Origin of the sequence: Burkholderia sp. EMB26 (assembly GCF_024730645.1) — a bacterium.
Lineage (GTDB): Bacteria > Pseudomonadota > Gammaproteobacteria > Burkholderiales > Burkholderiaceae > Burkholderia > Burkholderia cenocepacia.
Map to the genome: position 1 here is coordinate 1 of NZ_CP078070.1, position 57,671 is coordinate 57,671.

Sequence of the window (57,671 nt, forward strand, 5' to 3'; positions counted from 1 at the left end):
ATGAACGATTTCTGGCAACACTGTTCCGCACTGCTGGAGCGCGAGCTGACGCCCCAGCAGTACGTGACGTGGATCAAACCCTTGGCCCCGGTGGCCTTCGATGCGTCGGCGAACACGCTGTCCATCGCCGCGCCGAACCGCTTCAAGCTGGACTGGGTCAAGAGCCAGTTTTCGGGCCGGATCGCCGATCTGGCCCGCGAATTCTGGAACACGCCGATCGAAGTCCAGTTCGTCCTCGATCCGAAGGCCGGCATGCGCAGCGCGCCCGCCGGCGCCGCACCGGCCGCCCCGCGCGCGCCGCTGGCCCCGAACGGCCCCGCCGCGACGGTCGCCGCGATCGCCGCCAACCTGACCGCGAATGCTTCCGCTGCGCCCGCCGCGCCGGCCGACGTGCCGATGACGCCGTCGGCCGCCGCCGCGCACCATTTGAACGCCGACGACGCCGACATCGACCTGCCGAGCCTGCCCGCGCACGAAGCGGCGGCCGGCCGCCGCACGTGGCGTCCGGGCCCGGGCGCCACGCCCGCCAACGGCGGCGAAGCCGATTCGATGTACGAACGCTCGAAGCTGAACCCGGTGCTCACGTTCGACAACTTCGTGACCGGTAAAGCGAACCAGCTCGCGCGCGCCGCCGCGATCCAGGTCGCGGACAACCCGGGCATCTCGTACAACCCGCTGTTCCTGTATGGCGGCGTCGGCCTCGGCAAGACCCACCTGATCCACGCGATCGGCAACCAGCTGCTGCTCGACAAGGCCGGCGCGCGAATCCGCTACATCCACGCGGAGCAGTACGTCTCCGACGTCGTGAAGGCGTACCAGCGCAAGGCGTTCGACGACTTCAAGCGCTACTACCATTCGCTCGACCTGCTGCTGATCGACGATATCCAGTTCTTCTCCGGCAAGTCGCGCACGCAAGAGGAATTCTTCTACGCGTTCGAGGCGCTGGTCGCGAACAAGGCGCAGGTGATCATCACCAGCGACACGTATCCGAAGGAAATCTCGGGCATCGACGATCGCCTGATCTCGCGCTTCGATTCGGGCCTGACCGTCGCGATCGAGCCGCCCGAGCTGGAAATGCGCGTCGCGATCCTGATGCGCAAGGCGCAGTCGGAAGGCGTGAACCTGTCGGAAGACGTCGCGTTCTTCGTCGCGAAGCACCTGCGCTCGAACGTGCGCGAGCTCGAAGGCGCGCTGCGCAAGATCCTCGCGTATTCGAAGTTCCACGGCCGCGAGATCTCGATCGAGCTGACCAAGGAAGCGCTGAAGGACCTGCTGACCGTGCAGAACCGGCAGATTTCGGTCGAGAACATCCAGAAGACCGTCGCCGACTTCTACAACATCAAGGTCGCGGACATGTATTCGAAGAAACGCCCCGCGAACATCGCGCGGCCGCGGCAGATTGCGATGTACCTGGCGAAGGAACTCACGCAGAAGAGCCTGCCGGAAATCGGCGAGCTGTTCGGCGGGCGCGATCACACCACCGTGCTGCACGCGGTGCGCAAGATCGCCGACGAGCGCAGCAAGGACGCGCAGCTCAACCACGAGCTGCACGTGCTGGAACAGACGCTGAAGGGCTGAGCGCGCGCGCCGCGCTTGATAATTCGGCCTCCGCCCCAATTTAAGGGGGGCGGTTCGGTTTTGAGGCACAATACTGGTTTGACCGCCCCGGTGGTGGCGGGCCAAGAGCCCGGCCGGCGGGGCGCTGCGTGGCTGCTGCGCTGCAGGCCGTTACTCAACGAAGGAACTCTATGCAACTGGTCAAGACCGAACGAGACACCCTCCTCAGGCCGCTGCAAACGGTCAGCGGCATCGTCGAACGCCGCCATACGTTGCCGATCCTCGCCAACCTGCTGATCACCAAGAACGGCCCGGACGTTTCATTCCTGTCGACCGACCTGGAGCTGCAGATCACCACGCGCGCCGATTTCGGCGTCGGCGGCGACCAGGTCGCGACCACCGTCGCGGCCCGCAAGCTGCTCGACATCCTGCGTGCGATGCCTGACGGCCAGGTCACGCTGTCGCTCGCCGACAAGCGCCTCACCGTCCAATCGGGCAAGAGCCGCTTCGCGCTGCAGACGCTGGCGGCCGACGAGTTCCCGACCGTCGCGCAGGCGAAGGATTTCGGCGCCACGCTCACCGTCCCGCAGAAGTCGTTCCGCCAGTTGCTCGGCATGGTGCACTTCGCGATGGCGCAGCAGGACATCCGCTACTACCTGAACGGCATGCTGCTCGTCGTCGACGGCGACCAGCTGATGGCCGTGGCCACCGACGGCCACCGCCTCGCGTTCTCGTCGATGAAGCTCGAAGGCGGCACGTTCGGCCGCCAGGAAGTCATCGTGCCGCGCAAGACGATTCTCGAGCTGCAGCGCCTGCTCGAGGACATCGACGACACCGTCACCATCGACATCGCGCAAACCCAGGCCAAGTTCACGTTCGGCCAGGTCGAGCTCGTGTCGAAACTCGTCGAGGGCAAGTTCCCCGACTTCCAGCGCGTGATCCCGAAGGCGCACAAGAACACGTTCGAGATCGGCCGTGAAGAACTGCAGCGTTCGCTGCAGCGCGCGGCGATCCTGACCTCGGACAAGTTCAAGGGCGTGCGCTGCATCGTCGCGCCGGGCCAACTGAAGATCATGTCGACCAACGCCGATCAGGAAGAGGCGCAGGAAGAACTCGAAATCGCCTACCAGGGCGATACCGTCGACATCGGCTTCAACGTCACGTATCTGCTCGACGTGCTCGCGAACCTGAAGGTCGACACCGTGCAGGTGAGCCTCGGCGACGCCAGCTCGAGCGCGCTGATCACCGTGCCCGAGAACGACGAGTTCAAGTATGTCGTGATGCCGATGCGCATCTGACGCGCTCAACATCGCGACACACACCAGGGGGCGGCAAGCCCCTTTGGCGTTTTTATGGCGAACCGACAACCCGCCCTTTTAGTGCCTTTTCGGCACCTGGGGCGGGCCAGGAAACTGGAGCGGCCGGCGATTTCCCTCGCTGAAACGCACCGCGCCGCCACGAGAGTGGCCCCGCAGAACCGGAAGATATCCATGAGTGAACAGCACAATTCGCAACCCGATAACAGCAGCTACGGCGCTTCGTCGATCCAGATCCTCGAAGGTCTGGAAGCGGTGCGCAAGCGCCCCGGGATGTACATCGGCGACACGTCGGACGGCACCGGTCTGCACCAGCTCGTGTTCGAGGTGCTCGACAACTCGATCGACGAAGCGTTGGCCGGGTACTGCAACGATATCCACGTGACGATTCACGCCGACAACTCGATTTCCGTGACCGACAACGGCCGCGGGATTCCGACCGACGTGAAGATGAACGACAAGCACGAGCCGAAGCGCAGCGCCGCCGAGATCGTGATGACCGAGCTGCACGCCGGCGGCAAGTTCGACCAGAACAGCTACAAGGTGTCCGGCGGCCTGCACGGCGTGGGCGTGTCGTGCGTGAACGCGTTGTCGAGCTGGCTGCGCCTCACCGTGCGCCGCGACGGCAAGAAGCGTTTCATGGAGTTCCACCGCGGCGTCGCGCAGGATCGCGTGATCGAGGTGGTGGATGGCGTCGAAGTGTCGCCGATGCTCGTGACCGGCGACACCGAGAACCGCGGCACCGAAGTGCACTTCATGGCCGATCCGACCATTTTCGGCACGGTCGAGTATCACTACGACATCCTCGCGAAGCGGATGCGCGAGCTTTCGTTCCTGAACAACGGCGTGCGGATTCGCCTCACCGACCTGCGCTCGGGCAAGGAAGACGATTTCGCGTTCGCCGGCGGGGTGAAGGGCTTCGTCGAGTTCATCAACAAGACGAAGAGCACGCTGCACCCGACGGTGTTCTTCGCCAACGGCGAGAAGGACGGCGTGGGCGTCGAAGTCGCGATGCAGTGGAACGACAGCTACAACGAGAACGTGCTGTGCTTCACGAACAACATTCCGCAGCGCGACGGCGGCACGCACCTGACCGGCCTGCGGGCCGCGATGACGCGCGTCATCAACAAGTACATCACCGACAACGAAATCGCGAAGAAGGCGAAGGTCGAGACGACCGGCGACGACATGCGCGAAGGGCTGTCGTGCGTGCTCTCCGTGAAGGTGCCGGAGCCGAAGTTCAGCTCGCAGACGAAGGACAAGCTGGTGTCGTCCGAAGTGCGTGCGCCGGTTGAGGAAGTTGTGGCGAAGGCTCTGGAAGAATTCCTGCTGGAAACGCCGATCGACGCGAAGATCATCTGCGGGAAGATCGTTGAGGCTGCGCGGGCGCGTGATGCTGCGCGGAAGGCGCGTGAGATGACGCGCCGTAAGGGCGTGCTCGATGGCGTTGGCCTGCCGGGCAAGCTCGCGGACTGCCAGGAGAAAGACCCGGCGAAGTGCGAAATCTACATCGTCGAGGGTGACTCGGCAGGTGGGTCGGCCAAGCAAGGGCGTGATCGGAAGTTCCAGGCGATCCTGCCGCTGCGCGGCAAGGTGCTGAACGTCGAGAAGGCACGCTACGACAAGCTGCTGTCGTCGGAACAGATCGTCACGCTCGTGACCGCGCTTGGGTGCGGGATCGGCAAGGAAGACTACAACCTCGACAAGCTGCGCTATCACCGCATCATCATCATGACCGACGCGGACGTCGACGGTGCGCACATCCGGACGCTGCTGCTCACGTTCCTGTATCGCCAGATGCCGGACATGATCGAGCGCGGGTACGTGTATATCGCGCAGCCGCCGCTTTACAAGATCAAGGCGGGCAAGGACGAACGGTATCTGAAGGATGACGTGGAGCTGAACGCGCATATGCTGCGGTTGGCGCTGCAAGGGTCGGAGCTGGTGCCGGGTGAGAATGCGGCGGCGATTTCGGGTGATGCGCTTGGGGAGCTGGCGCGGTCGTATCTGCTGTCGCAGAGCGTGATCGAGCGGTTGAGCCGGTTGTATGACCCGGCTGCGCTGGAAGCGGTCATGGATGGCGTGGTGATCGATCTTTCCAACGAAGAGTCGACCGAGGCTTCGGCTAAGGCGCTGCACGCTGCGTTGCATGATGAAGCGCTAAAGAACGAAGTCCGGGTTGTGCCTTCGTATGATCCGGTTCGCGAACAGCGGGCGCTGCATGTCGAGCGTACACATCACGGCAACGTACGCGTTTCGGTCATCGACCAGGAATTCCAGCACACGGCGGATTATCAGCAGCTCGTGACGACAGCGAATACGTTCAAGGGGCTGATTGGGGAAGGTGCGGTCATCAAGCGCGGTGAGCGCAGCATGGCCGTGGCGGACTTCAAGAGCGCGATGAAGTGGTTACTGGCGGATGCTGAACGCAACGTCTCCAAGCAACGCTATAAGGGGCTCGGCGAGATGAACCCCGAGCAGCTGTGGGAAACGACGATGGATCCGGCAGTGCGGCGGTTGCTGCGTGTGCAGATCGAAGACGCGATTGCTGCGGACGGGATCTTTACTACCCTCATGGGGGATGATGTGGAGCCGCGGCGGGCGTTTATTGAGAGCAATGCGTTGCGGGCGGGGAATATCGATGTTTAATCAGTTGAGCACCCGTAGGGCGCTAGGGTAAGTGCGACTGGCCTACTGCCGAACATCACGACCAAGGAACTTACCGAAGGTATTCGGTGGGTGTCCCGTCGCTCGCTGGGCCCCTAATCCGAGCCACAACGACGGATCGCTTATCCGTCGTTGTGGAGGCGATTTCCTGCAGGTAGTCAACGGTTAGACTGTGGTTCCCCTGCTGCGTCAAGCTTGATGAGAAGCGGCCATTCAAGCCACTCAACTTTGCTGATGACTGCGGCTGGTAGCCAGTCTAGCGACCGTTTTCTGATGCCGCATTCCCACAGGATGAACACACGCCATCCCTGTTGTTGCAGCGACTCTATAGCAGCCCGATCTCTCAGGACATTCTGCTTGAATTTTTCCTGCCAGAACTCTGCGCGCGTGCCAGGTGTTGTGGTGAATTTGCAGCCCACATGGCGATGCCAGAAGCATCCGTGAACGAAGATGCACAGTTTGTGCCGCCGCAACACAATGTCCGGCTTGCCCGGAAGGTTAGGAATATGCAGCCGGTAGCGAAGCCCGGCTGCATGAAGAGCACGCCGCACCGCGATTTCCGGTCGTGTATTTGTGCCCCGGATGTTACCCATCATGCGAGAGCGGGTTTGCTTGTCGACCACGTCTGTCATTGCACTGTCGATCCTGGTATCCTGGCGATCTTGAAAACTTTACCGTAATCCAATGACCCTTGTTGTCGATCTTTTTGCGGGCCCCGGGGGTTTGGGCGAGGGCTTCGCCAGTCACGATGGTGATTTCGACATCGTTGTATCTGCCGAAAAGGATTCGGTAGCTCGGGAGACGCTTCGTCTACGCGCCTTTTACCGTTACCTAAGGCGCCATCAGCCGGAACAACTACAAGACTACTTTGCCTATTGTCGTGGGCAACGTAACTCGCCCGTAAGCGAGGGCAGCAAACATGCGTGGAATTACGCCAACGCCGAGGCTCAAGTCATCGAGTTGGGTAGCAGCGATGGCAACAGCCAGCTTTACAAAATACTGGATCGGAGTCGATTGGGCCCGGCACAGCCGTGGGTGCTGATCGGCGGGCCGCCCTGCCAAGCCTACTCGCTAGTTGGGCGCGCACGCAACAGAGGTATTCAGGAATACCGTCCGGAGAACGATCATCGCCACTTCTTGTATCGTGAATACCTGAATATTATTGGGCGCTACCAGCCGGCAGTGTTCGTGATGGAGAACGTGAAGGGCATCCTGTCCGCCAAGGTTGGCGACGAGCAGATCTTTCATTCGATCCTGCGCGATCTGTCCGCCCCCGGCGAGGCGCTCGGCTTGCACGAGCATGATTTGCGCTATCGAATCTGCTCGCTGGTCTGCGATACCGAGTTTCACTCCGGTGATGATCCTTCGGCCATCAATCCAGCTGACTACATTATCCGCGCCGAACAGTTTGGTATCCCGCAGGCGCGCCACCGCGTCATCCTGCTGGGTATTCGCGAGGACTTTCATCGCGATGTACCGCATCCAATATTGACGCCAGTTGCCGGAGAGGTGGGCGTTGGCCAAGTGATAGGTCGCCTGCCCCCGCTGCGCAGCCGGCTTAGCAAGGAAGCGGATAGCCCGAAAAACTGGCAAGCGGCTGTTCATTGGTATGCAGCCAATCTGGCTAGGCAGGCACGTAGTCCACTCCAGCCGATCCTGAACGGGATCGCCAATTCCGACCTGCGGTCCGAACACGCCGGGGGGCTACGATATGTTGACGATGCTGTCAGATATGATGGACGTACCGGCGTGCGAGCCTTGGATGAATGGTTGCCAGACGAGCGGTTAGCTGGCTGCTGGCTCAATCATGAAGCACGCGGTCACATGCGTAGCGACCTCGGGCGTTATCTGTATGCCGCAGCGTTTGCCGAGGTGCTGGGGACGTCTCCCAAGGGGCATGCCGATTTCGATCTTGACATGCTGCGGCCCGAGCACAAAAACTGGGAGACTGGTAATTTTTCTGACCGCTTTCGCGTTCAAATGGCTAACCGCCCTTCAACCACAATCACGAGCCACATTTCCAAGGACGGCCACTACTTCATCCACTATGACCCTCTGCAGTGCCGTAGCTTGACGGTGCGCGAGGCTGCGAGGCTGCAAACTTTTCCCGACAATTACTTTTTCGAGGGTAACCGTACTCAGCAGTATCACCAAGTCGGCAACGCTGTTCCTCCGCTGCTGGCGAGCAAGATCGCTTCGCTAGTCGCACAATTCATTCGTATGGCGCAGCCTATCTGAGTGCTGTTGCGCGCAGCAACAACTTGCTTGTATGAAGATGCGTCAAAAGCTCTAAAAAATTTTCGCTCTTTCGTTCCAAAAAATTTCACGGATATATCTGTTCGGTATATATTACCGTTTGCATCTGACTGGTGGGCCACCAAATCTCGCTGCAAGCAGAAGTTTGACCAGATCCTGAATTTGCGTCGTAAAAACAATTTGTCGAGGAAGCGAGAGGCAGCCGATGGCAGCCCCCGAGCAAAAGCCCAGCAAAATGAATATCCGACCAACGTTTGAAACGGACGCGCAATTTGCCAAAGCAGGCAAACTGCGCATGGATGCGTTCGGTCACCTATCGGGACTCGTACCATCGTTCCTTGCACTCCGCGCCTGGTCGAGCGATGCGTGCGCTCATGCTCCACGGCTGAAGTCATCTACTCGTCCGCGTGCAGCTTGCCTGTCGGTTGTGCGACTGCCCATTCCGGATCACCACGGCCGCGATTGCATAAATCGTCCGCTAGAACGCCATTAATTCATGCCGATTGGCACCTGTCATGGCGAGCGCCACCGGAATGCCTCGGGCAACTACGATGAAACATAGCTTGCTTCCGAACTGGCCGCCGGCCGTCAGATTCGGCTCGCTTTCCGTGCTCCTTAGTCGGCACGCTATCTCGATGATCCGCCCCGTCCAGGTGAGTTATCAGTGTCGCTCATGGCTCGGAGCCGTTCGGCATGTCCAAAGTTATTCGCGGCATGAAGTAGCGAGCCCTCACCATTCCGGTTGCTGTTTGTATTTGTTTACTCGAGGTCATCAATCTTGACTGAAACACTAGAGGTACTTCCGGATCCGGCAAGTCTTATCGAATCAATGCGCGCGATCGGGTATACAGCAGAAACCGCGGTTGCGGATCTTGTCGACAACAGCATTTCTGCTAATGCATCGACGGTCCGTATCGAATACGACGCGTCGCAAGAACCGTTCGTCGCCATTCTTGACGATGGCCATGGCATGGATGCGGCAGAGCTGACAAATGCAATGCGACATGGAAGCCGCAATCCTGCGGAGACCAGATCGTCGCAGGATCTTGGTCGATTTGGACTAGGCCTGAAAACTGCATCGCTGGCACAGTGTCGCAAGCTGACTGTCGTCAGCAAGCAGGGCGACAATATACATGCTCGATGCTGGGATCTTGATTTCGTGCAAGCAGAGAATCGCTGGGTAGTCGTCGTTCCTTCGAGCACCGAACAGCAGCGGCTCCCGATGTACGAGCAGCTTATATCCGGGAAAAGTGGAACGCTCGTGGTCTGGCAATCTCTTGACAGGCTCATGTCAGGGTCGGCCAATCCGGCAGAAGAGATGAAAAGCCGCATGTCCGATCTCTATAGTCATCTCTCATTTGTGTTCCATCGGTTCGCGCGGAAAGAAGGGTCGTCACAAGCTGTCGAAATTAGCGTAAACGGCCTTAAACTGAAGCCCTTGGATCCCTTTCTTAAGGACAATAGCTTTACGCAACCGTTGGAAGGGCAAGAAATTTGGATTGAGCGTGAGCTGATCACGGTGCAGCCATATGTTCTTCCGCACATGAGCCATTTGACCGTTGATCAAATCAACATTGCTGGAGGGCGAGAAGGGCTTCGCAGCAACCAAGGCTTCTACGTCTACCGGAATCGACGATTAGTGATCTGGGGCACGTGGTTCCGGTTGGTACCGAAGGAGGAGTTCTTCAAACTGACTCGAGTGCAGGTAGATATCCCGAATTCCCTCGACCATCTCTGGTCGCTTGACATAAAAAAATCAGCCGCCTACCCACCTGACACCATCCGGAACCGGCTACGCGACCTAATCCCTCACTTCGCCAACACGAGCCGAACGACCATCACATACCCAGGGAGAAAGCAAAAGCTGCAGAGCGGCTTTTATCCTCTTTGGGAAAGAGTAGAACCGTCACATGGCACCTTCCGATATCAACTAAATTCCGAACATCCAGTTATCAGGAATTTATCCGATAACCTGGATATGGGCTCGCAGAAAGCACTGCAGCAGATTCTTGAGTTGATTGCCGCTGCGCTGCCGTTCGAATCCATCTACTCGGATATGTGCTCGGACAAGCGGGCCGCCGACACGGCCGACCAGCAGGCCGAGATCCTTACGCTAGCGAGCAGGATAATGGAGGTAACGAAGTTGAATATCGAAACAGTGATGGCGCTCGATCCCATTGGAAGATTCCCGCAATACCACGACATCCTTCGCAAGGAACTTGGCTGATGAATGACTATTCGATTGACCACGTCGGCATGGCGATGAGCATCATCAACGGACGTCCGTTGACCGATGTACTGCTTGAGGAGGTCTTGAGTATTCTATCCACGGTGGACACCAGTCTTGGCCAAGAGGGCCTCAAGCGCGTACGCAACAAGCTTGAGTCGACAATTGGCATTCGAATGGCCGTCGGTGAGGTCATCCGACAAAGCACCTATGCGCCGTGGGTTTCCGACGCAAAAGGTACGATCGAATGGCACTATTGGGACAGCTACAAGCGGTTGCTTGCTTCGCATGGGTGGAGTCCGAACGTAGTCCAGGTTCTTGACGAGGACACAGATAACATTCTGACCGAATGCGGCAATCCCGCATGGCCCGGATCTTGGGACATCCGAGGGCTTGTCATGGGCGATGTCCAGTCAGGAAAGACCGCCAGCTACAGCGGCCTGATAGCGAAGGCCGCCGACGCAGGATATCGGGTAATCGTTTTGTTGACAGGCATGATTGAAGATCTGCGCCGCCAGACACAGGAACGATTGGACTCCGGGTTCGTGGGTCGGGACAGCCGCGATATCTTCGGCAACAGCCGAGACATGCAGGCTATTGGCGCCGGCATCTATCGAAATAAGTCGGCGAACGTTCTTACATCGGTGGATTTCGATTTTCTGACAAATAACGCGAGGATTCTTGGGGGGATACCGCTTTCTAATATCAGCGAGCCGATTCTGTTCGTAATGAAGAAGAACAAGGCTCCTCTTGAAAACCTTTCAGGGTGGCTAGGAGCGCAACTGAAGTTGTCGGGTCATGCAAAGCACCTGCTGCCGTTACTGGTCGTCGACGATGAAGCAGATAACGCGTCTGTGAATGTGCGCAAGGAAGGAGAGGAACCTGCGACAATCAATGCCCTCATCCGGGGTATTATCGAAAAATTTTCCTGTTCTTCGTATGTCGCCTATACGGCAACGCCGTTTGCGAACGTCTTTATCAATCCAGACAACGAAACAGACCTCTTTCCCTCCAATTTCATTTACAGCCTGAATACGCCGTCACACTACATCGGTGCCGGCAGCATCTTTCTTGAGGACGGTAAACACTATCATCAGCTGCGTAACATTGATGATGCCGAACCCAGCTTCCCCTATATCCACAAGAAGGATCATCCGGTCAACGAACTCCCGGACAGCCTCAAGAATGCCGTGCGAACCTTCCTGCTGAGCTGTGCAATTCGCGACATTCGGGAGGAGGAGCTACGTCACCGCTCCATGTTGGTCAACGTCAGTCGTTTTACCGACGTGCAGGCCCGGGTGGCGACGGTGGTGCGCAATTATCTCTGGAACCTCCAAGAGGAAATACGCCAGTTCCTGCTGAGCAGGTCATGGCGCAATCATCCCGATCTAGTGCAGTTGGAATGCATCTGGCAGAGCGAGTTCTCCGATGCCGGTTTAACTTGGGACGAGATTCGGCAAAAGTTATACGAAGCAGTTGCATCAATCAAGGTTGTCACGATCAACCAGAAATCCGCACAGGACGAAAAACTCGACTATTCCAAATACAAGAACACCGAAAAGGGCCGACGTGTAATTGCGATCGGCGGCCTGACGCTATCGCGCGGGCTAACCCTAGAGGGGCTTTGCGTGAGCTATTTCTATCGAAATTCCAAAGCCTACGACACCCTTCTGCAGATGGGCCGATGGTTCGGCTACCGACAGGGATACGAAGATCTCTTCCGCATCTGGATGGACCCCGAGGCGCAAGATTGGTACGCGCACATTGCGGGAGCTGTCGCTGAGCTTCGTACAGACTTCAAGCGCATGAGCGCCAACCGGCTCCCGCCCTCACAGTTCGGCATTCGCGTTAAGTCCCATCCAGACACGCTGATCGTGACGGCCCAGAACAAGATGCGGAGCGCCCGCGATGTGGCCCACTCGATATCCTTCAGCGCGTTCGGTGCGGAAACCCCCTTCATTCCGAAAGCTTCGCTTCTGAATGAGCAGAATGTGAACCGGGTTGCAATCTTTGTGCGCGACGAAGGCGAGGCGGAGCTGGCGGGAAACCGGTACATCTGGAAGAACGTTTCGAAGGAGCGGATCGCCGCCTTTCTTTCAGAACTCAATATCAGCAACATGAACATGCCCTTTCTGCCTGATGCCGACGAAGGAGATCGACCGCTATTTCGCTTCATTGAGAAGAACAGTTATGCGCAGCTGAATCACTGGGACGTCTGCATACCTCAAGGGCAAGGGAAGGCAGTGCCGGGAATCAAGGTGCCAGTATCCGGCGGAGCTCCGGGAGCCGTGCAGTGCCGGAAGCGCCAGTTCGAACGAACGGCGAAGGGGGTTCCCTACTTAAGGCTCAACAAGCAGCGGGTCGGTGATACAAGCGATGAACGTGTAAGGATGGAGAAATCGCAGCGCGAAGACGCAGACCTCGCCTGGCAAGAAGAGCGTACTGAGGATGCGAAAAAAGGTGAGAGTACGCCGGGATACATGTACCGGCGCTTTCGCGCCACGCCATTGCTCACGATTCACTTCATTGAGTGCGCCGAGCCAAGCGGAAAGAACTCTGACAAGATGTTGAGCATCGAGGAAGTCGGTTCTGCCCCAATGGTCGCCATCAGCCTCAGCTTCCCGGACTTCGACCCGCTGTCTAAAGGCGAAAAAGTGGTATATCGGCTGAACAAGGTAGCTCTGCGCGATCTCTTTGGTGACGAAGAGGAGGATGACCTTGACACGGATTGAAACTCTCTGGCGCGCGATCAGACAGGAAGAAGCCGAAAACCGGATCTCCGAAGGAGAATTCAGGCTCGTTCGAATTGATCCAAATCATCCGTTCGAAGTCTATGCAGGAGTTGATGCAACCGGATCCGCGATGCTTGCTGTGGGCGTAAGTTGGCGGCCGCCCGCCATCGATGCCAATACAGGCGCACTCAACTACATCCGCGTACTACGTGCGAGCGGTAGCTGGGTGATGGCATTGCGCCTGTCGGCATCGGGGCTGGAGCAGGTATTCGGTCGACTTTGCCAAGACTTGGTCGACGCGGCGACGCATGTGGCCACCGAAACAGCCCTTGTCTCATTGTTCAGGGAGCGCCTGCTATTGTGGAAGCGGCTTTTTCGGAACGGTACCTCGGGGCTTCTCCAGAACTTCCAGGTTAAGGGCCTCATCGCCGAGCTTTTGGCGCTCGAAACGTTCATGGTCCAGCATCCGGAAGACCTAGCCATGCCCCTAATGTCTTGGATTGGCCCCTCTGGCGCAGACCAGGACTTCCTGTTTGCGAATCGTGCGGTGGAGATCAAGGCCGTTTCGCCTTCGGCCGAAAAGGTAAGCATCGCGTCAGCAGAGCAATTACATGCGGAAGTTCCCCTTGAGCTTCACCTGTACGTGCTTCGCGAGAGCTCTCCCACTGAGTCCGGGGCGATCAGCCTCCCCGTTCTGGCCAACCGCATCGAACAACGACTCGCGGAACACCCGGATGCGCTGAACGCTTATCGATCCAAGCTGATCGAGGCTGGATATGTGGAGCACGATCACTACCTAGGTGTGTCGTTTACCCTCATGGCAATCAGCCGTTATGCCGTTCGCGACGAATTTCCGCGCCTTATCGGTTCAGACGTGCCTAGCGCGATTGTCGACGTGACTTATTCGATATTGCTTTCCTCGATTGTGCAATTCCAGATTCCGGAGACACTCGATGCAGCCTGAATATTTTCTCAACGAGCTGAATCAGTTGGTGGCGCGCCGAAGCAAGGCAAATCACCTTGTCGACACGTTGGCCTTCGTCAACGAGGTGGCTGAACGGCTCGAAGAGGACCCTGCATTCGGCGAATTCGAACAAGTCGAGTATCAGGGCAGCGGCCCCAAAAACAAAACACTGAAGCTTCATGGGTTTACTCAATTTGATGAGTCCGACGGCAGCATCGGTATCGTCATTGGAAAGTGGGAAGACACTTCTACACCGTCCACTCTGTCCAAGAGCACGGTGGAGCAGTTATCCGGATGGATGGAGAATTTCGTGCGCGAGGCAATCGAAAATGATCTCTATGCGCGCATCGCAGAAGCCAATCCAGCCTACGAATTTGCCCTGCAACTGAGCAACGACGCCTGCAGGATTAACCGAATCCGTCTTCACATTTTTACGAATCTGACGCTCAGCAGTCGGTTTAAAGAAGAACTTCAGGGTGAAGTCGCCGGGATCCCGCTTGAACGTCACATCTGGGATCTTCAGCGACTGTCCGCGATCTACCAGTCCAGCCGTGAACGGGAAGCAGTTGAGATCGATCTCGAAGAACTCGGAGGAACCGGTATACCGTGTCTTGAGGCTGCCCACGCCGACGATTTAAGCTCGTATCTTTGTGTGATCAAGGGCGATCAGCTAGCAGATCTCTTCGATCGCTATGGCAGCCGCCTTCTCGAAGGTAACGTTCGTTCTTTCCTTGGCATGAAAGGCGGCGTTAATAAGGGGATTCGTGCGACGATTCAGGACGAGCCAGATCTATTTTTCGCATACAACAACGGGATTTCGGCAACAGCATCCGACGTCCAGGTTGAGTTGATGCATGGACAGTCAATAATCACGAGACTCACTGATCTCCAAATTGTCAATGGTGGACAGACGACTGCGAGCATTTTAAGTGCACGCAAGAAGGACAAATTGAGCTTGAACGGAGTTTCCGTGCAAATGAAGTTAACACGTGTGCGGCCGACGAAAGCTCAAGAGTTGATACCCTCTATTGCGGAATTTGCGAATACGCAGAACAAGGTAGCTGCAGCCGATTTCTTTGCGAATCATCCTTTTCATCGGAAGATGGAGGAAATTTCCCGGAGGTTGCTCACGCGCACAAAGATCGGCCAGCGTATTCAGAGCAAATGGTTTTATGAACGTTCACGTGGTCAATACCAAAATGAGCGACTGTATCTCAGCAAATCAGAAAAATCAGCTTTCGAGAATGAATATCCTCCGAATCAACTGATTGGCAAAACAGATCTTGCGAAATATGCCAACACTTGGGACGAAAAGCCATATTGGGTCAGCCTTGGTGCACAGAAGAACTTTTCGAAGTTTGCCGGAAAATTCTCAGCCAAGAGTGCTGACGTGACCGAGTCTGAAAATTGGGAACGAATCAGTCCAGACTACGGAGATAACTATTTCAAATCGATGGTTGCAGTAGCCCTGATCTGGAAGAAGATGGAGGACATCGTCGATTCCGGTCGTGGAAATTGGTACGAGGGTGGTTATCGTGCAAACATCGTCACTTACACGATTGCGAAATTGTTTCGTGACGTGCGGAAGATCGGTGGCGAGATCGATCTTGAACGCATATGGAACAATCAGGATGCTGGTCCTGAAATCACCAGCCGCCTCAAGCAGCTGGCGCCGAGTATTCAAGCGTCACTTCTTCTTCCGCCACCTGGCGTGAAAAACGTCGGAGAATGGTGCAAAAAGGAAGCCTGCTGGGAAAGCATTATTGCATTACATTTCCCGTGGGATGAAAGTGTCCGAAAAATTGCAATTGCGAAAGGAGCATTTCAGGAGAAAAAAATCGAGGCCAAGAAGCAAGGACAGGTCGACGATGGTATCGAGCTTCAAAAAAAGCTGCTTGGCTTGACCGTTGCAGGTTACTGGAGCGCACTTCACGCGTGGTCGCGAAAAACAAGCCACCTGTCACAAGCAGATATGAGTCTCGTCCTGAAGGCGAGCACGACCCAAGGGTTCTTGGCGATAAAACACGAAAAGGACTGGAGAAAATTGATGGCCCTCAAAAAGTCGGCGGAGGATGAAGGGTTCCGCCATGTGGGGTAATAAAGGCCCGTGAGTGCTGGTGCAAGCACGAACGCGCAGTCCGGTCACATGTCAGGAACGGTGGAAGTCAGCGAAGCTCCGTCCACCAAGCCATTACAGTCCATTAAACCGCATCGAGTAGAGCGTCGCGAGGCGCTCGATGAAGCGGCTGTAATGGTAGTCGTCCGTGTCGGGCAGGATGATGTTGCTCGTCGGCGATACAGAAACCGGAGTTCGACCATCGTTGCGGCACTGGATCAAAATAACGCCGATGCCATCGAAGCCGGTATCGGTGGTAGTGGACCGCCGCTGCAGTTCTCGCAGCCCCTGCAGGACGAGCAGGGCATCCTTAGGTTGAACGTGCCGTGAGATATCAGGAGCCCGTGTCGAAAGATCGAACTTGTTAATATCTGGTGAAATGAACTCGTTCGATGTATTGACCAACACCAGCCCGGCAGCGATAGCATGTGCGCTGTCCCCGTGTATCGTCTGAAAGCTGGAGGTCAATTCATCCTTGAGTCGGGGTCTCGCCTTCGAAAAAGCAGTCATTGCTGCCTTTGCCTCAATTGCGAGAAGAACGGACGAGACGTTGGCGATCGGCAGCACTGGAAGTTCCACCAAGGCATCCGTCTCTGCAGGGGCCAACTTAATGTCGTAGCTATCTACAAGCTCAGCGAAATTTACAGCAGCTTTCTTGCCGCTCTTGGAGCTCCCCGCCGATCCCTGGGTGGTGTGGCGACAGAGTACAAGATCCAAATTCTTCTTCTTATGGTTTCGGTAATCGCTCATCTCATGATTGATACCCAACCCAACTTTACCCTCTCGAACGTGCTTGCGGAGCAACGGACACGACAGCAACAGGTCGAGCATAGCGCCCCAGCAAGCCACTTTGGAATGCCTGTCCGACCGGGAGTGGTATTGCCAACTGTTCCCGTAAGCGAAGCCTTTTCCTGAGCCAAACGTGGGAGTGGAAAGAGTTCTTGTCAGAATGCCGGGACAGTACATTGTTATAAGCAAACCACGTAACGATGAAGGCGTAAGTGTAGCTCACTTAGCAGGCAGCGCCGTTTTTCAGTCGCCCCTGCTACTCCCCATAATTTGACGCCACGTGACCTTACCCCGCCGAGTACACCATTCGTAATTTAGTGGGCTTGCCGGTTGAGGCTGGCCCCTGCACGAAAACTGGCCCCTTTTTGGAGGCTCTGTTGGCCGTTGGGTGGACTCGAGTTTTCTTGATGCCCATGCTACGATTCAACGTTTGCTTGAACCTGCTGGAGTACGCATGCCCACATCGCTAGAAATCACTGCCATTTTTGGGGGCATTGGTGGCCTGGAACTTGGCCTTCACCGGAGCGGCCACCGTACCACCCTTTTCTGTGAGTGCGACCCCGAAGCAACGACGGTGCTCCAGCACCAGTTCGCTGGCGTGCCCATCGTTTCAGATATCAAGCAAACGGACGAAGTCCTGGCCAACATCTCTCCCACGTCGAACCTCTTGACCGCAGGCTTCCCGTGTACGGACCTTTCACAGGCGGGGCGGACTCGGGGATTCGCTGGCGGACGATCGAGCCTTATTCGCGAGACAATTGAACTGCTTCGCCGCCGCCCCTTCCCAAACGTCTTAATCGAAAATGTCCCCAACTGGCGACACCTGCACAAGGGCGAGTACATGGCGGAGGTTCTCTCCGCTTTGGAAGGGCTCGGTTATCGCTGGGCATACCGGACGATCGACGCGCTTGCGTTCGGTCTTCCACAGCGCCGAAACCGTATCTTTGTGTTCGCGACGTTGGACGGCGATCCGCGCCGAGTACTATTCCATGGGAACTACGCCCCGGTCGAGGGGGAAAAGAGTTTGACGGAATCCGCACACGGTTTCTACTGGACGGAAGGTACTAGGGGACTCGGATGGGGTGAGGACTGCATTCCGACCATGAAGGGAGGCTCGGCGATGGGCATACCGTCTCCACCGGCGATTCTGCTCCCTGATCTGTCCGTCATCACTCCGTCTCCTAACGATGCTGAACGACTCCAAGGCTTCCCTGACGGTTGGACCGATTTTGAGGGTACCGTCAATGATGGCGGACACGTGTTCAACAAGCGCCGCCGGTGGATGCTCATAGGCAATGCTGTGAACGTCGCCGTGTCTACCTGGCTTGGCGAACAGCTTGCGACTCAGCGCCCTTACGAAGGCGGACTGGGAACACCGTTGGTAGAGGGAAAATCTTGGCCGACCGCCGCTTGGTTCGATGGAAAGGTGCGATATGAAGTCCCGATCAGTACTTGGCCTGTGAGCGAGGAACGTCAATCATTGGCGCACTTTCTCAACCACTCGGGTTCTCCTCTCTCACTTCGTGCTACTGCCGGTTTCTACAAGCGCATCTGCGAAAGCACGCTTCGCTTCAAGCCCGGATTCAAAGAGGCAATTGCTGCCCACCTCAAGAAGATGGAAGCTTTCACGATCATCGCTACGCCAAAGGCACCAAAGAAGTTGGCGGTAGAAAGCGTAGAAATGGCCTAATTGCAAGCGTATGGTGCGTATGCAAGTACCGACCGATCAGATCACGTCGGAACGAATGAAAAGGGTACGCCGTCGTCATACCAAGCCCGAAGTCAAACTCCGCAAGCTGCTTTGGTCCCTAGGTCTGCGATATCGTTGCAATTTTGCGGGATTGCCGGGCAGCCCGGACTTGGTCAATCGACGTGAGGGATGGGCAATCTTCGTCAATGGTTGCTTCTGGCATGGCCATCAGGGCTGCAAGCGAGCAACCACTCCCAAGCGGAACAACCAATTTTGGGAAGAAAAGATCTCCGCGAACCGACAGAGGGATATGGCTAAGGTCGCTGCGCTTCAGCAGCTAGGGTCTTGAAGTCGTAACCGCGTGGGAATGCGAGATAGAGAAGATCGACGCACCGGGTTTACATCGAGCGTGCCCTCAGCTACTTGCTCTTCTGGATCGTCTTAAAGCTAGACAGGTAGTGAGCGAAGAATGACCGCTTTCAGTCCAAGCATCGTCCTCCCTATTGATCACTTCGATGGCCACCCTTTTGAGCAAAGCACTAATCACATACCCGAAACCAAACCCCTGAACATCAAGTTGAGACTGATCCGCTAGCTAGAGGTCTCGTCGCCACCAGCCTCCTCGGGCTCATTGCCCATCCGCTTTCGATAGCGAGCATCCCTCGTTCGAATCGCTTCAAGCCACTCCGCCCATTCCTTTTCACTCAAGTAGAAGTTGGTAGACGCACGCCAACGTTGGATAAATACGTCCTGTTCCGCCAGCCCCAGACTCTCCCAATACCTATCCCACACATTCTCATACCAGTACTGCGCATCGCCCTGCAGGTTGAATATCAACGGCCCGAGCGCGTACCAAGCAAGCCACGGCGGCGGCGGATTGAATCGAGATGCCGATACCGAGCGAACAAGCTCGGCATCGCTCGTCAACAAGCTGACTTGCTTGCCGGAGTAGCGGTCATCGGGTCGAGCGGCCCTAGCCGCAGCGCCTGCAAGTAAGGATCGTGAATGGTCGTGTAGCAGCGCCGAACGAGAAACCCATCCTTGCCGGGCTCGTCCACCACCACGAGCACGAACACCCGGGCGGGCATCAAATGCCCGAGCACGTCGTATTGTGAACCGGGCATCACGTACGGCACAGGTCATATCAGACAAACCTGTCGTCAAAGCGGCGTCGGGTATTCTTGTGCGGCTTCTGCCACGACACAATGCCTCCGAGCCGAGCGAGACAGCTCTACCATCGAATGTCACGCGCTATCGTTATGATGCTGCTCATCAGCTGATTGGTGTCGACCACGTCAATGGCGACCGTACTAAATATCGTTATGACGCCTTGGGACGCCGGATCGCCAAAATTCACACGCCGGCCGGGCAGGCATCGCGCATGACGTTGTTCGTATGGGACAACGATTGGATGTTGCAGGAAGTACATGCCGGCACGAGCACACGAGGTGACACGCTCGTTACCTATGTTCCACACCCTGATCACCGTGGACCGCTGGCACAACTGGCGAATGGCAAGTGCTACCACTATCTGAGCGATCATCTCGGCGCGCCACAGGAACTCGTCGACGACGAGCGCGAAGTCGTCTGGGCTGCAGACTTCGATGGTTACGGGCGGTGTGGCCAACAAGTTGTCGCGAAAATCGACAATCCGATTCGGTTTCCGGGTCAGTATCACGATGCAGAGTCCGGGTTGTACTACAACCGTCATCGCTATTACGATCCGGAAGCCGGCAGATACATCAATCAGGATCCTCTCGGTTTGCTCGCAGGCCCCAATAAATACGCCTATGCCGACAGCCGCCCCTCCATGGCAATCGATCCGATCGGCCTGCTGTCGATTCCCGCTGGCGCTGAAATGGGTGCCGCTGCAGGGACGGCAGTCTTTCCCGGAATCGGTACGATAATTGGTGCCGCAGTTGGCACATTGGCGGGGATTGGCGTGTTTGTCTGGATGGCGTCTTCCGCATCATCGGACAAAGCCGGGAACAAAATCAGTCCGATCGCAGACACAATACAACCGCCGGGCAATTGCTCCCCGGGCGAACATCGCAGGCTCCAGGATGAGGTCAACCGTGCATGCAAGCGCCCCAGAGCGTGTAAGGCTAACATGGACCAGCCGACCGTTCTGCAGATGCGCGAAAACAACCGGGAATGTGCGATGGCGCGAGACCTGATCAACAAAAAATGCTTCGCGGGTGGAGACGCCAACCACCGTAACGAAGCACTCGAAGCCTGGGCGAATGTTGCGAAGTGCGAGGGATTACTAAAATGAGCTTGAATTTCTCAATGTTTCCAAACGATCCCTTCCCAAATGGAGAGCCGATCACAGACAGATCGGGAATCGAGTCATGTGCTGTCGACGATTTTTTTCGAGGAAAGAAGCGCTTCGAAATAACGCTCAAGGAATTAAGAGAAGACTATGAATGTGATGAATCGGCTTGCCTCACTTTTATGAAGCCGAAGGCGTTTGCATTTTTTCTTCCGTTGTTCATGAAGATAGCAACATATGAGTACGACGAAGCGGACAATATCCCCGACTCTCTTGTCTACAAACTGCACCGAATAGCAACAGGTGGCGCGAGCGACTGGCTCGATGAAATTTCGAAGACATATGCAAAAGATCAGCGAAATTGCATCATTGATTTTCTAAACGAGATGAGCCGAATCGAGTGGCGGCACCAAGATCCCGACTTGGCTGCAGATGCTGCCAGCCTGCTGCGTGAGATATTTTGATCAGCGTTTTTCGATCGGAGCCGAATTTGGGGGGGCGAGTTGAGCGATCTGAATCAACGTGGTGCACTCGGGGATCTCGCTCTGCAGCTCGCCGCCCGAAGTCCGTGAGCTTAGTAAGAATACCGAAATAGTCCAACTTCCCAAGGCTCTTCGATGAAACCTATTATCCGCAAAGGCGACACAACAGATCACGGTGGCACAGTGCTCGACGGCTTCGGCCTTTCGAACTTGAACGGTCGACCGGCATCCGGTGTCGGCCATATGGTCCTGTGCCCGAAATGCCAAGGTACCTACCCGATCGTTCAGGGCTCCAGCCAGTACACGATTGAAGGCCGCGCCGTTGCGCTGGACAGGATGAAGACTGCATGTGGCGCCTCGCTGATCGCCAGCCAACAAGAATTCCTGGCAAGCGAGTGATGCTATCTGGCTCTAATTAAATCGAGCCTTATCTGCTCCGCGCACATTTCGCGCCGCACAAATGCAAAAACCCCCGCCTTTCGGGCGGGGGTTTCTGGCTTGAGGGGAGCCTGACGATTACCTACTTTCACACGGGAATCCGCACTATCATCGGCGTAGAGTCGTTTCACGGTCCTGTTCGGGATGGGAAGGGGTGGGACCGACTCGCTATGGTCATCAGGCAAAGGGGGTTGTTCTGCTGGCGTGGCCAACAGAACCAATCTGGGAAGAAGCAGTAATTTAGGTTGTGTGTATCACACACGAGAATCCAACTTGTCGCTCTGGATCGCGGCCAGTGCTTGCGCACGGCGCCGATCTACAAGGCAGACTTGTTATAGGATCAAGCCTTACGGGCAATTAGTATCAGTTAGCTGAACGCATTACTGCGCTTACACACCTGACCTATCAACGTCCTGGTCTCGAACGACCCTTCAAGGGGATCTAGTCCCCAGGGATATCTCATCTTAAGGCGAGTTTCCCGCTTAGATGCTTTCAGCGGTTATCTCTTCCGAACATAGCTACCCGGCGATGCCACTGGCGTGACAACCGGTACACCAGAGGTTCGTCCACTCCGGTCCTCTCGTACTAGGAGCAGCCCCCTTCAAATATCCAACGCCCACGGCAGATAGGGACCAAACTGTCTCACGACGTTTTAAACCCAGCTCACGTACCTCTTTAAATGGCGAACAGCCATACCCTTGGGACCGGCTACAGCCCCAGGATGAGATGAGCCGACATCGAGGTGCCAAACACCGCCGTCGATATGAACTCTTGGGCGGTATCAGCCTGTTATCCCCAGAGTACCTTTTATCCGTTGAGCGATGGCCCTTCCATACAGAACCACCGGATCACTATGACCTGCTTTCGCACCTGCTCGACTTGTCGGTCTCGCAGTTAAGCACGCTTATGCCATTGCACTATCAGCACGATTTCCGACCGTACCTAGCGTACCTTCGTACTCCTCCGTTACGCTTTGGGAGGAGACCGCCCCAGTCAAACTGCCTACCATGCACTGTCCCCGACCCGGATCACGGGCCAAGGTTAGAACCTCAAACAAACCAGGGTGGTATTTCAAGGACGGCTCCACCGAAACTAGCGTTCCGGTTTCATAGCCTCCCACCTATCCTACACAGATCGGTTCAAAGTCCAATGCAAAGCTACAGTAAAGGTTCATGGGGTCTTTCCGTCTAGCCGCGGGTAGATTGCATCATCACAAACACTTCAACTTCGCTGAGTCTCGGGAGGAGACAGTGTGGCCATCGTTACGCCATTCGTGCAGGTCGGAACTTACCCGACAAGGAATTTCGCTACCTTAGGACCGTTATAGTTACGGCCGCCGTTTACCGGGACTTCAATCAAGAGCTTGCACCCCATCATTTAATCTTCCGGCACCGGGCAGGCGTCACACCCTATACGTCCACTTTCGTGTTTGCAGAGTGCTGTGTTTTTATTAAACAGTCGCAGCCACCAGTTTATTGCAACCCCTTCACCCTCCTGGCGCAGGCCAGTCAAGCTACAAGGGCGTACCTTATCCCGAAGTTACGGTACCAATTTGCCGAGTTCCTTCTCCCGAGTTCTCTCAAGCGCCTTAGAATACTCATCTCGCCCACCTGTGTCGGTTTGCGGTACGGTCATCGTTAGACTGAAGCTTAGAGGCTTTTCTTGGAACCACTTCCAATTGCTTCGCTCCCTAAGGAGCTCGCGCCACACCCTTGAATCCTGCGCCCGGATTTGCCTAAGCGCCTTCTCCAATGCAGCGACCGGGACTTCCAACACCCGGACAACCTTCCGCGATCCGTCCCCCCATCGCATCTAACAATGGTGCAGGAATATTGACCTGCTTCCCATCAGCTACGCATTTCTGCCTCGCCTTAGGGGCCGACTCACCCTACGCCGATGAACGTTGCGTAGGAAACCTTGGGCTTACGGCGAGGGGGCCTTTCACCCCCTTTATCGCTACTCATGTCAGCATTCGCACTTCCGATACCTCCAGCACCCTTTACAAGGCACCTTCGCAGGCTTACGGAACGCTCTCCTACCATGCGTGCTAAGCACGCATCCGCAGCTTCGGTATATAGCTTAGCCCCGTTACATCTTCCGCGCAGGACGACTCGATCAGTGAGCTATTACGCTTTCTTTAAAGGGTGGCTGCTTCTAAGCCAACCTCCTGACTGTTTTAGCCTTCCCACTTCGTTTCCCACTTAGCTATATTTGGGGACCTTAGCTGGCGGTCTGGGTTGTTTCCCTCTTGACACCGGACGTTAGCACCCGATGTCTGTCTCCCGTGATTGCACTCTTCGGTATTCGGAGTTTGCTATGGCGGGGTAATCTGCAATAGACCCCCCAACCATGACAGTGCTCTACCCCCGAAGGTGAGACACGAGGCACTACCTAAATAGTTTTCGGAGAGAACCAGCTATTTCCAGGTTTGTTTAGCCTTTCACCCCTATCCACAGCTCATCCCCTAACTTTTCAACGTTAGTGGGTTCGGACCTCCAGTACGTGTTACCGCACCTTCATCCTGGCCATGGATAGATCACCTGGTTTCGGGTCTACGCCCAGCAACTGAACGCCCTATTCGGACTCGCTTTCGCTACGCCTGCCCTATACGGTTAAGCTTGCTACTGAACGTAAGTCGCTGACCCATTATACAAAAGGTACGCCGTCACCCCTTGCGAGGCTCCGACTGTTTGTATGCATGCGGTTTCAGGATCTATTTCACTCCCCTCCCGGGGTTCTTTTCGCCTTTCCCTCACGGTACTGGTTCACTATCGGTCGATCACGAGTATTTAGCCTTGGAGGATGGTCCCCCCATCTTCAGACAGGATTTCACGTGTCCCGCCCTACTTGTCGCACACCTAGTTCTTTCATACTGTTTTCGCCTACAGGGCTATCACCTGCTATGGCCGCACTTTCCAGAGCGTTCGGCTAACAATACAAATAAAGAGTGCAAGGCTCATCCCATTTCGCTCGCCACTACTTTGGGAATCTCGGTTGATTTCTTTTCCTGCGGTTACTTAGATGTTTCAGTTCACCGCGTTCGCTTCACATGGCCTATGTATTCAGCCATGGATACTCCAAAAGGAGTGGGTTTCCCCATTCGGACATCTACGGATCAAAGCTTGTTTGCCAGCTCCCCGTAGCTTTTCGCAGGCTACCGCGTCCTTCATCGCCTGTGATCGCCAAGGCATCCACCACATGCACTTGTTCGCTTGACCCTATAACGAGTCTGTCTCGTTACAGGTTGAGTTCTCGCGTTGTGCCGTATTCCAATTGAGCCGAACATTAAGTTCGAATCATCTTGAGATACATCGATACAATCACAACCCGGATAGTTTCCACGTCCATCTCAAAGACGCTTCCGCCATCCAAATTACTTACTTCTTCCAGATTGTTAAAGAACGACAGCCGATACTTTCGTACCGCTCTGACTGGCTCAATCGCCAATGAGAAAAACTCGAACCAAACTTCACTCGAATGTTTGTCATTGAGGATTATCCAAAGCGGCCGGCATTATAACCGTTTAAACCGCTAGCAGACAGTCTTTCTGTCTTTATCAACAGCCGATAAGCGTGAGCGCTCAACTTCGCGAGATAGCTCTGGAAAGGAGGTGATCCAGCCGCACCTTCCGATACGGCTACCTTGTTACGACTTCACCCCAGTCATGAATCCTACCGTGGTGACCGTCCTCCTTGCGGTTAGACTAGCCACTTCTGGTAAAACCCACTCCCATGGTGTGACGGGCGGTGTGTACAAGACCCGGGAACGTATTCACCGCGGCATGCTGATCCGCGATTACTAGCGATTCCAGCTTCATGCACTCGAGTTGCAGAGTGCAATCCGGACTACGATCGGTTTTCTGGGATTAGCTCCCCCTCGCGGGTTGGCAACCCTCTGTTCCGACCATTGTATGACGTGTGAAGCCCTACCCATAAGGGCCATGAGGACTTGACGTCATCCCCACCTTCCTCCGGTTTGTCACCGGCAGTCTCCTTAGAGTGCTCTTGCGTAGCAACTAAGGACAAGGGTTGCGCTCGTTGCGGGACTTAACCCAACATCTCACGACACGAGCTGACGACAGCCATGCAGCACCTGTGCGCCGGTTCTCTTTCGAGCACTCCCGCCTCTCGGCAGGATTCCGACCATGTCAAGGGTAGGTAAGGTTTTTCGCGTTGCATCGAATTAATCCACATCATCCACCGCTTGTGCGGGTCCCCGTCAATTCCTTTGAGTTTTAATCTTGCGACCGTACTCCCCAGGCGGTCAACTTCACGCGTTAGCTACGTTACTAAGGAAATGAATCCCCAACAACTAGTTGACATCGTTTAGGGCGTGGACTACCAGGGTATCTAATCCTGTTTGCTCCCCACGCTTTCGTGCATGAGCGTCAGTATTGGCCCAGGGGGCTGCCTTCGCCATCGGTATTCCTCCACATCTCTACGCATTTCACTGCTACACGTGGAATTCTACCCCCCTCTGCCATACTCTAGCCTGCCAGTCACCAATGCAGTTCCCAGGTTGAGCCCGGGGATTTCACATCGGTCTTAGCAAACCGCCTGCGCACGCTTTACGCCCAGTAATTCCGATTAACGCTTGCACCCTACGTATTACCGCGGCTGCTGGCACGTAGTTAGCCGGTGCTTATTCTTCCGGTACCGTCATCCCCCGACTGTATTAGAGCCAAGGATTTCTTTCCGGACAAAAGTGCTTTACAACCCGAAGGCCTTCTTCACACACGCGGCATTGCTGGATCAGGCTTTCGCCCATTGTCCAAAATTCCCCACTGCTGCCTCCCGTAGGAGTCTGGGCCGTGTCTCAGTCCCAGTGTGGCTGGTCGTCCTCTCAGACCAGCTACTGATCGTCGCCTTGGTAGGCCTTTACCCCACCAACTAGCTAATCAGCCATCGGCCAACCCTATAGCGCGAGGCCCGAAGGTCCCCCGCTTTCATCCGTGGATCGTATGCGGTATTAATCCGGCTTTCGCCGGGCTATCCCCCACTACAGGACATGTTCCGATGTATTACTCACCCGTTCGCCACTCGCCACCAGGTGCAAGCACCCGTGCTGCCGTTCGACTTGCATGTGTAAGGCATGCCGCCAGCGTTCAATCTGAGCCAGGATCAAACTCTTCAGTTCAAACCTGTTACTGTTTTCGGTTCAGTTAAGAACCGGTCGCTCACTCAAAGCTGACAGGAATATGAATCACTTCATAAACCTGACTTACTTTAGTGTGAGACTCTTGATACTTTTGCTATCTGATCCGAGGATCAGCTCGCTGCCATCAAGCGCCCACACTTATCGGCTGTTAATTTTTAAAGAGCATGTCTGCGAGGGATCTTGAACCCCTCAGCAGCGCTGCGTTTTCAGCAGCAGAGAAGCGAGATTATCAACCGTTTTTTGAGACTCGTCAACAACTTTTTTAACTACTTCGCTGCGACGACTGCGGTTTAATTTCACGTGCACTGGAATCGATAAAACCGACTTCTACAGCGCCGCTTCCCTCTTCTTCCCCCGCGCTGCGTTTCCGTTAGCGCGAAAGAGGCGTGATTCTATGCATCTGCCCCGGTCTCCGCAACCCCTTTTGTGAAATATTTTTGACGTGCTATGGCGGGGACCGATGAGCCTTCCCAGTGCCCCTATATAGGCGGCACGGCAGGCCCAGCCTCGGTCGCCCTTGAACAGCCCCGCCGTATCGCACCCAACCTTCCGTCGATTACCGCCCCACCATCGCCCTCACCACGCCATCCCGCCGAATCAGCCCGTGATACAGCGCCGCGGCAAAGTGCGCGAGGAACGTCAGGAAGAACAGATAGGCCAGCACGCGATGCGCGACCCGGAGCCACGCGAACGTCACCGGATCGGCCGACACCAGCGCCGGCAGTTGCACGCCGCCGCCCAGCGTCACCGGATACCCGCCCGCCGACAGCATCGCCCAGCCGATCAGCGGCATCGCCACCATCAGCGCGTACAGCACGAGATGCGACCCGTGCGCGGCCATCTTCTGCCACCACGGCAGATCGTCGGGCAACGCCGGCGGCTTCGACAGCATCCGCACCGCGATCCGCACACACACCAGCACCAGTACCGCCGCACCGAGCGGCTTGTGAATCGCCACCAGGATTGCGTGCCGTTCGGAAACGGACGCCACCATCCCCACCCCGATGAACAGCATCGCGAGAACCATCGCGGCCATCACCCAATGCAGCACTCGCGCCGGCACACTAAACGTCGTCGAAGCCTTCATCATCGTCCCTCCCCACTCAGTCGCGCCGCGCCCGCCACGCCGGCCTCTTCACTCGTGCGCCGCAGATACGAATCCGCATACGCGGCCGAGCGCGCCGCCAGCAGCGGATCGCCCGACACCTGGATCCCCTGCGGCAGCACCGTCGGGTCGTAATTCACGTCGCGGCAGGGGCCGCTGTCCTGCGCCTCCACGCGGTCGAGCACGAGCGTGCCCGCGTCGATCGTCGTGCGCTCCACGGGCCAGACCTTCGTCGCGTCGTCCACCGGGTCACCGGGCTCCGCCAGCGTGACCAGCAGCTTCCACTTCTGCGCACCGGCCGCGATGCGCTGCGTCACATCCTGTTGCAGCACGTTCGGATCCGCGGCCGTCGCGACGTCGCCGGCGCCGGCCGTCTGCTCCGGCACGACGCGCCACCGCACCGCCTGGCGCTTGCCGGCCGCGTCGACGAAATAGAACGCGTTCAGCCCGTAATAGCTTTCGGTGACGTAGCTCGCGCTCGGCTTCGCACCCTTCACCCACTTCAGGAACGCGCCCGCTTCCGGGTGCGCGCCGAAGAACGCCTTCACCTTCGCCGGATCGGGCTTGCCCGTCTTCGGATCGGGGCGGGTCGCGAGCGTCTGCTCGTAGAACGCCTGCGGCGTCGCGACCGGAAACACCGGCATCGCGTTCATCCCGGTCCGCCATTGCTCGCCGTCCGGCGCGGTCAGCTTCAATGCGAGGCTGCGGATCGGCACGCTGCTGTCCGGTGCATAAGGATTCCCGCCGGGCAACGCGAAGCGCCCGACCACCGGCGTGCGCACCGCCTTGAAGAACGGCGCGACCGAATACGCGCTCGCGGCGCCGTTGCCTTCGAAGTAGCCGGTCACGCACACGCCCTTCGCGTGATTGCGCCGGTAACCGGGATGGATGCCGCTGTTGGTCTGCAGCGCGTCGACGAGCCGGTGCGGGGTAAGACGCGCCGGCGCGAGCCATCCGCCGGCATACCCGAACGCCGCAGCCACGCCGGCCACCGCGCCGCCGATCACGGCCCAGCGCCACCAGCCGCGCCCGGGCTCGCGCTGCGGCGAAGAAGAAGATTGCTTCATGAATGCACTCCCGATCGTCAGATCATTGTCGAACGCGCGTAGGACGCCGCCCACGCCGCTTTATTCCACGAAGAATTTTTTCGTATGCTGGAGGGAATAACCGATGCCGGCCGGCGTCCTACGCGGCATCCACGACCCTTTCGGCAACCGGCCCGGCCATGCCCTCCACCGCCCTCGACGACGAAGCATTGCGCGAACTCATCCCCAGGCTGCGACGCTTCGCGCTCTGGCTGGCGCGCGACGTCCACGCGGCCGACGATCTCGTCCAGTCGACGCTCGAGCGCGCGCTGTCGCGCTGGACGAGCCGCCGCGACGACGCATCGCTGCGCAGCTGGCTGTTCACGATCCTGTACCGGCAATTTCTCGATGGCAAACGCAGCGCGAAGCGCTACGCGTGGCTGCTCGGCCGCATTCGCGACGACGACGAAGCGCACTGGCCGTCCGCCGAACGCGAATTCGCGGCGCGCGCGACGCTCGAAGCGTTCGGCCGGCTCTCGGACGAACAGCGCAGCCTGCTGCTGCTCGTCGCGGTCGAGGGCTTCACCTATCAGGAAGTCGCCGACCTGCTCAAGGTGCCGATCGGCACGGTGATGTCGCGGCTCTCCCGCGCGCGTCAGGCGCTACGCCACCTCAGCGACGGCGAACTTCCCGCTCCTTCCTTGCGGTTGATGAAAAAATGAACACCCCTCCGAACGAACATGACCTTCAGGCCTATGTCGACGGCCAGCTCGACGACGATGCGCGTGCCGCGGTCGAGCGCTATCTCGCGCTGCATCCGGAGCGTGCGGAACAGGTGAAGCAATGGCAGCAGGACGCGCAGCGGTTGCGGGCCGCGCTGGAGAGCGTGCGGATGCCGGCCGATAATCCCGCGCTCGATCCGGCGGCGATTCGCGGCCGGCGGGCCGAACGCTCGCGGATGCGGTTCGCGATGGCGGCTTCGTTCGTGTTCTGCGTCGGGCTCGGGACGTTCGGCGGATGGCAGGCGCGCGGGTGGAACGCGCCGCCGCCCATCGCGCCCATGAGCGATGCGGTCAAGGCTTATCAGATGATGGTGGTCGATCGGACGGCCAAGGTCGATTACCGGCCGAGCGGTGCGGGCGATTTGCAAGGGTGGCTCACCAAAGGCGTGGGCGCATCGGCGAAGCTGCCGGATTTGAGCGCGGCGGGGTTCAGACCGGTCGGTGGGCGGTTGTTCACGACGGACAGCGGAGCCACTGCCGCGATGGTGCTCTATCAGGATGACGCAGGGCGGACGCTGAGCTTCTATCTCCGGCCGGCGGAATCGAAACATCGGCTGCTGCCGAACGGGCAACGCGTGGATGGCGCGTTGCTTGCTCGGTATGGGTCGGTGAACGGGCTCAACTATGCGGTGGTCGGGCCGGCCGGGAGTCTCGGGGAAAAGGCGGTCGTGCAGGCGCTCGATCAGCAGACTTGAAGCGGCAGGATGCGCGTCCGGCTGGCGGTCGGTAATGGCCGCCAGCGCCTTTTTTGGCGCGGCTTGGCCGGCTTGCACCGGTGCGTGCTCACCACTCGAATGCACAGCGTTTCGACTGACTTGCTCGAACTGTTATCCACACCGAAACCTCGCTGGCATCCTCACCTTTAAAATCACAGGGTTTCGAGTCGCCGCGGAACGGGATATCCACACCTCTCCTGATGGTGCTGCGTGCTGACTTCGATGGATTCGCTCACCGTTGACATGCACAGCGTTTCTCGTTGTTTTGGGCATCGATATCCACAACCCGGGTAATTGACCGATCGTCTTCGCCGGGTTCGACTACGCTCACCCGTTGAATGCAGCCGGTTTCGAGTGGCTTCGAGTCAACGATATCCACACGGCATTCGACATCCGGACGTCGCCGGCGATTCGTTCGCTGCCCTCTTTCATGGTCGGCAAAGCCTTGCCGGGCAATGCATTCAGGCCGACGAGCCCATCGAAACCAGGACGCTCACCGCTCGGATGCACAGGGTTTCAACTGGATCGTGCGCCGGTTATCCACACACCGCCGCTAGCGCGTCGGGTCACTTCGTCCCGACTCTCCCGAGAATCTCGCCGGTTTCCGGCGCGATGACGTAGTGGATCGACTTCCCGAGCCGATTTGCATTGCCCAGTCCGCGCATACCCGGAATCAGCTTTGCCACGAACGTGATGGTGGCGACATCGTCATCTGGCACGGGGTCCACCGTGGATGCCCTTTTATCCGTGATGCAGATCTCGAAGTTATGCAGATCCTGCCCGGTCGCCGCAAAGTCTTCGTAGGTAGCCTTCAGGCCCAGCAGCGTCGCTGTGTTGAGCGTGACCGAACACTGGTCGACCGTGCCGAAATTCAACGTGCTCATCGTGTTCTGCGAATATCACCGGGCGAAAACTGCCCGCGCTGCCGGATGCGCGCGGCAATGCCCGCGGATATCGTGATCCCGTTATCGTGTCCGTGCGGACGGCACATGATCGGTCCCGTTACCTGCTCCCTTTGCAAGCGCCGCTCGCATCACCCTGCTCTTTCCTCGGTTTCGTGACTGGCTCAGGATTCGAAATCAACCGTTGTACGTCGCGACAAAAAAATAGTCGGTGATCGCCGAGATCACGGCCTCGCGCGTGGCGTTATCGATCGTCTCGCCATCGCCTTGGGGCTCGACGTACTTCATCGAATCGACATAGACGACGAATGCGGGACCGTTGTCCACGCCGGACGACAATGCCTCGCCAGGCACCCGCACGGTACGGTTTCCGTCGGACAGCACGATTTCGCCGCGCGACACCATCGGGACCGTGTACGTCATCGCGTTGCCTCGCGTGATTCAGTCATGTCGTTCGACCACGTATTGCGACGGCCCGCGCCATGCAACCGAACGGTAACCACTTCGAACGACACCGATCTCCCGGTAATACTCGACGAGTGCCTGCGGGCTCCAGTCACGGCCCGCGGAGAACAGCGCATCGAGATCGATGAGCGCGGCTACGAGCGCCTGGCGGTCATGGTCATCTGCGATCGCGCGTTCCCAGCGATCGGATTGTCGAGCGAAGCCCAACTGCTTCAGCACATCGGCGGCAGCTGTCAGCTCGGTCACGACGACCGCAACGCGGCCTGCGATATCCGTCACCAGCATCTCATTGACAGGTGCCTTCATCGATCGCTTCGCCCCGTATCGTCTGCCGTGATCACCCTGCCTCCTTCGTGAGCCATCCAACGATCTTCGCGACGTCCTCGGCGGACAGCATGCCAACACGCTCGACAAACATGCCGTAGTCGAGATCGAACTTCACGTTGAATCGCTCGCCCTCGTAGCGGCAACACAGGACCTCGGCTTCCGGTATCGACACGCGTTGCTCGAACACGATGTCGCCTGGATGGTGCTGCATCCTGCGTACGACCGTATCGATATCGAGTGCCTGGAGACGGGGCGATGAAGCATCGGTCATTTGCCGTGAGCCCGTTCGCCGAGCCTTTGCATCCTGGATGCTGGCGATTCTACAGACATGACGGCTCACGTATCGCTCGAGCACTTCACAGCGTTCCGCTTCGTTCATCCAGCCGCTGCACGCAGTGCATGTCCTGAGCGGATCACAGTCGCCGGACTGTGCTTATCCAAAGGTGTTAACAGGGTTCGTATATATACGTAGTGATAGTTAACAAGCGCTGTGCCCCACAGTGGATAACCTCGGTAACGCACTGAATTTTCAACGCGAAGCGAAATGCATAACCCTGGGTGCGCGACGTGAACAGCGCGCGGCAGCACAGAACAACTTTTCGTCGATTCACAGACTCGCCGACATATCCTCAATCGTTCCACTGTGAATCCAGAGACTTCCCGGACGGTTATCCAGAGGGCAATGTGGATAACACCGCATCACATCGACGCGTTTTGCTGTGATGCGAACAGGTGAAGCTCACGCTCGCGGCCTCGCGAGGCAACATCGATCGTCAGCCCACCGCACACGTCGATTCAAAAAATTTTCACGAAGGGGCTTGTGCTCCCCCGAAACCCTCTCTATAATTCGCGGCTTCTTAGGCTCGTAGCTCAGTTGGTTAGAGCACCACCTTGACATGGTGGGGGTCGTTGGTTCGAATCCAATCGAGCCTACCAACGAACAAAATGAAGGGGTCCGGCAGCACAACTTGCCTACAGGCAACGCGGCTCGCCAAACATACAAACGCCACGCGGCAACTTCGCGTGGCGTTTTTCTTTTCCGGTCCGAAACGACGCGCGAAGCCCCGATGCGTTGCCGGAACCGCGGCATCGTATGCTCTCTTCGACATCCCGATCTGCCACACAACGGCCGCTGCACGGCGCGTAGAATCGTCTGCGCATCGACGCGGCGACTTCGCCCGTCACCCGATTTCCACCGCATCAGAACAACGACGCGCGTTCCGCGCGACTGAGAGCACACGATCATGTCCGAGGTCTCGACCGCTGCATCGCCTGCGAGCAACGACGAAATCGTCGCCTACGTCGGCAAGAACGCCGCCTGGTTCGAACGAAAATGGGCGATCGCCGACTCGCGCAAAAGCCGGCAATCGTGGAACTGGGCCGCGTGCTTTCTCGGCCCGGTCTGGTTGGCGTACCGATGCATGTACTGGCAGGCGGCCACCGTGCTCGCCGTCACGCTCAGCATCACGCTGGTCGAATTGCTGTACTTCCCGGGATACTTCGAATCGAGCGTGCTCGACCCGGCCACGATCGCGATCGCGGTGTCGCTCGGCTGGTACGGGAACGGCCTCTACAAGCGGCACGTCGAACGCAGGATCGAAAAACTGCGCCCGAACGCGACGTCCCGCGAATCGTTTCTCGCGCTGCTCGAGGCGCAAGGCGGCACGAACTGGCTGGCGGCGGCCGGTTTCGCCGTCGCGACGCCGCTGCTCGGCGTACTGCTGTTCATGATCGGCAACGCCGGAGGCGCGATGTACTGATCGCGGTAGCCGGCAACCGGCAACGCAGGGCAGAAAGAAGAGGGCGGCGCCGGCGCCATGCGTTCATATGGCACATCGCACACGGCGCATGCGCGCGCCGCCTTCAGTGCAGATGCTTCAATTTGTCAGGATTCCGCACGACATAGATCGCGACGATCTTGCCGTCGTCGATCTCCAGCGCAGTCGTCTGCAGCTCGCCGTCGGCTTCCCGCGTGACGAAGCCCGGCAGCCCGTTGATGAACCCGGCCCGCACGAGCGTCGACGCATGCGTCGCGAACAGCTCGGCCAGATACGCATGCACTCGCATCACGCGCTCGAAGCCGAACACCGGCTTGCCGGCCGCCGCGCGCTTGCCGCCACCGTCGGAATGCAGGCTCACGTCCTCGGCGAGCATCGCGCCGAGCGCACGCATGTCGCCGCTGCGTGACGCCGCGAAGAACGCTTCGGCCAGTTCGATCCCGCGCTGCTTCTCGACATGAAAACGCGGTCGCGCCTCGCGCACGTGCGTGCGGGCCCGCGCGGCGAGCTGCCGGCACGCGGCCGGGTCGCGCTGGATCGTCGTGGCCACTTCGTCGAATTCGAGGCCGAACACGTCGTGCAGCAGGAACGCCGCGCGTTCGAGCGGCGAGAGCCGTTCGAGCGCGAGCAGCAGCGGCAGCGTGACGTCGTCCGGTTCGTCTTCCTCGACGACCGGCTCGGGCAGCCACGGGCCGATATAGGTCTCGCGCTGGTGTCGCGCGGACTTCAGCTGGTCGAGGCACATGCGCATCACCATGCGGCGCAGGAACGCCTCGGGCACGCGCACCTCGGTGCGGTCGACGTCCATCCAGCGGATGAACGCCTCCTGCACCATGTCCTCGGCATCCGCGACGGAGCCGAGCATCCGGTACGCGACGCGGATCAGCGTGGGACGCAGCGGATCGAAGCTCGCCGCCGCGTCGGCCAGTTGTTCGGCGCGGCCGCGAGCCAGGTCGAGGCTCGGCATCAGGCCACCATCTTCGCGGCGGCGGCTTTCGCGTCGGCCGGGTCGACCCACAACCCGAACCCGACGGCGAGCCGGTTCCAGCCGTTGATCACGTTGATCATCACCGTGAGTTTCACCTGTTCTTCCTCGCTGAAATGGTCGTTCAGCGCCGCGTAGGCCGCTTCGTGCGCTGCATGGCCCTCCGACAGCCGCGTGAGCGCGTCGGTCCAGCCGAGCGCCGCGCGCTCGCGGTCGGTGTAGCAGGGCGCGTCGCGCCACGCGGACAGCAGGTAGATGCGCTGCTCGGTCTCGCCTTGCTCACGCGCCTCGACGGTGTGCATGTTAAGGCAGTTCGCGCACGCGTTGATCTGCGACGCGCGGATCTTGACCAGCTCGATCAGCGTCGGCTCGAGGCTCCCGGCCGCGGCGACCGACACGGTCATCCAGCTCTTCATCAGCGCGGGGGCGGCGGCAAACGGATTGAGTTTCGCAGTCATGGTTCCTTCTCCTTTCGTGTGGGTTCCGCTGATATGACGAGCGAGCCCCCCGCGTGTGTGACATCGATGCAAAAAATTTTTTGGACCGCCGAAGCGGGCAGCGGCAAGCGAAGGACCGATGAGCCGTTGAGCAGGGCGCCGAAGGACGCGATATCGACCGCCGAAGCGTCCGCATGACGCGACGCTTCCGACGAACGCGCGCCATCGACCTTTCACGCCCGCCGTGCGGTTGTCACCGGGCGTCAGGAGTGCGCAGCCGCGGGCATGGGTATTGCGTCCGCCGGCCGAGCCCCGTCGCGACCGGCGCCGACCGTCCGTTGCACATGCGATGCCGACATCACGAATGCTTTCATTTTTCTTTCTTGTTCGTTTCAGCCGAAATCCGATTCGCGACGTTCACATTTCTGGACCATACTGTTCTGCACGGGCAGACGAAGTGACGCCGCATCCGCGGCCCGGCGCGCGCGCCGGCTGCCCGACGACGCAGCAGCAGGTCGCACGTCAGCCGCGCGCATTCGAGCGCAAGGCTTTCCCTTTTCCGGCAACGCAACGCAGCGAATCGCGACGTGGACGGTAAACCGATGAGCCTTCTTGCATCCCAGCTTCAGCGCCGTTACCAGGACGTGCGCGCCCATAGCGTCGCGCTGACCGCGACGCTGTCCGCCGAAGACCAGGCCGTGCAGTCGATGCCGGACGCGAGTCCGACGAAATGGCACCTCGCGCATACGACCTGGTTCTTCGAAACCGTCGTGCTGATGCGCCGCGTGCCCGGCTACGCGCCGTTCGACGACGCATTCCAGTTCCTCTTCAATTCCTATTACGAAGCGCTCGGCCCGCGCCATCCGCGGCCGCAGCGCGGGCTGCTCACGCGTCCATCGCTCGACGAGGTGCATGCATATCGGCAATACGTCGACGATGCGATGCTGCGCGCGCTGGCCGGCGCCGATGCGGCGCTGCTCGACGCGATCGCGCCCGAGCTCGTGCTCGGCCTGCATCACGAGCAGCAGCATCAGGAACTGATCGTCACCGACATGCTCCATGCGTTCTCGTGCAACCCGTTGCGGCCGGCATTCCGGCCGCGCACGGGCGACGAAGCCGGATGCGCGCTCGCCGCGGGCGACGCCGGCCCGTTGCGCTGGCTGCACCAGCCCGGCGGGCTCGTCGAGATCGGCCACGATGGCGACGCGTTCTCGTTCGACAACGAACGGCCGCGTCACACCGCGCTCGTGCGGCCGTACGAGATCGCGAATCGCCTCGTGACGAACGCGGAATTCGCGGCGTTCGTCGCCGATGGCGGCTATACGCGCCCCGAATTCTGGCTGTCCGACGGCTGGGCCATGGTGCAGCGGGAAGGGTGGCAAGGGCCCGCGTACTGGATGCCGGACGACGACGATGCGGCCGCCACGCGCGTGCGGCGGACCTTCGGCCTGCACGGCGTCGAGCCGCTCGCACCCGACGCGCCGGTGTGCCACGTGAGCTTCTACGAAGCGGCCGCGTATGCGGAATGGGCCGGCGCGCGGCTGCCGACCGAATTCGAATGGGAAACCGCGTTCGCGGCCGACGGTATCCGGCAGATGCTCGGCCACGTGTGGCAGTGGACGCGGTCGTCCTACGAGCCGTATCCGGGCTTTCGGCCGCTCGCCGGGGTCGCGGCCGAATACAACGGCAAGTTCATGGTCGGCCAGCAGGTCCTGCGCGGCAGCAGCATCGCGACGCCGCCCGGGCACGAACGGCCGACGTACCGCAATTTCTTTCCGCCGGCGGCACGCTGGCAATTCACGGGAGTGCGACTTGCGCGAGACGTCTGACCTGACGGCCACGAGCGGTGGCCTGCAACCCGCCCGCGATTCGCGGCCGAGCGCGTTCGAGCGCGACCTGATCGACGGACTGTCGCGCACGCCGCGCAGCATCCCGCCGAAATACTTCTACGATGCAGCCGGCTCCGCGCTGTTCGACCGCATTTGCGAACTGCCCGAGTACTATCCGACGCGCACCGAGCTCGGCATCCTGCGCGATCGCGCGGCCGAGATCGTGCAGCGCGTCGGCCCGCATGCGGACATCGTCGAGTTCGGCGCGGGTTCGCTCGAGAAGATCCGCGTGCTGCTCGACGCATTCGCGAACAATTACGCGAACGCACCGGCGCGCTACGTGCCGGTCGACATCTCCGCCGATTACCTGCACGGCGCGGCCGCGCGGCTGCGGGCGGCCTATCCGTGGCTCGACGTCGCGCCGCTCGCGGCCGACTACACGAAGGCCGAGCAACTGGCCGCGCTGACCGAGACGCCGCGGCGGCGCATCGGCTTCTTTCCCGGCTCGACGATCGGCAACTTCTCGCCGGAAGAGGCCGACACGTTCCTGCGCGACGCGGCGCGGCTGCTGCGCGGCGGCGGCCTGCTGGTCGGCGCCGATCTCGTGAAGGACGAGCGTACGCTGCATCACGCGTACAACGACGCGCAGGGCGTGACCGCGCAGTTCAACCTGAACCTGCTGGTGCGCGCGAACGCGGAGCTCGGCGCGGACTTCGACGTCGACGCGTTCTCGCACTGCGCGTTCTACGATCGCGGGCGGCAGCGCATCGAGATGCATCTCGTCAGCGATGTCGCGCAGACCGTGCACGTGCGCGGCCATACGTTCCGCTTCGAAGCCGGCGAACGCATCCATACGGAGAATTCGCACAAGTTCACGATCGACGGCTTTCATGCGATGGCGCGCCGCGCCGGGTTCGAACCCGATACCGTGTGGACCGACGCGGACCACCTGTTCAGCGTCCACTGGCTGCGCAGCGTCGACGATATCCGCGCGTAACGCAGCGCTGCTGCGAACCGCTCGCGCCGCGAAGGTGAGGGCGGTTCGCTCGCGATGCCCACCGGCGGGTTCGATCCCGTTGCCCGGTTTCGTGCCGAAAATTCCCCTTTTTACCGACCCGACGCATCGTTGCAACGGGGTGTGGAACGCCGCCTCTTCCTTGTCCCGCAAGGCTTTGCGGGCACCCGTAAACGTCCGTTACCTGTCTCGCATACCCGTTTCACCTGTGTCAGCGTCCGGTGCCTAGACTCCGAACCGTATTCACATGAAGCACGACACGTGCAGGGAGTCGCGAGATGAGCAAGAAACTGATTCTCGGTGCAGTTCTCGGTGTAGCGGCGCTGGCAGCCTCGGGCGTCGCATCGGCCCACGTCGACCTGTCGGTCGGCATCGGCGTGCCGGGCGTCTACACGGCGCCGGCGCCGGTCTACGTCGCGCCGCCGCCGCCGGTGATGTACGCGCCGGTCGGCTATCGCGATGACGACTGGCGTGCGCGTCAGTGGCGTGAACACGAGTGGCGCCGCCGTGAATGGCGCGAGCACGAGTGGCGCGAGCGCGCCTGGCGTGACGGTGGCGGCTGGCGCGGCCGTTGGGACTGAGCGCGACCGGCTCACGAGCGCACTGATCACGACGACCTGAGGAGAGTGATCACATGAATCCCATCCGGTACATCGGACGGTATGCAACCGCCGCAGTCGTTGCGCTCGCAACGATCGGCAGCGCGCACGCGGCGGGTTGCATGAAGGGCGCGGTGGTCGGCGGGGTGGCCGGCCACTACGCGGGACACCACGCGGTGGTTGGCGCGGTCGGCGGCTGTATCGTCGGCCATCACATGGCGAAGAAGCAGGCGCAAGAGCAGGCCGCGCAGCACAAGGCCGCCGTGCAGGGCATGCAGCCGGCGCAGTAAGCGACCTCGTTGCCGGGGCGATGCCGTGGCGTCGCTCCGGTGCTTCGTTCCGGCGCTCATGCGCGCACCGAATTGATCCGACGAATGCGTGCCGCACGCGTCGTTACGATCATTTACAACGTCGTGTGGCGCGAATGTCGCTCGTTCATAAAATGCAGTCACACAAACGCGCTCCAGGGAGCACCAGATGAAACAGCAACGATATCTGTCCGTCCTGACGGCCGCGCTGCTCGCGCTCGGCTCGGTGTCCGCCCATGCGGCGGCCGGCGGCAATGGCGGTGGCGGGGGCAACGGCGGCGGTCATGGCGCAGGCGGCTCGGGCGGCAACGCGGGCGGCATGTCCGGCGGCCACATGAGCGGCCAGGCGCTGAGCAACTCGAACGGCATGCACGCGGGCGACCGCGACAAGGGCCTCGCGCGCGCGGCCGACCGTTCCGACACGATCGCCGATCGCGCCGGCACGCAGCCGGGCCGCGGTCACTCGCACGCGCATGGCCATACCGCCCATGCGTCGACGTCCACGCATCATTCGCATCGCAACGCATTCGGCCGCACGCTGTAAGCACGGCCAGCGAATGCAGGAGAAGGGCGCTTCGGCGCCCTTTTTTCATGGTGAAAACGCAACGTGGCTGGCGACCGGAAACATCGTGCCGACCCGATTTGCAACCAGCCGTAACCGCCGAGCCCGCCCGCGAGAATACGGATTGCTTTCACGCGAATGACAGGATGAAAACCGGCCGGAGCAACAGGCGACACGCGGGCACCCGGCACGATCGATAAAAGCCGAGCCACGCCGAAAAAAAGGGCGGCTCGTCGCCGCCCTTCGTCTTACCGCCCGCCGCCCGCCGGCGGCGCACCGGAGGCCGATTCGAACAACGCATCCGCCCGCCCGACGCGCACGAAGCGCGCCGCGTCGTCGCCATCGACCAGCGCGCGGAAATGCGCGTCGCCGCACGCGAGCTTCGCGCGCTCGTGCTCGCTCGGCACGTGGCCGTCGGCATTCGGCGTATCGACGACGAAGTACAGCCGCTCGCCGCCGTCCTGTTCCGCAAGCACGGCCCAGTCCGGGTGATAGCTGCCGAGCGGCGTCTGCACGCGGAACCACGCCGGCAGCTTCGCGTACAGCTTCACGCCGTCGTGCGCTTCGAGCGCATCGGCGAACGCGCGCTCGGCGTCCGTCTCGCACACCACCGCTTCGTGGATCGACTTGCGCGCGTCCGGCCGCAGGTTGCGCAGGTAGCCGGTCAGCGCCTCGCTCTCGAACGATTCGAGCGCATGCACGTGGCGCTCGCCGAGCTTGCGGTACGCGATGCCCGCGACGAGCGCGAGCCGCTTGCAGCGGTTGATCGCATCGGCCGCGACCGCGATGAACTGCTGCGGATTCACGCGGAAATCGTCGAGCCGGCCGCTGTCCGCGAGGATCGTCGCGAGCGAGCGACGCGTGAGCTGCGTGCGGTCCTGCAGCTCGGTGAGCAGGTCGGGCAGCGGCAATTCGCCTTCGTCGAGCAGCACGGTGCCGGCGCCGGCCACCTCGATCGCCTCGATGCCGGCCTTGCCGATGTCGATCTCGGCCTTGCGCCACTGCAGCCGCGCCCGTGCGATGTCCGGCGCGTCGCGCAACGCGGCCGTGCAGTCGCGCACCAGCTTCGCGTTGTCGAACTCGACGCGGTACACGGTGCGATGGCGAATGCGATCCCACAGCGCGCGGAAATCCTCGCCGAACACGACGGCCTTGCCCGACGCATCGCGCCGCAACGCGATCGCGCGGCGCTCGTCGGCGTTGCGCACCGCGAAGCGGCCGGACAGCTTGCGCAGCGTCGCGACGATCGGCGCGCGCAGCCGCTCGAACGCGTCCGGCAGCACGAGCGCGCTCTGGCGCAGCGCATCCTTCAGCCGGTCGAGCACCTTGCCCTGCGCGTCGACGTAGCCCTGCTCGTGCAGATGGTTCCACAGCACGCGCGACAGCTCGATGCCGAGCGCATGCGCGGGGCCATCGTCTTCCTGCACGGGCAGCGCCGCGAACTGGTGTTGCTCGACGATCCCGAAGCGGATGCCCGTATCGGCCTCGATTTCCTTCTGGAGATTTTCCGCGAACGACTCGTAGCGCTCGGTCGCGATCACGGTGAGCGTGTTGACGCCCGCGTCGCGCACGCGTTCGCCGTCCTGGTCGACGGCGAGGCGCAGCCCGCGGCCGAGCGTCTGACGGCGCTCGCGTTCGGTCTGGATGTCGCGCAGCGTGCATATCTGGAACACGTTCGGGTTGTCCCAGCCTTCCTTCAGCGCCGAGTGCGAGAAGATGAACTTCAGCGGCGTGTCGAACGACAGCAGCGCTTCCTTCTCGCGCATGATCAGGCCGTATGCGCGCTCCGCGTTCTCGCGGGCCGCCGCGCTGCTTTCGCTCGTGTCGGTCCAGCCGCCCTTGCGGTCGATCGAGAAGTAGCCGTTGTGCGCACGCTCGACCTCGAGGGCGATGTCGACGCCGTCGAACAGCGCACGGTAGGCCGGTACGCGGGCCGCGCGCGCATATTCCTCTTCGAAGATCAGCGCGTAGTCGCCCTTCACGGGCATGCCGTTCTCGTCGTAGCGGCGATAGCGCTCGACCGAGTCGACGAAGAACAGCGACAGCACCTTCACGCCGCGCTCGGCCAGACGCAGCTCCTTGTCGAGATGCTCGCGGATCGTGCGGCGGATCATCTCGCGCTGCACGGCGAGCGTGTCGATGTCGCCGAACGCCTCGCCGAGCGACAGGAACGCCTCGCCTTCCGGATGGCGCAGCTCGACGTATTCGGCGCCCTTGACCGCATGCACTTCGCCGATCCGCAGCCCCGCATACAGCGCGCGCTTGGTCAGGCGCTCGAGATCGTCGCCGTCGGTGGCCGACACGATCTGGCGCTTCACACCGGCCGCCGTCGCGACGTCGAGTTCGACGCGCGCGCTGATCGCGCCGCGCCGGTTCGACACGCCGACGAGCCGCACGTACGGCTTGTTGTGCGCATCCTCGACGATCGCCGACGCGATCTCGATCTGCTTGACGAGCTTGCGCTCGTACGCGTCGACCGCATCGAGCCGGTACACCATGTGGTGACGGTCGACGTGGGTGGCCGAATAGCGCAGCGTGCAGAGCGGCGCCATCGCGGCGAGCGCTTCGCGCCCGCGCCCTTCGAGGCCGCCGTCGACGCTTTGCGGCTCGTCGACGATCACGATCGGCCGCGTCGCGCGGATCAGGTCGATCGGCTTCTCGCCGCCGGTCTTCTCGCTGTCCTTGTAGAGGTTGTTGATCTCTTTCTTGTTGATCGCGGCGACCGTCATCACCATGATCTGGATCGCCGCGCTCGCCGCGAAGTGGCGCACCTGGCCGAGCTTCGCGGAGTCGTACAGGAAGTAGTCGTACGGCACGCCCGCGTACAGCGCGCGGAAGTGATCCTCGGTGATCGCGAGCGTCTTGTGCACGCCTTCCTTGATCGCGATCGACGGCACGACGATCACGAATTTCGTGAAGCCGTAGCGGCGGTTCAGCTCGAAGATCGTGCGCAGGTACACGTAGGTCTTGCCGGTGCCGGTCTCCATCTCGACGGTGAAGTCGCGCGAGCCGGGCAGGCCGGACGGCGGCAGCCCGCCGCGCAGCTGGACGTCGGCGAGATTGCGCGCGAGCGCGTCGTCGGTCAGCGACAGCCGGTTGCCGACGCCTTGCTCCGACACCGCGAAGCCGAGCGAGCCTTGCGCGGCGGCCGTCGTGCCGGGCGCGGCGTTCGCGAGCACGCTGAAGTCGCCGCGATACGATTCCTGGCCGCGAAACAGGTCGCACACGGCGTCGATCGCCTCGCGCTGGTAGTCGAGATCCGCTTCGAAATGCAGCCGCATCACAGGCTCCGCACGCGCTTCACGCCGTGCTGTTCGAGCAGCGCGGCGAGATTGAGCTTCGCGACGTCGTCGACGAAGCCGCTGTCGCGGAACAGGCACGTGACGTCGCGCGACGCGCCGGTAGCGTCGAGCAGGTCGACGATGCCGTCGGCGAGCGGGCCCGCGTCGTCGCGCGACAGGCGCGCATCGAAGCACGCGACGATCGCGCGGCCGATCAGGTGCACCGTCTTGCCGGCCACCTGGTGATGCTCGACCGGCGTGCACAGATCGAGGCCGAGCTTCAGCGTCAGCTCGGCGAGCAGGTCGTCCTCGGTGCGCCCGGTCTTCACGTGTTCGACGGACGCGAAGAGCGCATGGTCGAAGTCGTCGCGGCGCGGGTCCCACTCGATCACGTTGGTCGTGTCGAGCCGGTACACGCGAAAGCCGAGGTCGCCATAGCTTTCCGGATAGTCGCGCGCGACCTGCTGCGCGGCGCGGCGCAGGCGTTCCTTCGTGATTTCCGCGAGCGTCAGCGGCTTTTTCAGCTTCGCGCAGAAATCGGCGGCGGCCGTCTGCGTCTTGTCGCGGCGGTCGAGCGCCTCGGGCAGCTGCACGAGGATGTAGCGGCGCGCGCCGCCGTCGGTCGCGTTCACCTGCATGACAGCGTGGCCGGTCGAGCCGGAGCCGGCGAAGCAGTCGAGCACGATGTCGTCGCCGCGCGTGCACCAGCCGATCACGGCCGCCGCGAAGTCGACCGGCTTCGGCAGGTCGAACGGGATGCCGAGCGTCTTCAGCAGCGCGTCGTCGGAGCCGGCGAACGGCAGCACCGACGGCACGTTCTCGTACATGTTCTCGTCGAGGTAGTAGATCCGCTGCGGCTGCGTGGTTTCATCCGGGCCGAATTCGATCTGGCCGCGTTCGAGCAGCGCCTGCATCGTCGCCGGCGGGTTGCGCCAGCCGCGCGCCGGCATCGCGCACGGCTTGCCGGTGACCGGGTGGATCAGCGGCGTGAAATATTCTTCGGGCGCCTTCTTCTTGTTCGGCCAGGCCATCGACACGAGGCGGTACACGCGGCCTTCCGCGGACAGCCGGTCGTACATCACCTCGCCGCCGGACAGGTTGGTCTGCGCCTTCATCCACGCGCGGTACGCCTTCTGCGCGTCCTTCGGGTTGCCACTGCGGTACACCGCGTCGTGCGCGGCGTCGAGCATGCGCTGCGCGTTGCGCTTCGGGCGCTTGAGCGGCGCCCGTTCGAGCAGCGTCTCGGCGTTGCGCGCGAACAGCACCAGCGATTCGTGCTGGTACGCGACGCCGCGCGCGTCGCCCTTCGGGTTGCGCTTGTCCCACACGGCCACGCCGAGCTCGTTTTCCTCGCCGAAGATCTCGCGCAGCATCAGCACCAGCGCATGCACTTCGTGCTCGTCGATGTGCACCGCGATCAGCCCTTCGTCGGACAGCAGCGCGTGCGCGAGCTTCAGGCGCGGATACATCATGTTCAGCCAGTCGGTGTGGAACCGGCCGTTCGCCTCGGTGTTGGTGCTGCGCTTCACGCCGGCTTCGGTCTGGCCCGTCATCGCCAGGTAGTGGCGGATGCTGTCGCTGAAGTCGTCCGGATAGACGAAATCGCTGCCGGTGTTGTACGGCGGATCGATGTAGACGAGCTTCACCTTGCCGGCGTAGCTCTTGTGCAGCAGCTTCATCACGTCGAGGTTGTCGCCCTCGATCACCAGATGGCGCGTGTCGTCCCACGCGACGCTGTCGTCGGGGCAGGGCCGCAGCGTGCCCGTCGACGGCGTGAGCGCGGCCTGGCGCGCGGCGCGCTTGCCGTGCCAGTGGAAGCCGTAGCGCTCGTCGGCGTCGCCGACCGTGCGCTCGCCGACCAGCGCCTTCAGCACGTCGACGTCGACCGACGCGCCGTGCGGGCCTTCGGTCACGAGTTCGGGGAACAGCGCCTTCAGGCGCGCGACGTTGTCGGCGGTGAAATCCGTCGACATCGCCTGCGGGCTGGCCGCATCGAGTTTCTGCATCGTCTTTTCCATCGGAACCCGGCCGCGCGCGCCAGGACGTCGGGCGCGCTCACGGCACCGGCGGCAACGGCCGCCCGGGCAAACCCGAAACGCTAGCGAGTCGGTCGGCGCAGGTCAAGCGCCGATGTGGGCCGGGCGCGTGCGCATCGGCCGCGATCGCCCGCCGGACGGGCCGCGAGCGGGTTCGGGCCGGTTGTCGCGCGGGGCGGCCGGCGGGCGCGCGACGGCGCCGCGAAAAGGCTGAAACAGGACGAAAAAAAGGGCACGGTCGACGCAAAGCGCCGGCGTGCCCGCATGGAGAATCCCGGATGGAGGGTGCGGCAGGGCCCGGCGGGCCCCGCCCGGATGACCGCCTCGGGTCAGAAGCGCGTGCGGATGCCCGACGTCAGTTCGAGCTGGTTCTTCGCGCCGAACGTCGACGACACCGTGTAGCCGCCGTGCAGCTTCATGTAGTCGCCGGCCAGGTACACCTCGGTGCGCTTGCTCAGGTGATAGAACACCGACCCGTAGATCGTCTCCTTGAAACCGTTGGCGACGCCGTTGGTCAGGCTGAACGCGCCGAGGTTGGCGTTCGGCGTGAAGCCGTCCGCGTTGTTCGCGGCGTTCTTGATGCGCATCTGCTGGTAGCCGAGCTCGTAGTCGAGCGCGCCCTTCGGCGCGATCTTCATCGACACCGTCCACGAATCGTCGTGACGCTGGCCGAGCGGGCCCTGGTCGCCGTTGTAGCGGAAGTAGCCGGCATTCAGGCGCACGATGTCGAACGTGTAGTTGCCGCCGACCGAGAACGTCTGGTTCCGGAAGCCGTTGTGGTTCACGTGGTTGTAGAAGCCCGACACGGCGAACGGCCCGCCGTTGTAGCCGAGCGCGGCCTGGTACGCGGAGCCGGTCGCGAACGACGTCGAGTTGCTGAACTGGTAGCCGGCGCTCGCGAAGATGCCGTTGCTGAACAGCTTCTTCCACGCGATGCCGTTGTTGTAGCGCGTGCCGGTCGGGCCGGCCGCGTAGAAGATCATCTGCTTGAAGTTGTTCGAGTTGGTCCAGCCGCCTTCCTCGGTCGACAGCTTCGCGGAGCCGTACGCGTCGCCGTAGATCGTCGCCGCATCGCGTGCGATCGTGTTCTGGAAGCCGGCCGTCAGCTTGCCGAAGCGCTCGTCCTCGACGCCGACCCACGCGTCGCGGTCGAAGATCTGGCCTTCGTCTTCCATCTGGCCGTTCGCGACCACGAATTCGCTTTCCAGGCGGAAGATGATCTTCGTGCCGCCGCCGATGTCTTCAGCGCCTTTCAGGCCCCAGCGGCTGCCGCTGAACCACGGTTCGCCTTCGTTGCCCATCCCGATCACGTGCTTGCCGTTCGCATCGGCATGGGTCCGGTAGGTCGGAAAGCTCAGGTCCATCAGGCCGTAGAGCTGCACGCTCGACTGCGCATGCGCGTGGCCGGCGCACAGGCCCGCCGCCGCGATGGAAAGGGCAAGGGTTTTTCGTTTCAAGATCGTCTCCTCCGAGCTGCCGCATTGAAATCCTGTCGTTGGCAGTACGTAATGTATGCCGACTCTTGCCGGCCACAGCGAGCGGGCCGACGCATAGCATCGTAGAGGGGGCAATCCTTCACGGCGCTTTCCCGGCGGAAAGAATCGGATCGGTGAAAACACCGAACGCGCAGCCATCACGGATCGGGCACGCGTGCGGAAGCGGTTCTGCCGGACGTCGGGCAGGCTTCGATGATGATTCGCGCTACGAATTGATGTGCGGAAGGCGGGAAGCGCGCCGCGTCAATCGTGCGCGCTCTTCATGCGCAGGATGTAGCCGAGCCCGCGCAGCGTGATGATCTCGGCCGTGCTGCCGGCGAGATGCTTGCGCAGCCGGTGGATGTAGATGTCGATCGCGTCGGCGCTGGGCTCGTCGTCGAGCGCGAACACGCTGTCCATCAGTCGCGCCTTCGACACCGTCTTGTTCTGCTGCAACATCAGCGTTTCGAGGATCGCGTGCTCGCGGCGGCGCAGCGCGAGCACCGCGTCGCCACAGCGGAATTCGCGCGTGCCGAACGCATAGACGAGGTCGCCGCACACGAGCTGGGTCGTGCCGACGCCGGCCTGCCGGCGGATCAGCGCACGGATGCGCGCCACCAGCTCGCGCGACTCGAACGGCTTCACGACGTAATCGTCGGCGCCCGCGCCGAAGCAGTCGACCTTGTCGTCGACCGAGCCGTGCGCGGTCAGCATCAGCACCGGTACGTTGTCGTTGCGGCGCCGCAGCCGCGCGAGCACTTCCTTGCCGCTGATGCCGGGCAGGCGCATGTCGAGCAGCACCGCGTCGTAGCGTTCGGTCTTGAGCACCGTGTCGGCCCGTTCGCCGTCGCCGACGCAGTCGACCGCGAAATCCTCGCCGCGCAGCAGGTTCACGATCCAGTGCGCGAGCTCGGCGTTGTCTTCGACCAGCAAAAGTTTCATGACGGCGTTCTCTTCAATCGAAAGCGGGCAACCGCACGGTCACGACGACACCGCGATTGCCGGGCCCCGGCGCGAGCGACACGCTGCCGCCGTGCGCCTGCGCGATCTCGCGGACGATCGCGAGCCCGAGGCCCGAGCCGTCGGTGTCGGCCGACACGCGGTAGAACCGCTTGAATACGTGCGGTCGCGCTTCGGCCGGGATGCCGGGGCCGTCGTCGACCACGTCGAGCACGATCGCCTCGCCGTCGCGCCGCGCGCAGACCGTCACGCAGCCGCCCGGCTGGGTGTAGCGCACCGCGTTGTCGACGAGGTTCATCACCAGCGCGGTGAGCAGGCTGTCGCTGCCCGCGACGTCGAGCCGCTCGCCGAGATCCGCGCCGAGGTCGATGTCACGCCGCTGCGCGAGCACGATCGTCTCCTCCAGCACGCTCGACACCACCGCGGCCAGGTCGACGCGCTGGGTCAGGAGCGTCGACGGCGTCGCTTCCGCGTGCGCGAGCAGCAGCAGCTTGTCGGTCACGTCGGCCATCTTGCGGCTGCTGCGCTGCATGCTGTCGAGCACCGACGCGAGTTCACGATCGTCGTTGCCGCGCTGCTGCGCGTACTGGATCTGCGTGTCGAGCACCGCGATCGGCGTGCGCAGCTGGTGCGCGGCATCCGCGATGAAGCGGCGCTGCGTGGCCGTGTGCGTGTTCAGGCGCGCGATGCACTGGTTGATCGCGTCGACGATCGGCCGCAGTTCGTATTGCAGCCGCTCCGGGCGGATCGGCTCGAGTTCCATCGGCCCGCGGTCGGCCACGTCGTCCTTCAGCTTCATCAGCGGGCGCAGCTCGAAGGTGAGGCCGAGATAGACGAGCACCACCGCGAGCACCAGCATCAGGGACAGGCGCACGAGCTGCGGCCGCCAGATCGTCGCGACCATCGCGCCGTACGAACGCGTCGTTTTCGCGACGACCACGGTGACCGTCTCGACCTGCCCCTCGTCGTACAGCTGGCGGTCGTAGGCCACCGCGCGCAGCGGCACGCCGTCGAGCGACGTGTCGTACAGCGTCGGCTCGATGCCGTGCCGCGCGGGCAGGTCGAGCGCCGGATTGCCGGCGAGCAGGCGGTCGTGGCCGTCGATCACCTTGTAGAACACCGAGTCGCCCGACGGCGATTCGAAGATCTCCAGCGCGGCGGGCGGCACATCGGCCGCCGGCCGGCCGTTGCGCCATTCGACGTCCTCGCCGATCGTGCGCGCGGACGCGACGAGCGCGCTGTCCTGCACGAGCGCGGCCGTGGTCCGCGCGGTGTCGTACGACATCGCGCCGGCGATCAGCACGAATACCGCGAGCGGCAGCAGCAGCCACCACAGCAGTCGTCCGCGCAGGCTGTGCGCCATCCTGTTGCGCTCCTTCCCGGAAATGCCGAACCGCGCCGGGGTCGCCGGCGCGGTCGGGGTGTCATGTCAGGCGCCGGCGGGCGGCGTTCAGAACGCCGCGGGGCGCCACTTCAGCAGCCGCTTCTCGATCCGCGTCAGCAGGTAGTCGGCGGCCAGCGCGACCACGGCCAGCACGATCATCGCCGCGAACACGCCGCTCGCGTTGAACGCGCCCTGGGCGGTGGAGATTAACAGCCCGATCCCTTGCTTGGAACCCAGGAATTCGCCGACCACCGCACCGACCAGCGCGAAGCCGAAGCTCACGTGCAGGCTCGCGAGAATCCAGGAGAGCGCGGACGGGATCACGACCGACGTGGTGATCTGCCGGCGCGACGCGCCGAGGATCTGCGCGTTCGCGATCAGGTAGCGATCCGCTTCGCGCACGCCCTGGAACGCGTTGCCGAACACGACGAAGAACACCATCACGACGGCCAGCGCGATCTTCGACGCCATCCCGAGGCCGAGCGCGATCACGAACACCGAGCCGAGCACGACGCGCGGAATCGAGTTCGCGATCTGGATGTACAGGCCGAACACGTCGGCCATCAGCTTGTTGCGGCCGAGCACGATCCCGCAGATCACGCCGGCCACCGAGCCGATCAGGAAGCCGATCGCGGTTTCCTCGAGCGTGACCCACACCTGCGTGAGCAGCGGACCCTGCGACGTGCCGTTCACGAACCAGTCCTGGATCTGCGCGAAGATCAGCGACGGCATCGAGAAGAAGAACGGATCGATCCATTTCAGCCGGGCGGCGAGTTCCCACCCGCCCAGCACGATCACGAGTACGGCGATCCGCAGCGTGACGATCAGCGTGCGCCGGCGGCGCAGCCGGCGTTGCGCGGCGCGCTCGTCGTTCTCGAGCGTGGTCGCCGGAAGGGCGGTGGTGGGAAGCGTCATGTCGGTCATGCTCCTGTCCTTGCTGTTTCTTGCCGGTGCTTGTCGTGCGGCGTATGCGTCAGCCGATCTGCACTTCTTCGCGCAGGTCGTGCCAGATGTCCTTGGAAATTTCGATGAAGCGTGCGTCGTAGCGCACTTCCGACATGACGCGCGGGCGCGGCAGGTCGATTTCATACACGCGCTTGAGCGTCGCGGGGCGGGCGGTCAGCACGAACACGCGGTCGGCGAGCGCGATCGCTTCCTCGAGATCGTGCGTGACGAACACGACGGACCCCTTGTTCGCGGACCACAGCTGCAGCAGCTCGTCCTGCATCAGCGTGCGGGTCTGCATGTCGAGCGCGGAGAACGGCTCGTCCATCAGCAGGATCTCCGGCTGGTTGATGAAGGTCTGCGCGAGCGCGACGCGCTTTCTCATCCCGCCGGAGAGCTGGTGCGGGTAGTGTTTGGTGAACTTGTCGAGGCCGACCTTGCGGATCCACTCCTCGGCCTGCGCGTACGCGACGTCCTTCGAGCGGCCGCGAAACAGCGGGCCGGCCGCGACGTTGTCGATCACGTTGCGCCACGGGAACACGGCGTCGGCCTGGAACACGAAGCCGATGCGCGGGTCGATCCCGTCGACCGGGCGGCCCATCACGCGGACTTCGCCCGACACGGGCTTGAGCAGCCCGGTGATCAGGTTCAGCGTGGTCGACTTGCCGCAGCCGGTCGGGCCGACGATCGCGATGAATTCGCCGCGCGCGACGCTCATGCTGAAGTCGCGCAACGCGACGGTGGCCTTGCCTTCCGGCGAAATGAAGCGGCACGACACATTGCGAAACTCGATCGCCGGTGTGCTCGGGGAGACTGCCTGATTCATCGCATCGATCCTGCGGGTGAGGAGGGCGTCGCAGTGGCGGCGCCGGGCCGGTCAACCGGGCCGGAACGGGGAACGCCCGGCGGCGGGATCGCCGCCGCCGGCGTCGCGGCTTACTTCGCGTTCACGAAATCGTTCGTATAGGTGCGCGCCAGGTCGATGTGCTTGCCCTCCACCGACGGGTTGAACGCCGACAGCACCTTCAGCACGGTCGCCGGGCCGTCGGCCGGCATCTTGCCGTCGGCCGTGTACATCGGCAGCGACGCCTTCAGCGCGGCCACGTACAGCGCCTTGTCCTTCTGGTAGTCGGCCGGCATCTTCGCGGCGATTTCGTCGGCGCTGTGCGTGTGGATGAACTGCATCGTCTTCGCGAACGCGTGCGCGAGCTTGGTCGCCTCCGCCTTGTGCGCATCGGCCCACGCCGACTGCACGTACAGGCTCGCGGCCGGGTAGGTGCCGCCGAGCGCGGCGCGCGTGCCGTCCAGCGTGCGCAGGTCGACCAGCACCTTCGCGTCGCCCATCTTCTCGAGCGCGGACACCGTCGGCTCGGTCGTCATCCCGGCGTCGATGCGGCCCTGCTTGATCGCGGCGATGAAGCTCGCGTCGGCGCCGACCGGCAGCATCGTGTACTGCGTCGACGGCACGCCGTGCTGCAGCGCAAGGTATTGGGTGAGGAAGCTCGTCGACGAGCCGAGGCCCGTCACGCCGAGCGTCTTGCCCTTCGCGTCGGCGATCGACTTGAAGGTCGGCGCGGCCTTGGTCGAGACCATCTCGACTTCGCCCGGCACCTGGCCGAACACGGCGATCGCCTTCACGTCCTTGCCCTTGCTCTGCAGGTCGATGGTGTGATCGTAGAAGCCGACGACGCCTTGCACGGCGCCCGCGAGCAGCTCGTTCTCGGCGTCGACGCCGGCCGGCTGCGACAGCAGCTCGACGTCGAGCCCTTCGGCCTTGAAGTTGCCGAGCTCCTGCGTGAGCCGCGCGGGCAGGTAGATCAGCTTCGCGATCCCGCCGACCATGATCGTGATCTTGCCGCCGTCGTCGGCGAACGCGGGATGAGCGGCGAGCGCGCAGCTCAGGCTGGCTGCAACGGCGAGGGTGCGCAGGATGGGTCGCATCGGGGTCGTCTCCTTCGTTGTATTCGTATGGCGCGATGCTTGCTGCATCGTCATCACGAGTATAGGGAGGCGAAACCTTCCGCAACCTTTCGCGGGTCGGCGGTTCGTTTAGGGGTTTTCCAGCAACGGGGGCGGAATGGGGGCGACCGGCGCCGAAGCGGGTCGACAGGGGACCGCGGGGCGTCTAGCGCCAGCCGAGCAACACCCGCCCCATCGCATCGAGCCCCATGTCGAACAGGTGCGACACGAACGGCACCAGGTTCGGCACCATCAGTTGCACGAGCAACAGCCCGACGAGCATCGTCACCGGAAAGCCGACCTGGAATACGCCGATCTGCGGCGCCGCGCGGTTCAGGATGCCGAGCGCGAGGTTCGCGATCAGCAGCGCCGCGACCACCGGCAGCGCGAGCAGCAGCCCCATCTCGAACACGACCGCGCCGAAGGTGGCGAGCGTGCGCCAGCCCGGCGCGTGCAGCAGGTCGCCCGACACCGGCAGCGACTGGAACGACGCGGCGAGCGCCGCGAACATCTGCAGGTGGCCGTCCACCGCGAGGAACGCGAGCATCGCGACCGCGTTCAGGAAACGGCCCATCACGGGTGTCGCGCCGCTCGTGTGCGGATCGAAGAAGGTCGCGAAGCCGAGGCCCATCGACAGCCCGATGAAGTCGCCGGCCGCCTCGACGGCCGCGAACACGAGCTGCATCGTGAAGCCCATCGCGACGCCGATCAGGAATTGCGTGACGAGGATCCAGATGCCCGGCGCGGAGAACACGGTGACGTCCGGCATCGCGCCGAGCGTCGGCGCGACGACCAGCGCCATGAACGCGGCCAGGCCGATCTTCACGCGCACCGGCACCGCCGCGTGGCCGACGACGGGCGCCGTCGCGACGAGCGCGAGCATTCGCACGAACGGCCACAGGAACGCCGTGAGCCAGCCGTTGAGCTGCGCGTAGGTAACCGAGAACATCGTCGCGGAACGGGGCTGCCGGCGCGCGGCTCAGCCGACGCCGAGTGTCGCGACGTGCAGCAGCGTCTGCCGCAGGTAGTCGAGCATCGTCGTCAGCATCCACGGGCCGGCGATCACGAGCGTCGCGGCGACCGCGAGCAGCTTCGGGATGAACGACAACGTCGCTTCGTTGATCTGCGTCGCGGCCTGGAACAGGCTCACGACGAGGCCGACCGCGAGCGCGACCAGCAGCAGCGGGGCCGCGAGCAGCAGGCCGACCATCATCGCCTGATGCGCGAGCGTCATCACTTGTTCGGGCGTCATCGCGTGATTCCTCCGCGGCTTACGTGAAGCTCTGCGCGAGCGAGCCGATCAGCAGCTGCCAGCCGTCGACCAGCACGAACAGCATCAGCTTGAACGGCAGCGACACGGTGGACGGCGACACCATCATCATCCCCATCGACATCAGCACGCTCGCGACGACCATGTCGATGATCAGGAACGGGATGAACACCGTGAAGCCGATCTGGAAACCGGTCTTCAGCTCGCTCGTGACGAACGCGGGCACCAGCAGCGACAGCGGCACGTCGTCGGGGCCCTGCATCGGCGCGGCCTTCGAGATTTTCGCGAACAGCGCGAGGTCGGTCTCGCGGGTCTGCTTCAGCATGAAGGTCTTGAACGGCGCGACGCCGCGCTGCACGGCCTGCTCCATCGGCATCGAGCCGTCGGAGAACGGCTTGTAGCCGTCGTTGTACGCGCGGTCGAGCACCGGCGACATCACGAAGAAGGTGAGGAACATCGCGAGGCCGACGAGCACCTGGTTCGGCGGCGTCGTCGCGGTGCCGAGCGCCTGGCGCAGCAGCGACAGCACGATGATGATGCGCGTGAAGCTCGTCATCATCAGCAGCATCGCCGGCAGGAACGACAGCATCGTGAGCAGCAGCATCGTCTGCACGCTCAGCGAATAGGTGGTGCCGCCGTGCGGCCCCGGGCTCGCGTTGAACGCGGGCAGGCCGCTCGCCTGCGCATACGCGAGCGCAGGGGCGAGACAGAGGATCAGCACGGGCGCGACGCGCGCCGCGCGACGCAGGAATGCGTGTTTCATCGGAATGCGGAGACTGGAAGAGGGCGCGGCGCCATGTCAACGGTCCTTGCCGCGACCGAGGCGTTTCGCGGCTTCGCCCGCGAGCGCGTCGCGAAACCGCGAGCCGAACGTGCCGGGCAGGCCGGCGTCGGGCGCATGGCCGCCGGCGGACGCGTCGGCCGGAGCCGACCCCGCGGTCGCGGTGGCCGCCACCGAGGCGGCCGGCAGCGTATGCAGCAGGCGCACGTTGCCCGGCGCGACGCCGAGCACGAGCCAGGTGTCGCCGATCTCGACGATCGTCGCGCTTTCCTTCGCGCCGAGCCCGACGCTCGACACGACCTTGAGCGGGCCGCCGCGCCGCGCGGGCTGGAAGCCGAAGCGGCGCGCGAGCCACGCGCACGCGAACACGAGGCCGATCACGACCGCGAGCCCGACGAGCGTCTGCAGCACCGCGCCGATGCCGAGCGACGGCGCGGCCGAGCCGACCGTCACGCTCGACGCGATCGAACCGGGGTGGTTCACCGCGTTCATGTCCGCGGCGCCGGCCGGCGCGCACACGAGCGACGCGACGACGGCAAGCACCGTCGCCGCCATCGCGCGGCACACGCGCTGGCCGGGCTTGACGACGTTCATCGATTCAGCTTCCGGATACGTTCGGCCGGCGTGATGATGTCGGTGAGGCGAATGCCGAACTTGTCGTTGACCACCACGACTTCGCCCTGCGCGATCAGGCAGCCGTTCACGAGCACGTCCATCGGCTCGCCGGCCATGCCGTCGAGCTCGACGACCGACCCCTGCGCGAGCTGCAGCAGGTTGCGGATCGCGATCTTCGTGCGGCCGAGCTCCACGGTCATCTTGACCGGGATGTCGAGGATCATCTCGATGTCGTTGTGCGTCGAGCTCGCCGCGGCCTTCGACAGGGGCTGGAACACGCCGGCGCCCGTCGCCCCGGCCGCCACCGGCTGCTGGTTCTGCTCGGCGAGCGCGGCCGCCCAGTCGTCCATGCCCGGATCCTCGTCGGCCGCGGCCGGCGCCTGCGCGTCGGCGGCCGACGCCGCGAGCGCTGCATCGGCCATCGCCTGCATGTCGTCGTCGGGCGTCTGGTTCAGCTCACTCATATCCACCTTCCTTCATCGAATCGCTCGCGCCGATCATCTTCTGCACGCGCAACGCATATTGACCATTGAAAATTCCGTAGCCGCATTCCATCACCGGCACGCCGTCGACCTTCGCGGTGATCGTGTCCTCGATCTCGAGCGGCAGCACGTCGCCCGCGCGCAGGTTCAGGATCTTCTCGAACGTCGACGAGATCTCGGCGAGATTCGCGGTCAGCTCGACCTCGGCGGCCTGCACCTGCTGCGACAGCACGCGCACCCAGCGGCGGTCGACTTCGAGCGCCTCGCCCTGGATCGGCGAGCTGAGCACGTCGCGGATCGGCTCGATCATCGAGTACGGCATGCAGATGTGCAGCGTGCCGCCCGTCGGCCCGAACTCGATCGAGAACTGCGTGACGATCACGATCTCGTTCGGCGTCGCGACGTTCGCGAACTGCGTGTGCATCTCCGAGCGCACGAATTCGAACTGCAGCGGCCGCACGCTCTTCCACGCGGTCGTGTAGTGCTCGAACACGAGGTTCAGCAGCTTGCCGATGATCCGCTGCTCGGTGGCCGTGAAGTCGCGGCCCTCGACGCGCGTGTGGAAGCGCCCGTCGCCGCCGAACAGGTTGTCGACGACGAAGAACACGAGGTTCGGGTCGAACACGAACAGCGACGTGCCGCGCAGCGGTTTCACGTGCACCAGGTTCAGGTTGGTCGGGATCGGCAGGTTGCGGGTGAATTCGCTGTACTTCTGCACCTTCACCTGGCTGACGGAGATTTCCGCCGTACGCCGCATGAAGTTGAAGATGCCGATCCGCAACAGGCGCGCGAAGCGGTCGTTGATGATCTCGAGGCCGGGCATCCGGCCGCGGACGATTCGCTCCTGCGTCGCGATGTTGTAGGGGCGGACGCCCGATGTGTCGCGCTGCTCGTCGACTGCATCGGTTTCGCCCGTGACGCCCTTGAGGAGGGCATCGACCTCCTCCTGGGACATGAACTCCTGGTGACCCATACGCGCTCCTTTCGCGGCCGCGTTACTGGACGACGAACTCGGTGAACAGGACGTCGTCGACCTTCGCGCGCTGGTTGCCCGGCTGCGTCGGCTGCTCGATCAGCTCCCGCAGCTCCGTCGCGAGCGAACGTTTGCCGTCCGGCGTCGCAAGCTCCTCGGGATGCTTGTTCGACAGCGCGAGCAGGATCCGGCTGCGGATTTCCGGCATCCGCGCGGTCAGTTGCTCCTGCGCCTTCGGGTCGGTGAGTTTCAGCGACAGGCCGACGCGCAGGTAGTGCTGCGCGCCGTCGTCGGACTGCAGGTTCACGGTCAGCGGGTCGAGCGGGAAGAACACCGGCGCGGCCAGCGGCGCCGGCTCGGCGGGCGCGCTCGCGTGGCCGACGCCTGCCTTGCCCAGGAACACGTACATGCCGCCGGCGGCGGCGGCAGCCGCGCCCAGCGCGATGACGGCGATGAGCGCGATGCGCTTGAACTTGCCGGACGAAGCCGGCTTGTCGGCGGTCGGGTTTGCGGTCGTGGCCATGTGAATGCGTGCGTGATGTCTCGTAGCATGCATTGTTCGGCATCCGGGCCGAGGCCGATGGGCGGAAAAGAGGGGGGAATTGCGGCTATCTCAGCCGATTGTCGGCCGGCGCGGCTCGATGCAGGGCAGGAACGGCGGGGAAACGATCCCCGGGGAGGAGCGGAGTGCGGCCGGCGGGAACCGGGCCGTCAGGCGAGGAACGCGGCAGGGCGGCGAGCGGCGCCCGCCCGCGCATCCGTCGTCAGATCGGCAGCAGCGTGAGCAGCGGCGCGATCAGCACCATCGCGACGCCCGCGATCATCATCGTCAGGCTCGACACGACGCCTTCCTCGCTGCCGATCTCGCGCGCCTTCGCGGTGCCCACGCCGTGGGCGGCCGCGCCGAACAGCGCGCCGCGCGCGAGCCGCGTGCGCATCGGCACGAGCGCCAGCACGAGTTCGCCGAGCAGCATCCCGCAGATGCCGGTCGCGATCACGAACAGGGCCGTGAGGTCCTTCGGCGCATGGATCTTGTCGGACACGGCGAGCGCGAACGGCGTCGACACCGAGCGCGTCATCAGCGAGCGCTGCAGCTCGGGCGACAGGTGCAGCAGCTTCGCGAGCAGCAGCGACCCGCATACGCCCGCCGCGATCCCGACCGCGACGCCGACCGACAGCGACAGCCAGTGGCGACGGATCAGGTCGCGATAGTCGTAGATCGGCACCGCGAACGCGATCGTCGCCGGGCCGAGCAGCCACATCAGCCAGCGCGTGTCGCGGAAATAGACCGAATACGGGATGCCGGTCAGCAGCACTAGCAGCACCAGCACGCCCGGCACGAACACGAGCGGCGAGAACAGCAGCGTCTTCTTGTACGCATAGAGCCGCTTCGACGCGAAATACAGCACGACGGTCAGCACGAAGCAGCCGACGGAGATCGCGGTATTCACCCGGTCGGCGGGCAGGTTCGATAGCGCGGCGAGCATGAACGGCTCCGGCTCAGTGCGCGATGGCGCTCAGGCGCGCGCGGCGGCGTTCCGCGAACACGCGCTGCGCGGCGAGCCGGCGTTCGAGCTTCGCGGCGAGATCGACCGCGACGGCCACCGCGACCATCACGAACGCGGTGCCGGCGAGCATCACCAGCGCGATGCGCCAGCCGTCCTCGCGGAACAGCCCGCCGTACTGCACGGCCGCGACGGCGGCCGGCACGAAGAACAGCAGCATGTCGGACAGCAGCCAGTTCGAGCCGTCCTTCACCCACGCCGGCGCGACGCGACCCGAGAACAGCAGCACGAGCAGCACCGCGAGGCCGATCACGCCGGACGGAATCGGCAGCCCGACCTTGCGCACGGCCCAGTCGACCGCCATCCACAGCACGCCGAGCGCGGCGGCCTGCAGCACGATCCGGCCCGTGTGCGCGAGGCTGCCCGAAGCAGCGGGGCGGGCGGCGGCAGTGGCGGTCGGCTTGTTCATGGCGGGCTCCATACAGATGTTTCTGTCAATGGAGCAAG

Annotated in this window: 49 protein-coding genes, 1 tRNA gene and 3 rRNA genes; 22 read left to right on the plus strand and 31 right to left on the minus strand. The window is 61.9% G+C overall.

The window, feature by feature from the left end:
* The 3 genes from dnaA to gyrB all read left to right on the plus strand — a co-directional run bounded on the left by dnaA (nucleotide 1) and on the right by gyrB (nucleotide 5,522).
* Nucleotides 1-1,578, plus strand: coding sequence for a chromosomal replication initiator protein DnaA (gene dnaA, locus KU887_RS00005; protein ID WP_062911114.1), 1,578 nt, complete (start codon nucleotides 1-3; stop codon nucleotides 1,576-1,578).
* Between the two features lie 170 nt (nucleotides 1,579-1,748).
* Nucleotides 1,749-2,855 carry a DNA polymerase III subunit beta gene (gene dnaN / locus KU887_RS00010; protein WP_080331645.1) on the plus strand — a complete coding sequence of 369 codons (1,107 nt, stop codon included), beginning with the start codon at nucleotides 1,749-1,751 and terminating at the stop codon, nucleotides 2,853-2,855.
* Between the two features lie 192 nt (nucleotides 2,856-3,047).
* Nucleotides 3,048-5,522 carry a DNA topoisomerase (ATP-hydrolyzing) subunit B gene (gyrB, locus tag KU887_RS00015; RefSeq protein WP_258251423.1) on the plus strand — a complete coding sequence of 825 codons (2,475 nt, stop codon included), beginning with the start codon at nucleotides 3,048-3,050 and terminating at the stop codon, nucleotides 5,520-5,522.
* 176 nt (nucleotides 5,523-5,698) lie between these two features.
* Here gyrB and KU887_RS00020 read toward each other — a convergent pair whose 3' ends face one another.
* Nucleotides 5,699-6,172 carry a very short patch repair endonuclease gene (locus KU887_RS00020; RefSeq protein WP_258251426.1) on the minus strand — a complete coding sequence of 158 codons (474 nt, stop codon included), beginning with the start codon at nucleotides 6,170-6,172 and terminating at the stop codon, nucleotides 5,699-5,701.
* Between the two features lie 52 nt (nucleotides 6,173-6,224).
* Between KU887_RS00020 and KU887_RS00025 the strand changes: the two genes are divergently transcribed.
* The 5 genes from KU887_RS00025 (at nucleotide 6,225) to KU887_RS00045 (ending at nucleotide 15,817) form a co-directional block, all read left to right on the plus strand.
* Nucleotides 6,225-7,778, plus strand: a complete 1,554-nt coding sequence (locus tag KU887_RS00025; protein ID WP_258251428.1) for a DNA cytosine methyltransferase — start codon at nucleotides 6,225-6,227, stop codon at nucleotides 7,776-7,778.
* 796 nt (nucleotides 7,779-8,574) lie between these two features.
* The gene (locus tag KU887_RS00030) at nucleotides 8,575-10,023 is read left to right on the plus strand and encodes an ATP-binding protein (RefSeq protein WP_258251430.1); all 1,449 of its coding nucleotides are present in this window, start codon (nucleotides 8,575-8,577) and stop codon (nucleotides 10,021-10,023) included.
* On the plus strand, nucleotides 10,023-12,755 hold the full coding sequence (locus KU887_RS00035) for a Z1 domain-containing protein (RefSeq protein WP_258251431.1): 2,733 nt from the start codon (nucleotides 10,023-10,025) through the stop codon (nucleotides 12,753-12,755). The genes KU887_RS00030 and KU887_RS00035 overlap by 1 nt, the downstream gene beginning before the upstream one ends.
* On the plus strand, nucleotides 12,742-13,719 hold the full coding sequence (locus KU887_RS00040) for a PD-(D/E)XK motif protein (RefSeq protein ID WP_258251434.1): 978 nt from the start codon (nucleotides 12,742-12,744) through the stop codon (nucleotides 13,717-13,719). The genes KU887_RS00035 and KU887_RS00040 overlap by 14 nt, the downstream gene beginning before the upstream one ends.
* Nucleotides 13,709-15,817, plus strand: coding sequence for an AIPR family protein (locus KU887_RS00045; RefSeq protein ID WP_258251437.1), 2,109 nt, complete (start codon nucleotides 13,709-13,711; stop codon nucleotides 15,815-15,817). Before KU887_RS00040 ends, KU887_RS00045 begins: the two co-directional genes overlap by 11 nt.
* Nucleotides 15,818-15,910: 93 nt before the next feature.
* Here the strand turns inward: KU887_RS00045 and KU887_RS00050 are convergent, their stop codons facing one another.
* A complete protein-coding gene (locus KU887_RS00050) occupies nucleotides 15,911-16,666 on the minus strand; it encodes a hypothetical protein (protein ID WP_258251439.1) in 756 nt (251 codons plus the stop codon).
* Nucleotides 16,667-17,078: 412 nt separating this feature from the next.
* On the opposite strand from KU887_RS00050, the gene KU887_RS00055 reads away from it, so the two are divergent.
* Together KU887_RS00055 and KU887_RS34625 are read left to right on the plus strand one after the other, a co-directional pair.
* Entirely contained in the window at nucleotides 17,079-18,314 is a 1,236-nt protein-coding gene (locus tag KU887_RS00055) for a DNA cytosine methyltransferase (protein ID WP_258251442.1), read from the plus strand.
* 55 nt (nucleotides 18,315-18,369) lie between these two features.
* Nucleotides 18,370-18,663, plus strand: coding sequence for a very short patch repair endonuclease (locus KU887_RS34625; protein ID WP_375167901.1), 294 nt, complete (start codon nucleotides 18,370-18,372; stop codon nucleotides 18,661-18,663).
* Nucleotides 18,664-18,905: 242 nt separating this feature from the next.
* Here KU887_RS34625 and KU887_RS00060 read toward each other — a convergent pair whose 3' ends face one another.
* On the minus strand, nucleotides 18,906-19,244 hold the full coding sequence (locus KU887_RS00060; RefSeq protein ID WP_258251444.1) for a hypothetical protein: 339 nt from the start codon (nucleotides 19,242-19,244) through the stop codon (nucleotides 18,906-18,908).
* A 181-nt stretch (nucleotides 19,245-19,425) separates the two neighbouring features.
* Between KU887_RS00060 and KU887_RS00065 the strand changes: the two genes are divergently transcribed.
* The 3 genes from KU887_RS00065 (at nucleotide 19,426) to KU887_RS00075 (ending at nucleotide 21,467) form a co-directional block, all read left to right on the plus strand.
* Complete coding sequence (locus KU887_RS00065; RefSeq protein ID WP_309138164.1) at nucleotides 19,426-20,589, plus strand: RHS repeat-associated core domain-containing protein; 1,164 nt, start codon at nucleotides 19,426-19,428, stop codon at nucleotides 20,587-20,589.
* Nucleotides 20,586-21,050, plus strand: coding sequence for a DUF6714 family protein (locus KU887_RS00070; RefSeq protein WP_258251447.1), 465 nt, complete (start codon nucleotides 20,586-20,588; stop codon nucleotides 21,048-21,050). Before KU887_RS00065 ends, KU887_RS00070 begins: the two co-directional genes overlap by 4 nt.
* 153 nt (nucleotides 21,051-21,203) lie before the next feature.
* Nucleotides 21,204-21,467, plus strand: a complete 264-nt coding sequence (locus KU887_RS00075; protein WP_059824642.1) for a PAAR domain-containing protein — start codon at nucleotides 21,204-21,206, stop codon at nucleotides 21,465-21,467.
* Nucleotides 21,468-21,575: 108 nt separating this feature from the next.
* Here KU887_RS00075 and rrf read toward each other — a convergent pair.
* The 5 genes from rrf to KU887_RS00100 all read right to left on the minus strand — a co-directional run bounded on the left by rrf (nucleotide 21,576) and on the right by KU887_RS00100 (nucleotide 28,835).
* Nucleotides 21,576-21,688: ribosomal RNA gene (gene rrf / locus KU887_RS00080) — 5S ribosomal RNA — on the minus strand.
* Between the two features lie 154 nt (nucleotides 21,689-21,842).
* A 23S ribosomal RNA gene (locus KU887_RS00085) occupies nucleotides 21,843-24,724 on the minus strand.
* Nucleotides 24,725-25,109: 385 nt separating this feature from the next.
* Nucleotides 25,110-26,642, minus strand: a 16S ribosomal RNA gene (locus tag KU887_RS00090).
* The 16S, 23S and 5S rRNA genes sit together here, the layout of an rRNA operon.
* Nucleotides 26,643-27,219: 577 nt before the next feature.
* Nucleotides 27,220-27,753 (minus strand): cytochrome b, encoded by a 534-nt coding sequence (locus tag KU887_RS00095; protein WP_258251452.1) that lies wholly within the window; start codon nucleotides 27,751-27,753, stop codon nucleotides 27,220-27,222.
* Nucleotides 27,750-28,835: a catalase family peroxidase gene (locus KU887_RS00100; RefSeq protein WP_258251454.1), complete on the minus strand. Its 1,086-nt coding sequence runs from the start codon at nucleotides 28,833-28,835 to the stop codon at nucleotides 27,750-27,752. The genes KU887_RS00095 and KU887_RS00100 overlap by 4 nt, the downstream gene beginning before the upstream one ends.
* Before the next feature lie 158 nt (nucleotides 28,836-28,993).
* Here KU887_RS00100 and KU887_RS00105 point away from each other — a divergent pair, with 158 nt between their 5' ends.
* Both KU887_RS00105 and KU887_RS00110 read left to right on the plus strand, forming a co-directional pair.
* On the plus strand, nucleotides 28,994-29,515 hold the full coding sequence (locus KU887_RS00105; RefSeq protein WP_258251457.1) for a sigma-70 family RNA polymerase sigma factor: 522 nt from the start codon (nucleotides 28,994-28,996) through the stop codon (nucleotides 29,513-29,515).
* Complete coding sequence (locus tag KU887_RS00110) at nucleotides 29,512-30,270, plus strand: anti-sigma factor (RefSeq protein ID WP_062884226.1); 759 nt, start codon at nucleotides 29,512-29,514, stop codon at nucleotides 30,268-30,270. Before KU887_RS00105 ends, KU887_RS00110 begins: the two co-directional genes overlap by 4 nt.
* 587 nt (nucleotides 30,271-30,857) lie before the next feature.
* On the opposite strand, the gene KU887_RS00115 is transcribed toward KU887_RS00110, so the two are convergent.
* From KU887_RS00115 to KU887_RS00130, 4 genes are all read right to left on the minus strand, one after another.
* Nucleotides 30,858-31,175 carry a hypothetical protein gene (locus tag KU887_RS00115; RefSeq protein WP_058902049.1) on the minus strand — a complete coding sequence of 106 codons (318 nt, stop codon included), beginning with the start codon at nucleotides 31,173-31,175 and terminating at the stop codon, nucleotides 30,858-30,860.
* A 195-nt stretch (nucleotides 31,176-31,370) separates the two neighbouring features.
* On the minus strand, nucleotides 31,371-31,616 hold the full coding sequence (locus KU887_RS00120; RefSeq protein ID WP_006495418.1) for an Imm74 family immunity protein: 246 nt from the start codon (nucleotides 31,614-31,616) through the stop codon (nucleotides 31,371-31,373).
* A gap of 18 nt (nucleotides 31,617-31,634) precedes the next feature.
* A complete protein-coding gene (locus tag KU887_RS00125) occupies nucleotides 31,635-31,964 on the minus strand; it encodes a hypothetical protein (protein ID WP_012492979.1) in 330 nt (109 codons plus the stop codon).
* 31 nt (nucleotides 31,965-31,995) lie between these two features.
* Nucleotides 31,996-32,364: a hypothetical protein gene (locus KU887_RS00130; RefSeq protein ID WP_226245330.1), complete on the minus strand. Its 369-nt coding sequence runs from the start codon at nucleotides 32,362-32,364 to the stop codon at nucleotides 31,996-31,998.
* A gap of 480 nt (nucleotides 32,365-32,844) precedes the next feature.
* On the opposite strand from KU887_RS00130, the gene KU887_RS00135 reads away from it, so the two are divergent.
* Both KU887_RS00135 and KU887_RS00140 read left to right on the plus strand, forming a co-directional pair.
* Nucleotides 32,845-32,921 (plus strand) — tRNA-Val (locus KU887_RS00135).
* Nucleotides 32,922-33,229: 308 nt separating this feature from the next.
* Nucleotides 33,230-33,745 (plus strand): DUF2628 domain-containing protein, encoded by a 516-nt coding sequence (locus tag KU887_RS00140; RefSeq protein ID WP_080332038.1) that lies wholly within the window; start codon nucleotides 33,230-33,232, stop codon nucleotides 33,743-33,745.
* A 103-nt stretch (nucleotides 33,746-33,848) separates the two neighbouring features.
* On the opposite strand, the gene KU887_RS00145 is transcribed toward KU887_RS00140, so the two are convergent.
* A complete protein-coding gene (locus tag KU887_RS00145; protein WP_258251495.1) occupies nucleotides 33,849-34,730 on the minus strand; it encodes a sigma-70 family RNA polymerase sigma factor in 882 nt (293 codons plus the stop codon).
* Complete coding sequence (locus KU887_RS00150; RefSeq protein ID WP_034201185.1) at nucleotides 34,730-35,206, minus strand: carboxymuconolactone decarboxylase family protein; 477 nt, start codon at nucleotides 35,204-35,206, stop codon at nucleotides 34,730-34,732. The genes KU887_RS00145 and KU887_RS00150 overlap by 1 nt, the downstream gene beginning before the upstream one ends.
* Nucleotides 35,207-35,787: 581 nt before the next feature.
* Here KU887_RS00150 and egtB point away from each other — a divergent pair.
* The 5 genes from egtB to KU887_RS00175 all read left to right on the plus strand — a co-directional run bounded on the left by egtB (nucleotide 35,788) and on the right by KU887_RS00175 (nucleotide 39,480).
* A complete protein-coding gene (gene egtB, locus KU887_RS00155; protein ID WP_077056006.1) occupies nucleotides 35,788-37,014 on the plus strand; it encodes an ergothioneine biosynthesis protein EgtB in 1,227 nt (408 codons plus the stop codon).
* Complete coding sequence (gene egtD / locus KU887_RS00160; RefSeq protein WP_006487311.1) at nucleotides 36,998-38,011, plus strand: L-histidine N(alpha)-methyltransferase; 1,014 nt, start codon at nucleotides 36,998-37,000, stop codon at nucleotides 38,009-38,011. The genes egtB and egtD overlap by 17 nt, the downstream gene beginning before the upstream one ends.
* Nucleotides 38,012-38,307: 296 nt before the next feature.
* Complete coding sequence (locus tag KU887_RS00165) at nucleotides 38,308-38,610, plus strand: hypothetical protein (protein ID WP_006477218.1); 303 nt, start codon at nucleotides 38,308-38,310, stop codon at nucleotides 38,608-38,610.
* A 53-nt stretch (nucleotides 38,611-38,663) separates the two neighbouring features.
* The gene (locus KU887_RS00170) at nucleotides 38,664-38,918 is read left to right on the plus strand and encodes a glycine zipper 2TM domain protein (protein WP_006487314.1); all 255 of its coding nucleotides are present in this window, start codon (nucleotides 38,664-38,666) and stop codon (nucleotides 38,916-38,918) included.
* Nucleotides 38,919-39,105: 187 nt separating this feature from the next.
* The gene (locus KU887_RS00175) at nucleotides 39,106-39,480 is read left to right on the plus strand and encodes a hypothetical protein (RefSeq protein ID WP_048984953.1); all 375 of its coding nucleotides are present in this window, start codon (nucleotides 39,106-39,108) and stop codon (nucleotides 39,478-39,480) included.
* Nucleotides 39,481-39,746: 266 nt separating this feature from the next.
* On the opposite strand, the gene KU887_RS00180 is transcribed toward KU887_RS00175, so the two are convergent.
* The 17 genes from KU887_RS00180 to KU887_RS00260 all read right to left on the minus strand — a co-directional run bounded on the left by KU887_RS00180 (nucleotide 39,747) and on the right by KU887_RS00260 (nucleotide 57,633).
* Nucleotides 39,747-42,779: a type III restriction-modification system endonuclease gene (locus KU887_RS00180; protein ID WP_006487322.1), complete on the minus strand. Its 3,033-nt coding sequence runs from the start codon at nucleotides 42,777-42,779 to the stop codon at nucleotides 39,747-39,749.
* Nucleotides 42,779-44,797, minus strand: coding sequence for a site-specific DNA-methyltransferase (locus tag KU887_RS00185; protein ID WP_034178472.1), 2,019 nt, complete (start codon nucleotides 44,795-44,797; stop codon nucleotides 42,779-42,781). Before KU887_RS00185 ends, KU887_RS00180 begins: the two co-directional genes overlap by 1 nt.
* A gap of 347 nt (nucleotides 44,798-45,144) precedes the next feature.
* Complete coding sequence (locus KU887_RS00190) at nucleotides 45,145-46,272, minus strand: porin (RefSeq protein WP_077190321.1); 1,128 nt, start codon at nucleotides 46,270-46,272, stop codon at nucleotides 45,145-45,147.
* 282 nt (nucleotides 46,273-46,554) lie between these two features.
* A complete protein-coding gene (locus KU887_RS00195; RefSeq protein WP_006491276.1) occupies nucleotides 46,555-47,232 on the minus strand; it encodes a response regulator in 678 nt (225 codons plus the stop codon).
* Between the two features lie 13 nt (nucleotides 47,233-47,245).
* Nucleotides 47,246-48,613 carry a sensor histidine kinase gene (locus tag KU887_RS00200; RefSeq protein ID WP_258251532.1) on the minus strand — a complete coding sequence of 456 codons (1,368 nt, stop codon included), beginning with the start codon at nucleotides 48,611-48,613 and terminating at the stop codon, nucleotides 47,246-47,248.
* A gap of 87 nt (nucleotides 48,614-48,700) precedes the next feature.
* Nucleotides 48,701-49,549 carry an ABC transporter permease gene (locus KU887_RS00205; protein WP_258251534.1) on the minus strand — a complete coding sequence of 283 codons (849 nt, stop codon included), beginning with the start codon at nucleotides 49,547-49,549 and terminating at the stop codon, nucleotides 48,701-48,703.
* 58 nt (nucleotides 49,550-49,607) lie between these two features.
* Complete coding sequence (locus KU887_RS00210) at nucleotides 49,608-50,405, minus strand: ABC transporter ATP-binding protein (RefSeq protein WP_006491292.1); 798 nt, start codon at nucleotides 50,403-50,405, stop codon at nucleotides 49,608-49,610.
* 110 nt (nucleotides 50,406-50,515) lie between these two features.
* Nucleotides 50,516-51,520, minus strand: a complete 1,005-nt coding sequence (locus KU887_RS00215) for an ABC transporter substrate-binding protein (protein ID WP_258251537.1) — start codon at nucleotides 51,518-51,520, stop codon at nucleotides 50,516-50,518.
* Between the two features lie 184 nt (nucleotides 51,521-51,704).
* Complete coding sequence (fliR, locus tag KU887_RS00220; RefSeq protein WP_006491278.1) at nucleotides 51,705-52,487, minus strand: flagellar biosynthetic protein FliR; 783 nt, start codon at nucleotides 52,485-52,487, stop codon at nucleotides 51,705-51,707.
* Between the two features lie 30 nt (nucleotides 52,488-52,517).
* Nucleotides 52,518-52,790, minus strand: a complete 273-nt coding sequence (gene fliQ, locus KU887_RS00225; protein WP_006491272.1) for a flagellar biosynthesis protein FliQ — start codon at nucleotides 52,788-52,790, stop codon at nucleotides 52,518-52,520.
* A 19-nt stretch (nucleotides 52,791-52,809) separates the two neighbouring features.
* Nucleotides 52,810-53,571, minus strand: a complete 762-nt coding sequence (fliP, locus tag KU887_RS00230; RefSeq protein ID WP_006495403.1) for a flagellar type III secretion system pore protein FliP — start codon at nucleotides 53,569-53,571, stop codon at nucleotides 52,810-52,812.
* Between the two features lie 36 nt (nucleotides 53,572-53,607).
* The gene (gene fliO, locus KU887_RS00235) at nucleotides 53,608-54,183 is read right to left on the minus strand and encodes a flagellar biosynthetic protein FliO (RefSeq protein WP_084750994.1); all 576 of its coding nucleotides are present in this window, start codon (nucleotides 54,181-54,183) and stop codon (nucleotides 53,608-53,610) included.
* Complete coding sequence (gene fliN / locus KU887_RS00240; RefSeq protein WP_006491286.1) at nucleotides 54,180-54,668, minus strand: flagellar motor switch protein FliN; 489 nt, start codon at nucleotides 54,666-54,668, stop codon at nucleotides 54,180-54,182. Before fliN ends, fliO begins: the two co-directional genes overlap by 4 nt.
* Nucleotides 54,661-55,659 (minus strand): flagellar motor switch protein FliM, encoded by a 999-nt coding sequence (gene fliM / locus KU887_RS00245; RefSeq protein WP_006477232.1) that lies wholly within the window; start codon nucleotides 55,657-55,659, stop codon nucleotides 54,661-54,663. Before fliM ends, fliN begins: the two co-directional genes overlap by 8 nt.
* A 22-nt stretch (nucleotides 55,660-55,681) precedes the next feature.
* A complete protein-coding gene (gene fliL, locus KU887_RS00250) occupies nucleotides 55,682-56,182 on the minus strand; it encodes a flagellar basal body-associated protein FliL (RefSeq protein ID WP_006491281.1) in 501 nt (166 codons plus the stop codon).
* Between the two features lie 241 nt (nucleotides 56,183-56,423).
* The gene (locus KU887_RS00255; RefSeq protein ID WP_006491274.1) at nucleotides 56,424-57,146 is read right to left on the minus strand and encodes an LrgB family protein; all 723 of its coding nucleotides are present in this window, start codon (nucleotides 57,144-57,146) and stop codon (nucleotides 56,424-56,426) included.
* A gap of 13 nt (nucleotides 57,147-57,159) precedes the next feature.
* Complete coding sequence (locus tag KU887_RS00260) at nucleotides 57,160-57,633, minus strand: CidA/LrgA family protein (RefSeq protein WP_258251561.1); 474 nt, start codon at nucleotides 57,631-57,633, stop codon at nucleotides 57,160-57,162.
* Between the last annotated feature and the right edge of the window lie 38 nt (nucleotides 57,634-57,671).

Coding starts and splice junctions, on each gene's coding strand:
- dnaA (WP_062911114.1), top strand. CDS start 1: ATGAACGATTTCTGGCAACACTGTTCCGCACTGCTGGAGCGCGAGCTG.
- dnaN (WP_080331645.1), top strand. CDS start 1,749: ATGCAACTGGTCAAGACCGAACGAGACACCCTCCTCAGGCCGCTGCAA.
- gyrB (WP_258251423.1), top strand. CDS start 3,048: ATGAGTGAACAGCACAATTCGCAACCCGATAACAGCAGCTACGGCGCT.
- KU887_RS00020 (WP_258251426.1), bottom strand. CDS start 6,172: ATGACAGACGTGGTCGACAAGCAAACCCGCTCTCGCATGATGGGTAAC.
- KU887_RS00025 (WP_258251428.1), top strand. CDS start 6,225: ATGACCCTTGTTGTCGATCTTTTTGCGGGCCCCGGGGGTTTGGGCGAG.
- KU887_RS00035 (WP_258251431.1), top strand. CDS start 10,023: ATGAATGACTATTCGATTGACCACGTCGGCATGGCGATGAGCATCATC.
- KU887_RS00045 (WP_258251437.1), top strand. CDS start 13,709: ATGCAGCCTGAATATTTTCTCAACGAGCTGAATCAGTTGGTGGCGCGC.
- KU887_RS00050 (WP_258251439.1), bottom strand. CDS start 16,666: ATGCTCGACCTGTTGCTGTCGTGTCCGTTGCTCCGCAAGCACGTTCGA.
- KU887_RS00055 (WP_258251442.1), top strand. CDS start 17,079: ATGCCCACATCGCTAGAAATCACTGCCATTTTTGGGGGCATTGGTGGC.
- KU887_RS34625 (WP_375167901.1), top strand. CDS start 18,370: ATGAAAAGGGTACGCCGTCGTCATACCAAGCCCGAAGTCAAACTCCGC.
- KU887_RS00070 (WP_258251447.1), top strand. CDS start 20,586: ATGAGCTTGAATTTCTCAATGTTTCCAAACGATCCCTTCCCAAATGGA.
- KU887_RS00075 (WP_059824642.1), top strand. CDS start 21,204: ATGAAACCTATTATCCGCAAAGGCGACACAACAGATCACGGTGGCACA.
- KU887_RS00095 (WP_258251452.1), bottom strand. CDS start 27,753: ATGATGAAGGCTTCGACGACGTTTAGTGTGCCGGCGCGAGTGCTGCAT.
- KU887_RS00100 (WP_258251454.1), bottom strand. CDS start 28,835: ATGAAGCAATCTTCTTCTTCGCCGCAGCGCGAGCCCGGGCGCGGCTGG.
- KU887_RS00105 (WP_258251457.1), top strand. CDS start 28,994: ATGCCCTCCACCGCCCTCGACGACGAAGCATTGCGCGAACTCATCCCC.
- KU887_RS00110 (WP_062884226.1), top strand. CDS start 29,512: ATGAACACCCCTCCGAACGAACATGACCTTCAGGCCTATGTCGACGGC.
- KU887_RS00115 (WP_058902049.1), bottom strand. CDS start 31,175: ATGAGCACGTTGAATTTCGGCACGGTCGACCAGTGTTCGGTCACGCTC.
- KU887_RS00120 (WP_006495418.1), bottom strand. CDS start 31,616: ATGACGTACACGGTCCCGATGGTGTCGCGCGGCGAAATCGTGCTGTCC.
- KU887_RS00125 (WP_012492979.1), bottom strand. CDS start 31,964: ATGAAGGCACCTGTCAATGAGATGCTGGTGACGGATATCGCAGGCCGC.
- KU887_RS00130 (WP_226245330.1), bottom strand. CDS start 32,364: ATGAACGAAGCGGAACGCTGTGAAGTGCTCGAGCGATACGTGAGCCGT.
- KU887_RS00140 (WP_080332038.1), top strand. CDS start 33,230: ATGTCCGAGGTCTCGACCGCTGCATCGCCTGCGAGCAACGACGAAATC.
- KU887_RS00145 (WP_258251495.1), bottom strand. CDS start 34,730: ATGCCGAGCCTCGACCTGGCTCGCGGCCGCGCCGAACAACTGGCCGAC.
- KU887_RS00150 (WP_034201185.1), bottom strand. CDS start 35,206: ATGACTGCGAAACTCAATCCGTTTGCCGCCGCCCCCGCGCTGATGAAG.
- egtB (WP_077056006.1), top strand. CDS start 35,788: ATGAGCCTTCTTGCATCCCAGCTTCAGCGCCGTTACCAGGACGTGCGC.
- KU887_RS00165 (WP_006477218.1), top strand. CDS start 38,308: ATGAGCAAGAAACTGATTCTCGGTGCAGTTCTCGGTGTAGCGGCGCTG.
- KU887_RS00170 (WP_006487314.1), top strand. CDS start 38,664: ATGAATCCCATCCGGTACATCGGACGGTATGCAACCGCCGCAGTCGTT.
- KU887_RS00175 (WP_048984953.1), top strand. CDS start 39,106: ATGAAACAGCAACGATATCTGTCCGTCCTGACGGCCGCGCTGCTCGCG.
- KU887_RS00180 (WP_006487322.1), bottom strand. CDS start 42,779: ATGCGGCTGCATTTCGAAGCGGATCTCGACTACCAGCGCGAGGCGATC.
- KU887_RS00185 (WP_034178472.1), bottom strand. CDS start 44,797: ATGGAAAAGACGATGCAGAAACTCGATGCGGCCAGCCCGCAGGCGATG.
- KU887_RS00195 (WP_006491276.1), bottom strand. CDS start 47,232: ATGAAACTTTTGCTGGTCGAAGACAACGCCGAGCTCGCGCACTGGATC.
- KU887_RS00200 (WP_258251532.1), bottom strand. CDS start 48,613: ATGGCGCACAGCCTGCGCGGACGACTGCTGTGGTGGCTGCTGCTGCCG.
- KU887_RS00205 (WP_258251534.1), bottom strand. CDS start 49,549: ATGACGCTTCCCACCACCGCCCTTCCGGCGACCACGCTCGAGAACGAC.
- KU887_RS00210 (WP_006491292.1), bottom strand. CDS start 50,405: ATGAATCAGGCAGTCTCCCCGAGCACACCGGCGATCGAGTTTCGCAAT.
- KU887_RS00215 (WP_258251537.1), bottom strand. CDS start 51,520: ATGCGACCCATCCTGCGCACCCTCGCCGTTGCAGCCAGCCTGAGCTGC.
- fliR (WP_006491278.1), bottom strand. CDS start 52,487: ATGTTCTCGGTTACCTACGCGCAGCTCAACGGCTGGCTCACGGCGTTC.
- fliQ (WP_006491272.1), bottom strand. CDS start 52,790: ATGACGCCCGAACAAGTGATGACGCTCGCGCATCAGGCGATGATGGTC.
- fliP (WP_006495403.1), bottom strand. CDS start 53,571: ATGAAACACGCATTCCTGCGTCGCGCGGCGCGCGTCGCGCCCGTGCTG.
- fliO (WP_084750994.1), bottom strand. CDS start 54,183: ATGAACGTCGTCAAGCCCGGCCAGCGCGTGTGCCGCGCGATGGCGGCG.
- fliN (WP_006491286.1), bottom strand. CDS start 54,668: ATGAGTGAGCTGAACCAGACGCCCGACGACGACATGCAGGCGATGGCC.
- fliM (WP_006477232.1), bottom strand. CDS start 55,659: ATGGGTCACCAGGAGTTCATGTCCCAGGAGGAGGTCGATGCCCTCCTC.
- fliL (WP_006491281.1), bottom strand. CDS start 56,182: ATGGCCACGACCGCAAACCCGACCGCCGACAAGCCGGCTTCGTCCGGC.
- KU887_RS00255 (WP_006491274.1), bottom strand. CDS start 57,146: ATGCTCGCCGCGCTATCGAACCTGCCCGCCGACCGGGTGAATACCGCG.
- KU887_RS00260 (WP_258251561.1), bottom strand. CDS start 57,633: ATGAACAAGCCGACCGCCACTGCCGCCGCCCGCCCCGCTGCTTCGGGC.